The sequence below is a fragment of the Pseudoduganella danionis genome (genome assembly GCF_009720775.1).
GTDB classification, from domain to species: domain Bacteria; phylum Pseudomonadota; class Gammaproteobacteria; order Burkholderiales; family Burkholderiaceae_D; genus Rugamonas; species Rugamonas danionis.
Genome location: NZ_WNKW01000001.1, coordinates 1,494,923 through 1,552,410, shown reverse-complemented (window position 1 = coordinate 1,552,410; position 57,488 = coordinate 1,494,923). Strand labels below are relative to the sequence as shown.

Here is a 57,488-nt window from a genome sequence, read left to right as displayed (position 1 = left end):
AAAAGCGGGGTTGGCGTAGGTGATGCGGCCGCTCAGATCGGTCTTCGAGACCAGCGGACGCTGCGGGGGTAATACGTATTCTGTGCCCGTAACGGGCAGATTCTGGCGCATGCTAACTCCTTTACTGGCACATCCATCTAGCGCGCGCCTAGAATTGCCTGCGATGGATCAAATTTCCAAAGGGCAATTATACTGAGCGCGGCGCAACAGAAATATCGCCCAGATTAACTTTCGTTATTGAAACTTTCATTTATGAAGTTAATCCTCTAGTTTTCCGTCTTGCCAAATCGACCATGGGCGACCATCGAGCTAAGCCAGTTGCAGCCACCAGAAGGCCAGCACAGCCAGCAACAGCAGCAGCGCTATCAGCGTACGCGGCGGCTGGCCAGGCTCGCCCTGCCGCCCCGCTTTCATTCCCGTCAACATCGCGCGCACCAGATTTTCCCCGTGCAGGCGGCCCGACAACAGTACCGCTCCGATATGCACGACCACCACCAGCAGCAGCATATTGGCCAGGCTCTCGTGCACTTCCTCCATCCACTCGCCCACCCGCTCCGTGTACAGCAGCCAGCCCGCCGCCGTCAGCAGCAAGGCCAGCGCCAGCATCAGCACGATGGCGACGGCACCGGCCGGATTATGGCCCGTGTAATGTGCGGGCCGGCCAGTCAGCAGCGAGCGCAGATAGGCCATGACCGCCTGCGGGCCGCGCACGAAACTGGCAAAACGCGCATGCTGCGTGCCGCAGATGCCCCACAGCAGACGAAATAGCACCAGCCCTGCCACCGTATAGCCTAGCGTGACGTGCAGTACGCGCCAGTCTTCCAGTTCGGCCGTCAGATAGGCGCCAGCAAAGCACAGCGCCAGCAGCCAGTGAAACAGCCTCAGCGGCAAGTCCCAGACGCGCACCAGCGGCGCTGCGTCTTGCGTGCCCGTAGCTGCTGTCGTATCTCGATCGAATGCTTGCATGGTCTACTCCCTCAAAGTCCGTAAGTCCCGTTAATGCTGATAGTCGCTCGCAGTTATTAAGGAATTCTGAGCAAACGCCGCCTGCGTGGTGACGGCCGCTTTTTTTTTGATAGCAGCACGGCGCAGGCAAAACAACGGCCCGCAGATGTAATACACTCGTGCCGGACTTCACCATCTGCCCGCCCGAAGCGACTGCCAACCGTATGGAACCACCAGTACCGCCTACCACCGCCGCTGGCCTCAGCAGCGCCGCAGCCCGTCAGCGGCTGCAAACGCTGGGGCCCAATGAACTGCCCGTATCGCGCCCGCGCAGCAATGCGCGACTGCTGCGTGATGTGGTGGCCGAACCGATGTTCCTGCTGCTGGTCGCCTGCGGCGCCATCTACCTGCTGCTCGGTGATCCCGACGAAGCGCTGATGCTGCTGGGCTTCGTCGCCATCGTGGTGGCCATGACGTTCTTCCAGCAGCGCCGCACGGAGCGCTCGCTGCATGCACTGCGCGACCTGTCCTCGCCGCGCGCACTGGTACTGCGCGATGGCCAGCAGAGCCGCATCGCCGGACGCGAACTGGTGCCCGGCGACGTCGTCTTGCTGGCCGAAGGCGACCGCGTGCCGGCCGATATCGACTTGCTGGCCAGCTCGAATCTGATGGTCGACGAATCCATGCTGACCGGCGAATCCGTCCCCGTCAGCAAGCAGGCAGGCCCCACGCCAGAACAGTCACGCCTGTATTCGGGCACGCTGATCACGCAAGGCACGGCCAGTGGGCTGGTCGTGGCCACCGGCCCCGCCAGTGCGCTGGGCCGCATAGGCGCCTCGCTGGCCACGCTCGGTGGCGAACTCACGCCTATCCAGCTCGAAACGCGCGGCGTGGTCAAAACCGTCGCCAGCGGCGGCGCCCTGCTGGCCGTGACGCTGGCCCTGGTGTACGGCTATCTGAATGGCGCATGGCTGCAAGGCGTGCTGGCCGGCCTGACTCTGGCCATGGCCATCCTGCCGGAAGAACTGCCCGTGATCCTGACCCTGTTTCTGGGGCTGGGTGCATGGCGGCTCGGGCGTGCCCAGATACTGGCGCGCAGCATACCCGCCATCGAACTGCTGGGCGCCACCACGGTACTCTGCGTCGACAAGACCGGCACGCTGACGGCCAACCGCATGGAGGTGCTGGGCCTGTGGACCGAGCAGACCGAATTCGATGGCCGCCAGCCCGCCAGCGAACTGCCGGAGGCCTTGCACGGCTTGCTCGAATACGCGGTGCTGGCCAGCCACCGGCAAGCGTTTGATCCGATGGAACAGGCCATCACGGCAGCCGGCACGCGCTGGCTGGCCAATACCGAACACCTGCACCGCGACTGGCAGCTGATCGACGACTACCCGCTCTCGCGCCAGTTGCTGGCCATGTCGCGCGTGTGGCTATCGCCCGACCACAGTGCCTATCTGGTGGCCGCCAAGGGCGCACCGGAAGCGATCATCGATCTATGTCATCTGGATGCGGCGCGCAGCGCGGCCATTAGTGCGCAAGTGGGCATCATGGCCGAGCGCGGACTGCGTGTGATTGCCGTGGCCAGTGCCACATTTGCCGCACCGCCGCTGCCCGACAACCAGCATGTGTTCGAATTCGCTTTCCTCGGTCTGGTCGCGCTGCAGGATCCTATCCGCCCCGAAGTGCCGCCCGCTGTGGCGCATTGCCACGCGGCCGGCATGCAGGTGGTGATGATCACGGGCGACCACCCGGCCACGGCCACGGCCATCGCCACTCAGGCCGGCATCCATGGTGCAGTACTGAGCGGCAGCGAACTGGCCGGCCTCGATGATCAGGCCCTGTCCTTGCGCCTGCAGGACTGCCGTGTGTTCTGCCGCATCGCACCCGAGCAGAAACTGCGGCTGGTACAGGCGTTCCGCCAGCGCGGTGAAATCGTCGCCATGACGGGCGATGGCGTCAACGATGCGCCCGCCCTGAAAGCGGCCCACATCGGCGTGGCCATGGGTGCACGCGGTACCGACGTCGCGCGCGAGGCGGCTGCACTGGTGCTGCTCAAAGATGATTTTTCCTCGCTGCTGCAAGCCGTGCAGCACGGCCGGCGCCTGTTCGCCAATCTGCGCAAGGCCATCGTGTTCATCGTCGCCGTGCACGTGCCCATCGTCGGGCTGTCCTTTCTGCCTGTACTGTTCGGCTGGCCGCTGCTGCTGATGCCCGTGCACATACTGTTCCTGCAGCTGGTCATAGATCCGGCCTGCGCACTGGTATTCGAAGCGGAAGCCATCGAAGCGGGCGCCATGCAGAACCCGCCGCGCAATCCGCAGCAGCACCTGTTCGACCGCAGCCTGCTGCGCCGCGGCCTGCTGCAGGGCGGCGCGCTGCTGCTGGTACTGCTGCTGTGCCATGCCCTGCTGCGCTATGCCGGCGTGGCAGAAGCAAGTGCACGCAGCACCACCTTCGTGACACTGGTGCTGGCCAATCTGGGACTGATAGCCAGCAATCTGAGCTGGCACCAGCCCGTGTGGCGGCGCAGCCATCAGGCCAACCGGCCGTTCTACTGGATCAGTGCGGCCACCATATTGCTGCTGGCCGTGGTCATCAGCGTACCGGCCGTGCGCAGCCTGTTCGCGTTTGCCTTGCCCCAGCCAGCGCTGCTGCTGGCCAGTGCGCTGCTTGCTCTGCTGTGCGTGGGCTGGTTCGAACTGCTCAAGCGCCGCTAGCTGACGATACGGGAGATCTGCTCGCGCTTCTGTTCGATATCTTCATCGCTATCGGCAAAGCGCGCAGCGATGCTGCGGAACTCGTCCTGCAAGGCCACGAAAGCATCCACCACATCGGGATCGAAATGGCTGCCGCGACCTTCCACGATCAGCGCCACCGCCTGCTCGTGCGGCATGCCCTGCTTGTAGACGCGCCGGCAGATCAGCGCATCGTACACATCGGCTACCGCCATCAGCCTTGCTGCGACGGGTATGGCATCGCCGGCCAGTTGTTGCGGATAGCCCGAGCCATCCCACTTTTCCTGATGGCTGTAGGCGATATCCTTGGCCATCGAAAGGAAATTGACTTGCATGCCGAGCTGCTTTTCCGCGTGGTCGATGGCGTCGCGCCCCAACGTGGTGTGGGTCTTCATGATCTCGAATTCGGCCGCATCGAACTTGCCCGGTTTAAGCAGTATGCGGTCCGGGATGCCCACCTTGCCGATGTCGTGCAGCGGCGCCGATTTGAACAGCATGCGGATGTACTCGTCGGTGAGCAAGGCGGCAAAGCGCGGGTGCTTGCGCAACTGCTGCGCCAGCGCCTGCACATAGTACTGGGTGCGGCGGATGTGGTTGCCCGTATCGGCATCGCGCGTTTCCGCCAGCGATGCCATGGCCAAGATCGTCACATCCTGGATCGCCGTCACCTCGCGCGTGCGCTTGGCCACTTCCTGTTCCAGAAATGCGCTCTTATCGCGCAGGAAGTCGGCATGGGCTTTCAGCGCCAGATGGATTTTCAGCCGCGCCATCAGGATAGGCGGGCTGACCGGCTTGGTGATGTAGTCGACAGCGCCGATCTGCAAACCTTTTTCCTCGTCCTCGATATCGGCCTTGGCAGTCAGGAAGATCACCGGTATGTCGCGCGTGGCCGGATGGGCCTTGAGTATCTGACAGACTTCGTAGCCATCCATTTCCGGCATCATGATGTCGAGCAGGATCAGATCGGGCAGTTCGCCCGTAGTGGCCAGCTTGATGGCACGTGCGCCGCTGTTGGCGATCTTGAGTTTGTACTCCTGCCGTAACAACTCACTCATCAGCGACAGGTTTTCCGGCGTGTCGTCGACGATCAGGATAGTGGGTTTGACAGGCATATCCGCACTGTTTTCCATACTTGCTACTCCAGTCATTGAGGCGCGCCACCATATTCTGTCCGGCGTGCCTCCATGGCCGCACACAGACTCTGTTGCGCTCCTTCGAAATCGAAATCCCCCAGCAGCGTTTCGATGCGCTGCCAGTATTCAGGATAACCGGCTTTGAACAGTTCGTGCTGTTGTTCCCACCACAGACCCGCCTCGGGGTCGCCATCCTCTAGCATGGGCAGCAGCTTCTCGCTTGCAGCCAGCAACTCGCTGGCATCGACTACCCGCCGGGCCGGTGCCGGCATTTCTCCCATGCTGGCGCCCGCATCCATGCTGCGCAAGCTATCCAGCACCCGTGCCAGTTCGGCCAGCACAGCCTGCAGCGCCGCATCGATCGCCGCTGGGTCCGCCCCGCCATGACACAGCTGCTCCAGTAGCGCTGCCTGCTGCTGCAATGTACGCGCGCCGATATTGCCGGCATTGCCGCGCAAAGTGTGGGCGCAACGCTCGGCAGCATGGCTGTCGCTGCTGTGCTGCGCGGTGCTGAAATGCAGCTCGAACTGGCTCTGGTTCTTTTCGAATTTGCTGAGCAGCTTGCGGTACAGCTTTTCGCTCTGCATGGTGGTGGCCAGTCCTGCTGCCACATCGATGCCGGGCAGGCTGGCCGGCACGCTGCTGACGGTATTCGGATAGGCCCGGCGCAGCGGCGCCACATGGCTGCCCGCCGCACCGCTAGGCTTGATCCAGCGCGCCATGGTTTCGAACATCACATCCACATCGAGCGGCTTGGCGATGTGGTCGCGCATGCCGGCCGCCAGTACCAGTGCGCGATCACCTGCCATGGCATTGGCCGTCATGGCGATCACGGGGATCTGCTGCAGGGCCGGAGTCTGACAGATGATGCGGGTGGCTTCATAGCCATCCATTACCGGCATCTGGCAATCCATCAGGATGCCGTCGAACGCGCTGTCGCCAGCCAGTATGTCGAGCGCCTCGCGCCCGTTGTTGGCTACCACCACCTGCAGGCGGGCATCGCTGAGCAGTTCCAGCGCCAGTTCCTGATTCAGATCGTTGTCTTCTACCAGCAGCACGCGCGCACCATACAACTGGGCCATGGCCTGCTGCACACTCTGCCCCAGCTCGGCCACGGGCCGGCGGCGCAGCGAGAAGCGCTTGAGCGCTTCGCCTATGGCTTCCAGCAGCGAAGACGGTGTGGCCGGCTTGGTCAGCACGGTGCTCAGCTGCACCTGCTGTTCGCGCGCTGCCGCCAGCGCTTCCTCGCGCCCGTAGGCCGTCACCATGATCACAGCCGGCGCCTGCAGGCGGGTGCTGCGCTGCAGTTCCCCCACCAGCTGCACGCCATCCATTTCCGGCATGCGCCAGTCCGATAACAGCAGGTCGAACTGAGCTCCTTCGGCCTGCGCCGCCGCCACCATTTCCAGCGCCTGCCGTCCGCCGCTGGCGGTGGCCACATGCAGGCCGAAGGAGAGTGCCATGTCGTGCAGGATTTCACGCGCAGCCGCATTATCGTCCACCACCAGCACGCGGATGCCGCGCAGCTCCTCGGCCGTGAACATGCGGTTGGTCTGCGCGCTGGCCTGCAGGCCGAAGCGGGCCGTGAAATGGAACACGGAGCCCTGCCCCGGCTCGCTCTCGAGCCAGATGCGGCCGTGCATCATCTCCACCAGCGTCTTCGAGATCGCCAGCCCCAGTCCCGTGCCGCCGTATTTGCGCGTGGTGGAAGAATCAGCCTGGGTGAAGGACTGGAACAGACGCCCGGTCTGTTCGGCTGTCATGCCTATGCCCGTATCGCGCACCCAGAAATGCAGCTCGACCTCGTCCGCGCTCTGGCGCAGACAGCTCACGCCCAGCACGATCTCGCCCTTGTCGGTGAACTTGACGGCGTTATTGCCCAGATTGATCAGCACCTGGCCCAGCCGCAAGGGGTCGCCCACCAGTGCCGTCGGCACATTGGCGGAAGCGTCGAAAATCAGTTCCAGCCCTTTCTCGTCGGTCTTCATCGACAGCAGATTACCCAGATTGTCGATCACATCTTCCAGCCGGAAGTCTATGCGTTCCATCGCCAGCTTGCCTGCTTCGATCTTGGAGAAGTCCAGAATATCGTTGATGATGCCTAGCAGATTGGTTCCGGCCTGCACCACTTTCTCGATATAGTTGCGCTGCCGTCTATCGAGCTCCGTTTGCAGCGCCAGCCGCGACATACCGATGATCGCATTCATCGGCGTGCGGATTTCGTGGCTCATATTCGACAGGAAGTCCGACTTGGCGCGGGTGGCACTTTCGGCTTTTTCCTTGGCCGAACGTAGCGCATCATTCAGTTCGCGGTCGGCCGTGATGTCATCGATGATCCATACCGTACCCTTGGAATGATCATGCGGATCGACTGCATTGCCCTGCAGGCGGGCCCAGAACAGGCTGCCATCCTTGCGCTTGAGCTGCTGTTCGCGCGTGTGCGACTGGCCGGTCCAGATGGTTTCGTACGGCAGGCCGCCGATGCGGTTGGCCTCTTCATCGGCATACCAGATGGCAGTCTGCTGGCCCAGCATCTCCCACAGCGGCCAGCCGAACATCTCATGCAGGCGGCGGTTGCCGCGGTGTAGCGTGCGCTCGCGGATCAGGGCGATGCCGGAAGTGGCCGTATCGAGTATGGCGCGCTGTTCGTCATTGGCGAGCTGAATCTGTTCCTGCGCGCGGCGCTCGGCCGTGATATCCCAGGCGATCACCACCACGCCTTTTTCCGGCTGCTGCTGGTCGATCGCACGGGTGGAGGTGCGTGCCCAGAACAGGCTGCCGTCCTTGCGCTGCAACTGCAGGTCCAGCATATACGTCTGGCCGCTGAGGATCTGGGCATAGCCGGTACTGCCCACCATATCGTAGTCTTCCTGCCGGTGGAACCAGCAGCGCGTAGGCTGGCCTTTCAGCTCGCCCACGGGGTAGCCTAGCAGCTCGTCCAGCCCGTGGTTGCACTGGCGGATCACGCGCTGCTGCACCAGCGCGATGCCGACCGATGCCGTGCCCAGTATCGCTTCCTGCTCCCGGTTGGCCGCCAGCAGCGCCGACTCGATGCGCAGACGCTCCGTTACATCGTGCAGCGAACTGGCGATCAGCAAGCCCTGGTCCGTTTCAATAGGGCTCAGGCTTACTTCGACGGGAATTTCGCGCCCGTCGCTGGTGCGGGCATACAGCATGCTCTCGCTGCCGATGCGGCGCGTCTGCCCCCCCTGCAGATAGTCCTGGCGGAACTGCTGGTGGCCCGCCGCCGGAATCAGCATCTCGACCGGCTGGCCGATGAAAGCCTCGTGGGCATAGCCGAAGAAGGCTACGGCCTGCAGGTTGACCATCACGATGCAGCCATCGGCAGCACTGATCACCATCGGGTCCGGGGTGGAATTGAGCAGCGCACGGAACTGCTGTTCGCGTGCATGGGCAAGCGCTTCCGCCGCCACCCGCTTGCTGATGTCGCTGAACAGGGCAAAGCTGACCTGGCGCCCGTCCGAGCTATCGACAAAAGTATTCACATAGGCCATGCAGGGCAGCAGGCTGCCGTCAGCACAGCGCAGATTGGCTTGCAGCTGGTAGGCACCGTGGGCATCCTGCACAGACTGATCGAGCACATCGCCGAGCCGCTTGCCGATAATTTGATCTGACGACTGTTTTAGCAGGCCGACCATGGCCACATTGGTCTGCACGATGTGCCCCGTATCGTCGATCAGCACAAAGCCCTGCTGGGTGGTGCTGAGGATGGATTCATAGCGCTTGCGCGCACTGAGCGTTTTGGAATACAGGAAGACGAACAGCAGGCCGAAGCTCAGCAGCATCAGTGTAGCGAAGCTGGCCAGCAGTCCCAGCGTGGTCTGGTTGATGGACGAGGTGATCTGCACCCCGTCCAGCGGCAGGAAACGGGCCGCCCCCATGGCGATGTAGTGCATGCTGGAGATGGCCAGCCCCATCACCACGGCAGCAGCCAGCGACGCCAGATACGGTATGCGCCGCAATCGGCCGTGCGCAATACGGCGGTTTAACAGCAGGGCCAGCGTCGCACTCAGCACCGCGGCCAGCAGAGAGAACACGAATTCGCCAGGCTCATACAGCAGCCGGCCCTGGAACTGGAAGGCGGCCATGCCCATGTAGTGCATCAGCCCCACGCCACAGCCCATCACCACGCCCGCCAGCAGCAGCCTGACGTAGCCGATGCGGCGTGAAGCAATCGCCCGCAGCGCAATCGAGGCGGCGGCCACGCCGGGCAATGCCGACACCAGCGTCAGCCAAGGCTCGTAAGCCACGCCGCAATTGAGCCGGAACGACGACATGCCGATGAAGTGCATGGCCCAGATGCCCAGTCCCAGCATCAGGGCGCCCAGCGTAACCCAGTAGCGCCCTTGTTCGCGCCGGCGCGCCATTTCGAACGCGCAGAAGGAAGCAAAGATGGCAATCGAAACGGAAACGATGATGCCGGTGTAATCGTAGCTGGAGCTGATCTGCGGCATAGCCAGATCGGCGGCAGAGGCAAAAGAGAACGGATTTCCCGAAAATACCGGCATTGCTACTCCTGCATAGGAAGGTAGCAACCATTATGAATAAAAAAACATGGGCTGTGCAAGGAAACTCGCCCTCGCTCCGCCCTGCTAGCGGCCTTGCCACCGGCAGCAGGCCGCCCATGCCGCCGGGCCCGGCCCGATTACAGGCCTAGGCCAGCGGTAACTGTGCCGGCGCCCGGCGCAGCTGCGTTGCCGGTGCAACAGCGTGCGTGCCGGTCTTGAACACATCGACCGACTCGATCAGCAGCACAGCCTGATCGCGCAGACTGGCAGCCGCAGCGGCCGCTTCTTCCACCAGCGCCGCGTTCTGCTGGGTAACCTGATCCATATCCATAATGGCTTGACTGACTTGCTCGATACCTTGCGACTGCTCGTTGCCCGCTGCGGAGATATCGGCGATTACGGCACTGACCTGGTGCACGCTGTCGACGATGGCTTTCATGGTCGCGCCGGCAGCATCAACGGCATTGCTGCCCGCCTTGATCTTGTCCACCGAGTCATCGATCAGCAGCTTGATTTCCTTGGCGGCCGATGCCGAGCGCTGCGCCAGATTGCGCACCTCGGTGGCCACCACGGCGAAGCCGCGCCCCTGCTCGCCAGCGCGGGCTGCTTCCACAGCGGCATTCAGGGCCAGAATATTGGTCTGGAAGGCGATGCTATCGATCACGGAAATAATTTCAACGATGCGGGCGGACGACTGTGTAATCGCCTTCATCATGTCGACCACCCGGCTCACTTCGTCGCCCCCGCGCTCAGCAATCTCCGAAGCCGAACCAGCAAACGCATCGGCCTGACGGGCGCTGTCGGCATTCTTGCGCACGGCGGCGGTCAGCTCTTCCAGCGAAGCGGCGGTTTCCTCCAGTGCGCTGGCCTGATTTTCCGTACGGTCCGACAGATCCTGATTGCCCGAGGCAATTTCCTCCACACCCCGTTCTATGGTCTCCGCTGCCAGATGAATCTTGGCCACCGTCTGTTTCAGGCCATCCGACATTTCGCCCATGGCTTGTAATAACTGGCCTGTTTCATCGCGCGAGCGGGTTTCGATCACCCGCGTCAGGTCACCATTGGCCACTTCACGGGTGATTCTTACCGCCGCGCCGAGCGGACCGGTGATACCACGGCTGACTGTCACACCAATGCCTATGCTGATGGCCAGCGTTACAAAGAAGGCCAGCCACAACACGCGTTCGCGCGCGACCGAAACCTGCAAGGCGTCAGTCTCGTCGGCGCTGGCGCGGGCATTGGCACGCTGGACGATTTTCTCCACGGCGCTGCGGTGGCTCTGGTAGGCCTGCTTCATGTGCTGGAAGGCGCGCTCGGCAGCAGCACTATCGTCGCGCTGCAGCGCCGGCACGAACTCGCCCAGCGCCACGCGGAAGAAGGCCTCGGCCGGTTCGCTCGACTGGTGTAGCACCAGATCAGCCAACTCGGCATCGAGCTTCTGGCCGACCCAGTACTGCTTGCGCTGGTTGAATTCCTTCTGCTGATGCTGCAATTGCTGCACCAGCGCAGCACGTTCGCCTTCGCTGGCGGTTCTTAATTCGGTGGCCGTCAGATAGGATTCGACGATAAATTCCGGTGGCGGCAGCACATCTGCCAGCAGATCCTTGCCCTGCACGATGCGGTTGTACACGGGCCCATTGACTTCCAGCTCCTTGAGAGTGGAGCGGGCAGTCACGCCAAACAGCAGGAAGCCTGCCACGAAGGTGGTGATGAGCAAGGTGATACGTTGCCCCACAGTCAAATTACGCATCCATTCCATCGCAGTCTTCCTTGCACCAGCGAGTGCTCTCGGGTTAGTCAGTGTATCTGGCGGATCAAAGTTTCCATATGGAAAGTGTAATTGAATTTAATGAATTTGGCAAATAAATTTCTCAATGTGTTTATTTGTCGAATTTGGTAAATTTTGAAAATTCAGCACCAGACGGGCTTGGCAGTCCAGGCAAGCCGGGTTGCAACTGCCGGTGATAGCAGAGCGATAGGAAAAATCTCTTCCTTGATAGAAAAAATTTCTTCAAATAAAGAGTATTTCATTTGCCTGTTTAGATCGCCTGGATTAGAATTACTTCATCAATGAAGAAAATTGAAAGGAACATAATGAATCTCGATAAATTCAAGCACCAGCACCTCGATATTCTGGGCGCCATCACCGGCTTGCGCGCACTGGTGCAGCAAGGCATCGCCGAACAGGCCAGCGCGATTGCGCAGCAGATCGTCGCCATGAGCGGCTTCATCAAACTCCACCTGGCAGTGGAAGACCGGGTACTCTACCCGGCACTGGAACAGAGCGGCAATGCGCAACTGGCGCGCATGAGCCGGCAATATCGGGGCGAAATGGACCACATCGCCAACGCCTATCTGGCGTTTGCCGCCAAGTGGAATACCCCGCGCCTGCTGGCTGCCGAACCTGAAGTATTCCGCAGCGAAGCCAACGCTGTCCTGCGTACCCTGTACGAGCGCATGCGGCGTGAAGACCACGAGTTCTATCCGGCCATCGAAGCGGGAGCCCCGGCCTGAGTGCCCGCTCTGTACTGAGGCCTGTCTGAACTAGCCGCCAGCCTCAGTCGGCACTGTCCTGCACGCCACGGAAGCCTATCGTGCCGGCACGGTCCTTGGACGGCGCCATCAGCAGATATTTGCCATGCTCGTCAAGGCGATAGGCTTGCGGGAAGTACCAGTAGGAATTCTGCGGCTGGTAGTAGCTGCCGCCCCGCAGCACCGCTGCGCGCGTGTGCTGGTCGGCAAACTCGCTAGTCCATTGCCACACGCTGCCCACCAGGTCCTCCACCCCGAACGGGCTGGCGCCTTGCGGATGCTGCCCGACCAGCGCTGGTGCCGTCAGGCTGCGCCCTTGTTCGGGCGCCTGCACCATGCTGCTATCCCAGCGATTGCCCCACGGGTAGAGCCGGCCATCGCTGCCTTGCGCTGCATACTGCCATTCCCACTCGTGCGGCAGGCGCTTGCCGGCCCAGCGCAGATAGGCGCGCGCATCTTCGAGCGAAACCCAGACCACGGGGCGCTGGGCGTCGCCGGCGCGCGGCGCACCATCGACCCAGTGGCGCAGGAAGTTGTGCGCATCGGCCGGACGGTAGCCGCTGGCGCGCATAAAGGCCTCAAACTGCGCGTTGGTAACGGGGTGGCGGTCGATGTAAAAGCGCTTGATGGCCAGGCTATGCAAGTGATGGCGGCGCGCCACGGCTTCCCACGGATATTGCACGTCCAGTCCGGGCTTGTTCTCGCCTTCGATCTCGATGCCATGCACCTTGAAGTTAAACTGCCCGGCGGGAATCTCCACCATGCCGGCCGGAGCGCTGCGTGCGGCGCGGGTGGGAGCAATCGCCACCATTTGCTGCGGCAAGGGCTGCCATGTGCCGGCATAAGCGGCCAGCGGCTTGCGCGCCTGCTGCGCCAGCACCTGCAGCGTGGCCGGCAGGCTAGCCATGCTGGCCCCTGCACGCAGGCGCAGAATAGCGCCATAGCCGTGCGCCTCCAGCGTCACTTCCAGTTCCGCATCGCCGTCGACGATGCGCGGCTGTAGTTCCCTGCCCTGCCACAGATCGAAATAGCGCTGGCCCGGCTGGTGCGGCAGGCGCAGTACCGGTTCGCTGATTTGCCAGTCACTGCGGTTGATGATGGTCCAGAGCGTACTGTCGCTGAGCGGGAAGGCGCTCGCATACACGCCATAGTGCAAGGTCTGCACATGCGGCTGCCACGCTACGCTGACCATGTGCTCGGGGAAGGCACGGTAGATGGTGGCGATGCGGCGCAGCGCCTCGCCATCGCGCGGCGTGATCTGATTCCACCATCCCCAGACATTTTCCCAGCTCTGGATGCCGCTGCCGTTGAAGAAGGCATCCTGCAGCAGCGTGCTGCGGTCGGTGGCCCAGCGGTCGCACACGTGCACCATGTGGCGCGGCTCCAGCCACTTCCACTTGCTGACCATGGGCACCAGCGAGCCGCCCCAGTAGCCCCAGCTTTGCTGGTTGTAGGCCAGCATGCGATCGTCTTTGAAATTGAGTTCCGGCTCCAGCGATAGCGCCTGGCCTCTGGCATCGGCCGCCTGCCGGTATTCCAACGGCAAGCCGTCCATGGTGTCGCCATTGATGCCGTCCGCCCCCACCTCGGCCATCAGCGCCACGGTGGCGGCATGCATGCTGCTGCCCGCATCGCGCGTGCCGGTATCCCACGGCATGGTGGGGAAGAAGACTTTGACGCCCTGCGCATGGAACTCCTTGATCAGCGCGCGCACGCCATCTCCCCCACCGGGCAGATCGCGCAGCAGGTCCCACTGGTTGCGCTCATCGATGCCGATGTTGGGATACACGGGCCATAGCAGCACGCTGTCTATGCCGCCATAGCGCTGGCGCAGATCATCGAGAAAGCGCGGCACCGTGTAGCGCTGCGTGGCGGGATCGTACAGATAGCGGTCTTCCACCATGGCCTGGGTCTGCACGAAGTCGCGCTGGGTCCAGCGCAGTTCCGGGCGGCGATACTGGGCATCGTCGTAGCCCATGCTGGCGCGCTGCACATTGCGCCAGCTTTGCATGGCCTGCAGCCACGCCACATACTGGCCCTGCGTATCGCGCTTCCAGTTGTTCAGCCGCGCCAGCCAGTCCGCTTCGCCGAGGTCCTGCTGCGCCGGACCGAGGATCTGGCTGCCGCGCAGTTCGATGGTGACAGCATCGGCGGCAACGGCCGCACCACTATGCCCGCTCAGGAACAGCAACAAAGCCGGCAGCAGCGGCAAAAGTTTTACAGACCGGCGACTGGCTTTTTTCATGTCGGCATAGCGCGCAGAGATCCGGGCGCGCAGAAGTTACACAGGTTGTCTATTCTAGCGAAACACGCAAGAAATCGGCTATATGCCGTTTTCCCGATGCTTGTTTAGTGCCCTACCCACCATGCAGAAATGAAAAAACCCGCCGTGGCGGGTTTTCAGGATGGGCAACTGCGCCTCGCGGCAAGCAGTGTCCGGCCAGACTTGCTTACTTCTGGTTCAGCAGCGAATGGTGACGTGCGTAAGTGAAGTACACCACCAGACCTATGGCGAGCCAGATCAGGAAAGCGATCCAGGTGATCGCGCTGAGGAAGGCCATCAGCGCGCCGCAGAACAGGATGGCCAGTGCAGGAATCACAGGCACGCCCGGGCAGCGGAATGCGCGGTGCAGTTCTGGGCGCTGCTTGCGCAGAATGATGACGGCCAGCGACACCAGGCAGAAGGCTGCCAGCGTACCGATGTTGGCCAGCTCGCCCAACACCTGCAGCGGCACCAGTGCGCCCAGCAGGCCGAACACGATACCTACCAGCCAGGTGGCCACGATAGGCGTACCGGCACCATTCAGCGACGACAGTTTTTTCGGCAGCAGGCCATCGCGCGACATGGCGTACAGCACGCGGCTCTGGCCGAAAGCCATCACCAGTATCACGGTGCTCATGCCCAGAATCGCGCCCAGATCGACGAAACCGGCGAACCAGTTTTCACCGGCGAACTGCAGCGCCAGCGAAACCGGATGATCGATGCCCTTGAACTGGGCAAACGGCACGATGCCGGTCATGATGGCCGACACCACCACGTACAGCACGGTGCAGATGGCCAGCGAACCGATGATGCCGATAGGCAGATCGCGCTTGGGATTCTTGACTTCTTCTGCTGCCGTGGTCACGGCATCGAAACCGATGAAAGCGAAGAACACCAGCGCCGCAGCGCTCATCACGCCATTCACGCCGAACGGCATGAACGGATGCCAGTTGGCCGGCGCCACGTGGCGCGCACCAACCAGTATGAACAGCAGTACCACGCCGATTTTCACCACCACCATCACGTTGTTGATGCGGGTCGATTCGCGCACGCCGAGCGACAGCATGACAGTCAGCGTCATCATGATCAGGAAGGCCGGCAGATTGAAGAAGGTGGTCACGCCCGGCAGCGCGCCCGGCGCAGCAGACAGCGCAACAGGGATCTGCAGGCCGAAGCCGCCCAGCAGCGACTGGAAGTAGCCGGACCAGCCGACCGACACGGCCGAAGTCACCAGCCCGTATTCGAGGATCAGGTCCCAGCCTATCATCCACGCCACCAGTTCCCCCAGAATGGCGTAGCTGTAAGTGTAGATACCACCTGCCACCGGCAGGATCGAAGCAAATTCGGCATAGCACAGCGCCGCGAAGCCGCAGGCAAACGCGGCAACAACAAACGACAGGGCCAGCGCCGGACCGGCGGTGGAAGCACCGCTACCGGTCAGCACAAAAATACCGGTACCGACAATCGCGCCTATACCCATCAGAATCAAATCGACGGGGCCCAGCACCTTTTTCAGACCGCCGCCCGCACTGGCTGCGTGCATGGCATCGAAATCCTTGGTTCTAAAAATACTCACTACCACCCTCCACTATTGTTTTGAACAGGCCGCGTAGACCGGTTATGCCTATGGCTATTCTGACGTTACGTAAACGTCAAAGCGCCGCAGTATGACACAACTGCGGCCCCTTGGGCTGTCTGGGCGGTTACAAAGCGAGGCCAACTGTGGCGTACGGAGTTCATTGCGACTGTGATGCGGCCAGTGGAATTGCAGGGGTCTTGCACAGCATTGCCGACCTTCCTGGTGGGGACGCCAAGCCTGCAATGCTGCAAGACCTGCCGTTTACTGCTGGGCCGAAACCGCCTCGAGAATCACCTGGGCCACGGCTTCGGGCTGCGAAATCTGCGGCGTGTGCCCTGCCTTCAGACTCACGGTATGTGCGCCTATCTTTTTCGCCATCGCCCGTTGCAAGCTGGTCTGCAGCATGTAGTCCTGCTCGCTGACGATGTACCAGCTAGGCTTGCCTTTCCACGCTGCAGCTGCGACCTTCTGCTCAAAATTCTTGCCGCGTACCGGACCTTGGGTCGCCGTCATCAGCTTGGTCTTATCAGCCGGCACATCCTGCGCCAGATGCTTTTCGACGCCTTCCTGCGTAAGCTTCAGGAAGCCGTACTTATCCGCCACGATGTGACTGAAGCCCGAAGGAACAGGGTAATGCTGGGTCAGATCCGCCACCGACTCGCCCTCCGATGGCGCAAAGGCGGCAACGTACACCAGTGCTTTGACGCTGTCGCTCACACCGGCTTCGGTAATCACGGCACCGCCCCACGAATGGCCGACCAGAACGACAGGGCCGTCCACAGCTTCGATCGCACGACGCGTCGCGGCAACATCATCTTCGAGCGCCGTGAGCGGATTCTGTACTGCCACCACTTTGACGCCGTGCGCTTCCAGCAAGGGGATGACTTGCTGCCATGCCGAGCCGTCAGCGAAAGCGCCGTGGACCAGCACTACAGTCGGCTTCAGCACCAGCGGGACTGCGCTGGCGGAAATTGCAGTGCCACTCAAAGCAACGGCTGCCAGCAGGTTCTTGGTAATGGATGACATGATATTCCTTTCATTAAAACTGGCCTGAGACACCAGCGAGTACAGCGAAATAGCTGTGATGGGGTGTACTTTACATATGAAACCAATTGGGATAAATTGCCAAACATTATCAATACTTGAAACAAATTTGATCTAATGGACCGTCTGGCCGCCATGGCAGTGTTTGTCAAAACAGTGGAGCTGGGATCGATCTCCGCCGCCGCGCAGGCCATGGATCTGTCCACCCAGCTTGCGGGAAAGCAGGTAAAGGCGCTGGAGCAGAACCTGAGTGTGAAGCTGCTGAACCGCACGACGCGGCGCCAGAGCCTGACCGACAGCGGGCGGGCTTTTTATGAACGTGCCAAGTACATCCTTGCGGAAATGGAGGCTGCCGAGGCCCTGATCGCGGAGACGCGCGCCAGTCCGAGGGGACATTTGCGCATCAGTGCGCCGATTACTTTTGGCAGCCGCGCGTTGACTCCGGCGCTGACCGAATTTCTACGGCGCTATCCGGACGTGACCGTGGACCTGCGCCTAACTAACCGCACAGTCGATTTGATCGATGAAGCGTACGACCTGGTGTTCCGAACCGGGCCGTTGCCGGACAGTGGCCTGCTGGCCAGACAGTTGGCGCCCTATCGTCTGGTGCTGTGCGCTGCCCCCGTCTACCTCGCCACACACGGACACCCCGCGCATCCCAAAGAGCTACTGCAGCACGAGTGTCTGGTGTTTTCCCACACCTCAATGCGGCGGGAATGGGTATTTGACGGACCGGATGGCAGCATTACCATACCGATCTCCGGCCGCTTCACAACCGATAGTGGTGAAGCGCTACGCACTGCCGCATTGGCGGGCTTGGGCATTATCCTGCAGCCCAGAGAATTGATCGGCGATGACTTGCGGGACGGGCGGTTGGTCGAACTGCTGCCCGCTTATCACTCGCCCGACCGGCTGCTGCACGTCGTCTATGCGCCTGACCGGCGCATGACGCCCAAGCTGCGCAGCTTTCTGGATTTCACCTACGAGAAGTTCGGCGCTCCTTAGAGAGTCCGCACGCCCGACGCAACAGCGTGACCTGCGCGCCGCCCCCCTGCCGCGCCTCTGCGGATTTACTACCGCCATCCAGGACTAGGACATTATGTCCCAATGTATGGATTTTGCTTTTGGTTAGTATGTCTACCTGTAGGCAGTCATTCCCTACAAGCGGCGTCTGATGGCTGGCGCCAGGTCATAGTCTAACAATATTCAAAATGATGGAATGGATACCCATAGTTTTCTTTAGCTTCAAGGGCATCGTGCTTGTCATAGGCATGTTCTACGCCATCAAATGGCATTACGACCAGGGGCAAAAGAAGCAAGTGACGGATAAACGAACGCTGCTACGCATCAGTGTCGCGGTGGCCTTAGCCTTTGCGGCGCTACTGACTGGACTGCTGCTCCTGACCGCCCAGCTGAGCAAGACCCTGGGGCTGGATCTGACGCTGCCCTAAGGCCAAAGAAACCGGCGATGGGGGCATTGTCAGGTGAGCTTGCTTTCCTGCGCAAATTCCGCAGGAAAGCAAGCCCGCTGCTGCTCACACAGAGTGCAGTCCGGTTTGCGCACTCGCACGTCAGGATGCATTAAAGCTAGCTGATCGAACATAAAACGCTTCCATTTAAGATGGGCGATATTTTTTTCGCAAAACGGGGCGAAAAAATACTGCAGCAGCGTACTGACCTCTTCGCGCCCACCCAGCCCCATGTCTTCCCATAGGTGACGACTGCCTTGTGCTGCGGCAGCCACGACATGAGCCGCCCAGTACGCGTGCCGTTCGACCACTGGAATGGTGCACTGTGCCAGCAACAGCTGCACCAGTTGCCGCTGCTCCCAGCTGGCTTGCCTCATTAAGGTGTCATACTGCTGTGCAGGCATACGTTCGAGATCATCCAGCTCGGGAAAGCAAAAGCTCAGCAGTTCGCATAGTTCTTCCTGTGGCAAGCTTAAGGTCCATGCACTCAAAGGCAAATCACCCGCTTGTGCATGGCCCATGACCCCATGCACGGCACGCCCCAGCAAACGCAAGACGTGCGCGTCAGGATGCGCAATAACGGGGGCGGCGGCGCGGTTCATTCGACGATCTTCTTCACGTCTATGCGCTGCAGCCATTTCACGTGACGGGGGCCGGTACGCAAATCCTGCGCCGAAATCAGCGCTATCCTTCCTTCGTCATCACCCAGCGCTGCACCATTCTTGTCCAGCACGACCAGCACGCCATCACCTAGCGGGGAGTTGAACAGTTCCGACCATGAAAACACCACGGCGTAGCCATCGCTGGCGGTCGCGATGATGACAGTCTTTTTGACGTCATTATGGTCTTTGCTGATGATGCTGGCCTGGGCCAGAACATCGCGCAGACGCACGCCAGACAGCTTGCTGCTGGCCCCAGCACTACCGTGCTGCAGCTTGACGATCGCATCGCCCGGATAGCGCTGGGCCAGCTGGCGCAGTTCGGCGACACCTAGCGCCAGCGTATGCTCGACAGCGCCCTGAACAGCTAATTGTGTCGTCACATACTGGGATGGATCGCCGGTGACAGGATGGGCATGGGCGAAATTGCCTAGCGCCAGTGTCGCAGCCAGTGCCAGACGGGGAAGAAAACGGGGTAAAGCTGTTGCCATATCATGCTCCTAAAGTTAGACCGGAAGCGAGCGACTAGCTCGCCTCTTACTCAATACTGATAAGCCAGTTGTGCAAACCACTGACGTCCCGCCGCAGGGAAACCGTCTGCTAAGGCATAGTTGCGGTCAGCAACGTTATTCACGCCGCTCTCCAGACTGATGTGGGCCTTAGGGTGGTAGCTGGCTTTCAGATTCATGGTGGTGAAACTGGCCAGTTGCACAGTATTCGATGCCCAGCGATTGCTGTTGTGCTCGGCAAAAGCAGTGAGTTCCGTATCGGCGCCTACTTGCAGCGCCGCCTTTAGCAGCAACTTCTGCTGTGGCACATCAGTCATCCGCGTCGTGGGATTGCTACGGTTTTTCAAATCCAGATACGTGTAGCTGCCGCCCAGACTCAGCACGCTATTACATTGATGCTCGCCTTCCAGTTCCAGTCCCGAGATGCGTACCCGGCCGAGATTCTGCATTTGCGCCTTGTTGCCCACGACATTGGCCACACTCTGAATCTTGTTGCTGATGTCGCTGTTGAATATCGCTGCCTGCCAATGCGTGGTCGCGTCGCCTTGCACGCGATAGCCCAGCTCGGTATGGGTGGCGCTTTCCGGCTGCAGCGCAGGGTTTTCGATATAGCTTCCCAGCCGTTGCGAGTAGCGGTCTTTCAGCGTCGGCAAACGTGATTTATGCGCCAGCGTGGCATACAGGCGCTGACCGGCGGCCAGATCATAGAACAGCCCCGCCTGTCTATCGTGGGCGGTCTTGGCGTCCGGGATGGAGTAAGGATTTCCTGCACTGAAAACATTCAATGGTTTGAGCTGGTTGACTGCAGCGCCCAGCGACAAGGTAGTCGCACTATTCAGGACAATGCTGTCCTCGATGGCATAGGAGCGTAGCTCGTCCTTGTAAATAGCCAGCAGGCTGGCCGTCGCATCGCGCTCTTCGTGGCGGTCACGTTTGCTGTGCGCACTTACACGTATGGTCTGACCAGCCAGCCGGTGTGATTCCAGCTCGAGGCCGGCACCACTGGTCCAGTCGCTATAGATGCTGCGGCCACTGCCTACACTACCGGAACCAGCCGGCTTCAAGGTCGTATAGGCGGCATTGGTGTAGCTATCGACTTCATTGCCGTAGTTGTCATGGTAAGCCCGCAGCTTGAGCGTTTCGAACTGGCCCAGCGCCGTGCGCGAAATAAAGTACAGGCTTTCCTTGTCCCAGTACGGCCATTGCCAGTAGCGTGCCACCGATGGGTCGGTCGAAGGCGGCTGGCCTTTGACGCCATGCTGCTGATAGTAGCTGAGCGCATACTCGTCTCCCGCCACGGGCAGCAGGCCCAGCTTGAGCGACAGTTTGCTGTCGCGCCGGTAGGCATTGTTGCGGCTACCGGCGGCCTGATTGCTGGTTGGCTGGAAGTCCGATGACAAGGGGAAACTGTCGCTCTGATTGTAAGAGTAGCCCGTCTGCACATACCAGATGCCCTGACGGCTGCCCAGATTGACAGAGGCCAGCTTTTCCGTGCCGCTGGCCCAGCCGATACGCGCATCGGCTTCCAGTGCCCTGCTCGGCCTGCGCGACACCAGATTGATGGCGCCGCCCAGCGTATTGGCGCCATACGCCATGGAGCTGAAGCCTTTGGCCACCTGTATGCTGGCCAGATCTGCCGTGCTGAAGCGGGCGAAGTCGACATAGCCATCATAAGGCACGTACACCGGGATGCCATCGATATACAGGGGCACCTGACGGGCATCGAAGCCGCGCACCGCGATGGTCTTTTCATTGCGCGAATTGGTCGACAGGGTTACACCGGACAACAGGTTTAAGGCATCACCGACGTTTTCACGATTGTCCTTGCGGATCGTTGTCGCATCAATTACGGAAGCAACCTGATCCGTGTCCAGGCTGCCAGCCTGTTCGCGGGTGCCGATCACGACCACGGTGCCAAGTTCGAAAACCGTGGGCTGCGTGGCCTGCTGGGCAAGCACTGGTTGAGACAGGCCGGCAGCGAAAAGTGCACTAGCCATCAAGCATAGACGCGGAGTAAATATTTGCATAGTGTTCGTTATGTATTTAAGTATATAGCGATGGGTAAAAAAATAGCCCGGCCAGTTCCAAACTTCGTCAGCGGGGCGGGATCATACAGATTTCACATCGCTATATATAAAAGTATATAGCGATGCTTAACTCAATGCCAATTCTGATTCGATTATAAAAAAACACGCCCCACCTTTCTATGCATCAGAAGGCGGAGGGAAAATGAAAATTTTAACTAGGCAGACTAGTTCTTTTTAGCTAAGAATTCGGCGCGGCGGAAAAAGGCCGTGAATCGCCACAGTCTGTATGAGCGCACACAAGTCCCGACAGTTCAGGCGGGAGTCGCGCTGGGAGATACGCATAGATTGCGCAGGGTGAAGAGTGACCAACTGAAGCGCCCCGCATGCAGAACATGCGGGGCCTGTTTAGTTACAGCTCAACGATACGATCAGAACTTGTAGGTTGCGCTGATGTAGCCGGTGGCGCCGTGCGCGTCGTAGTAGCTAGGATCGTAGCCGCCCTGGAAGTAGTTGCCCAGGGTGATGGCTTCCGGTGGTTTACGGTTGAACAGGTTTTTCACGCCTGCACGGATCTGCAGGTTCTTGAAGCCGCTGTACGAAGCCTGTGCATCCCAGGTCGAGAATGCGCCCACGTGGACGGCGTCGGTGCCGGTCGCGGAGTCAGCACGGGCAGCATCCCAGTAGCCCGACTGGAAGTTCTGGGTCAGGTTCACACCCCACTTCTGGTATTTCCAGTCCATGCTCCACTGATGCTTCCAGCGGAAGATCACGCCGCCGTTGGCCACTGCATTGAGCGGGTTGCCGTTGGCGTCGATGGTGTGGGCAACACTAGCCTGCACCGTGCCGTCTGGCAGTTTCTCGTCGAACTTGGTGGTGTAGGTGCCGTTCAGACGGGTCGAGAAGTTGCCGTAGTTGGCGGTCTTGGCGATCGTCCAGCGCGCGTCGATGTCGATACCTTCGGTCTTCAGCGAACCAGCGTTCAGGTTGGTGGCGTAGATGTTGGTGATATTGCCGCCTGCATCACGACGAACCAGACCGGTGTAGTTGCTGTCGCCAGCCGCGGCCTTTTCCACGATGAACTCTGGGCTCAGGGTGGTGATCAGGTTGTTGACGTTGATCTTCCAGTAATCCACAGCGATCGACACGCCTGGTACCGGATCAATCACCAGACCCAGCGAGGACTGTTCCGACTTCTCTGGCTTCAGGTTGGCATTGCCGCCTACGGTCTGGTTAAACTGGCCGCTGGTGCCGCTCACTGGATCAGTGAAGGTCGCGGTGGTGGCCACGGTCTGCGGGTTGTTCAGCTCAGGCAAGGCGCCCACGCGGAAACCACGGCCATAAGATGCACGCACCAGCAACTGCGACAGCGGCTGATAACGGAAGCTGATCTTAGGATTGGTCGAGGTGGCGTTAGGATAACGGTCGGTACGCAGGGCCAGATCCGATTCCAGGTGCTTGACGATAGGCACATTCAGTTCGCCGAAGATAGCCTGATAGGAACGCGAAGCCGACAGTGGCAGCACCTGGCCGCCGTAGCCGGAGATGTCGCCCGACTGGTAGGCGGCCGATGGGTTCAGGTCCAGTTTTTCGTTGGTGGCCGATGCACCCAGTGCGAACTTGGCCATGCCGGCTGGCAGTTGGTACAGGTCGCCCGAGATGCGCGCGGTCAGCGAGTCATTGGTCAGGGTCGAATGGATCATCTGGCCCACGTAGTTGGTCGCGTAGATCTGCTTGGCCAGCTCAGGCGACTGGAACTGGGTCCATGGGTTGAAGGCTGGGTTGTTGCTCAGCAGCTTGACCAGCGCCACCTGATTCGAGTAACCCTGCTGGGTGCTCTCGCTCACGTCGCTCGAGTTGTGGGTGTAGGCCACGTCGTAGTCGAAGCCCTTGACCACGCCGCGCATGCCGATAACCAGGTGCGACAGTTTGGCCATGTCTTCGGTCGAGCGGTTGCCGGCATCAAATGCGCGATAGCTGACGCTGATCGGCTTGCCCACCTGGGCAGGCGCGTTGGCTGCCAGCCAGGCGGATGGGTAGTACGGACTGCTTGGCGATACGATGATCGACGGATACACATTGGCGGCAGCGAAGGCGCTATCGGTCGACAGGAAGGAATTGCTGTAGGGCGAAGGCTGCGAGTTGTTGTCGGTCTTCTGCTGCGAGTGGAAGCCTTCCACGAACAGTTCATTGTTCTCGTTGAGCTTGAAGCGGAACGAGGCCGACAGGTTGGCGCGTTCGGTTTGCGGTACCAGGCCCACGTAAGGTGCCGAGTTGAAGCGGCAGGTGCCCAGGTTGGCGTCGTATTCGCTGCCGTTGGCGGCGCAGTTATTCGGTGCCAGCGGATTGCCCAGGCCTTTGCCCAGCGCGGCCAGCGTGTTCGGGATCACGCCGAACTGGTTCGGTGTGGTGTTCGGGATGAAGCTGGTGATGGCACCGCTCGGGGTCGCGCTCTGCTCGCGCAGGCCGTTGTTGTTCCAGCTGTTTTTGGCGTAGCTGCGCTGCGAACCGTAGATGGTGGTGTCTTTCGAGACATCGGCCGCCACGGTGATGTTGTAGCGGTCTTCGTCGAAATCACCCCAGCCGGCGATCACGGAAGCCTTCTTGGTCAGGCCGCCGCCATCCTTGGTGCCCGAAGCGTAGGCGGTGGCTTCAACGCCGTTGAAGTTGTTGCGCAGGATGAAGTTGATCACGCCGCCGATCGCGTCGGAACCGTACACGCCCGAAGCGCCATCTTTCAGCACTTCCACGTGGTCCACGGCTGCCAGCGGGATCGCGTTGATATCGACTGCGGTGCCGTCGGTAGCGTAGTTGGCCAGACGGCGGCCGTTCACCAGAATCAGGGTCTTGCTGCTGCCGATGCCGCGCAGCGACACGGTGGCTTCGCCATAGGTCGAGGAGCCCACGCCAGCGGCGCTAGGCACGCCGCCCACTGCCGAGATGGCGGTCACTTGCTGCAGCAGCGCTTCGGTGTTGGTCACGCCCATCTTGGCGATATCGTCGCGGGTTACGGTCTGCACTGGCAGTGCGCCTTCGGCTTGCGCACGTTTGATCGAGGAGCCAGTGATTTCCACGCGCTGCATAGGAGCATCGCTGGTTTGCGCCTGAGCGGCGATAGAGCCGAGCGCGACGGCGCCGGAGAACGCCAGGCGCAGCGAGCGCGAGATTACGGTTTCTTTGGTCATGAAATTTCCGTTTGAACAATGGATGGGTGACGGCCACGCCGAGTAACTCGGCGCGCCACTAAACGTTGGCTACCCTGGATTTGCTACGTGTTAATTCAGAAAGGGCACAGCGTCTTGCGGACAACCACCACTTCAAACTGAACCAGTACTTCGCTCTCTTTTTTAAGGCCAATCTATTTCTTGAGTCCCACAGCTTGTGGAGCATACGCCACACAAGCTGATGTCATATGACAACATATGACAAATTCGAGCGTCAATGGACGTTCTGACATCATGATAGAAAACAACAAATTGGCGCTCTATATGTAAAAAGCGGGCAACTTTAAGGGTGATTTAAGAAAAAGGGATGGCGAGCCCCTTTCCGTGAATATGACGGAATTTTATTCACAAATAAAAGGTTCTCTTATGAATAAATTTAGCAGCGAGGGGTGTGATAAGCGGAAATAAGCGATGGAAACTTGGCAAGATAACTATTTCTGTCACAATTCTTTACAAATTGACGACCGTGCGGCGCTCGCACTTTCATGTAAATTTTGCATTCAAAAATAAGGTAGCATTATTTAACATCGCCGGTCAATATTCTGCATCGTGCTATCGCAACAGGCTTCTTCGCACTTCCCCACCACATCTTCCGGCGTCGCTGTACAGTATGACTGCGTCGCCGGACGGCTGGCGTAGCTCGGCACAAACCGGTAAATGCGCAATTCTGCGCAAGCTCGACTGCGCACAACAATAAGGAAACGGCATGGCGTGGCTCATTTTGAAGTATCTGGCGACGTCCGCCGTCGTGGTACTGGTTTCGGAGATTGCCAAACGCAGCGATAAGCTGGGCGGACTCATTGCCGCACTGCCGCTCGTCTCCATACTGGCGCTGGTCTGGCTCCATCTCGAGAACCAGAGCCAGCAGAAGATTGCCAATCATGCGTGGTACACCTTCTGGTATGTGCTGCCTACTCTGCCGATGTTTCTGGCCTTTCCCGCGCTACTCTCCCGTGTGGGCTTCTGGTGCGCGCTGGCCTGCGGCGTTCTGCTCACACTGGTGTCGTTCGGACTGTTTGCCTTAGTGATGAAACGATGGGGCATCGAACTTCTATAAAGCCGTGCCGCTGTGCGTCCTCGGCCTTACCCGAGACTGATGGTGGGAGCACCACACAGCCGATCAGCCTGCTGCGTCCGCTAATCGGACCGGAACACTCCTTTGCCCTTGCAATCCGCGAAACTACAGGCATGGCATACGACCTCCCGCAAAGGTTTCAAGTAGTGAGACAGCCTACTCCCGCTCAGTATCAACCACATGAGTCCGCGCCCCTCATATTGCCCCTCAAAACGCATAAGCAAACCGAATATGCACGCCTGCATCGTTGCACTTCCCCCACTGGTCCAGCACGCGCCACGATAGTCTAGAGGCGATAGGCTGCGTCCGCTAACGGCGGGGGAATATTACTCGAGCACTTCAACAAATTCTGGCAAGTCGGTATCGTATGTTTAAAACTGGTAGAGATACCCCAGTCGTAACGCTGACGTCGTAGCTCTGTCAACGAGCGGACTATCACTAATACCGGCGCCACGATGCTTGGCCCCGATATCTACCATCACGAGCTGATTTCTAGTCACGCCGTAGTTTATTCTGAGACCGCCACTAATCTCCGTCGTGGCAGCGCCGACATACAGCGAGCGCCCGGCCATTGCCTCCTCAGGTTTCACACCAAAATTGTAATCAACATATTTTTCATCCAACCACTCAACACCCAAGTATGGGATTAGCTGGAAATGCCCAGAACGGAAAGTATGCTCGCCACGGAGTTGTAATTGCTGACCTTTGCTTGCGGCAGCGGCTTTCATCCATTGGGCTGAAATCCTGATGAGACTGGTCTCCCATGTGGCGGCCGCGCCTAGCCACAATCTACCTTTGCGCTCTGCCATCCCGGTAAGAAATGGCGAGTCACTCGCCTTGTAGCCGCCGCCGAGTTCATACTTAGTGCGCCAGACCACTTGAACGGTCTCGGCGGAAAGTAGTTTGACGTCAAGCACATTGCCGAACATATGGATGTACTGGTTATCGTACATCAACAGTGGAATAGCGGTGGTGCGACTATCGATACCTTTGTACAGGCCACGATCCAGTCCTAGCCCCAAGCCTACGCCCCACTTCGAGCCTGGCTGTTGTGCAGTGGTCGCCACTGCTACGCCATCTTCTGCGTGGCCAGAACTGAGTCACATCGTGGTCAGTACAGTCAGCAGTAGGCCCTGAAATATTTTTTGCTTCAACATTGATACTCCCTAGATGAACTCAAAAACTATAATCAGTAGACGTGCGACACTCGCTCTTATGAGAAATGCCCAAGATGTGCCAGATTACTTCTGGCAACGGATCTGGTGAATTAGGCTAAATGAAGTGTCTGCTTCCGCCCCGAAGCGGAAGTTCAAGATTTCACAAAACGGATATGCAAAGTGAGCAATAAATGATGCAACCTGCCTCGTTTCAGTTGATTGATGGGTTAGACTAGATTTAATTCAAGCTATTCCGGCTCACACTATTTCGTATTATCAGGATCCATTTTGTGATCATAACTAATGATGCGTGCTATTTTCCAAACGCCATTCTTGAGCAGCATGATGTGAGTAAAAGAAGCCCTCAATGTTCTCTTGACGATTTTTCCCGAATCGGTGCTATAGAAGTCATGCTCACCCATTACGAGTGCACCATAAATTTCCTTGTCTTTGCGCATAGGATAGATGCGCAGAGAGCCTGCCACAAGTACGCGCCGCCCTCGATTTTTACCCTTATCCATTCCCGCATTGACATTAGCTAACGCTTCCAGCCCCATAATTGTGCCACCAAGATCGTGATAAAACTCCACATCACCCGTGTAGTAGGAGTTGAGAGTTGCGGATGGCGAGAAATTAAAATCGTTCCAGAATGCCTCGTCGGTTTTTCTGACTTGGGCTTCCCAGTCAAGATTCTTGTCCGCTGCCATGACGGGAGCCATGGCGTCGAACATGATAATGAAAATAAATGTGGCAAATGTCTTTATAATTTTTTCCATAGCAAGTTCGTTTTAGTTTTGATGGGGGGATTGTTTTCTTGACAATGATCTGTGCTATATGAGATCGCAAGACTACGATAAAACACAGGCGTCAGCGATATAACCTGCCGTGTTCCTTTGCTTAGGATGCCTTATTAACAAAGTCTTGGTGCATTCTGCTGTATTCAAATAAAGGTTTAAGAGACGCGACAAACCGCGCAGCACATTGAATGTCTGCAATTGGCCGTCATCGGCGAAACCATAATTTCCAATTACCAGATAACGACGTAAGTATGAAGTGGCTCGCCAATACGGTGATGAGATAATCGCACAAGGTAAGACCTGTCCAAAGCTGCGGATAATACTTCAATGCCATCATGCGATTAAAGAAGTAGCCAAATGCTATCCAAAACAACGCCGCTACCCCGACGACGCCAAGCATCCAGCGGTGAAAATTTCTCAGCTTCATTTCCGATATATCTCTTTCAAGTAGGCGGCCGCTTCTGGCCGAAAACAGCTACCAATGTGGCTCAAGCTCAGGATATTGTCGCAGGATTGGTCTGAAGAGATGTTCATCACTGGCAGCCATAACTTGGGCAATATGTCGGCGCATTTCTCGACGCTCGGGTTCCGATGAAATCTGTTCAGATTTATGGATGATGACATTGATTTGAGCGCTCAAGACTAAGACCTCTTTCATCAATTCCTCGGCTATTTTCTTATCCATCTCGCCTTTCTAGCAATGTTGAATTGAAACCTGTTCTGATGCTCTCTGCTCAGAAAAATTGAACGGCAGCTTGTGGCCGAACTCGGCCGTCAAAGCGACTGTAAGCATAACAACTAATACACAAGTATCACTCACGGAATGTCACAAGTCCAAAGAATGCAACACACAGTTTAGTGAGCAAGGATTTAGTACAGTTCAAGTTGTTTATCCCAAGACGGAAAGACAGCGCGCAAGGGCATTGCTCCTTTGAGACCACAACTGCCCCATCCAAGAGTAACGAGGCCCCACCCAGCCTACCAGTTAGCGATCAATGTGGCGCGCAGCGAGCGAGACTCGCTAGGGTGGAAATGTACGTCGTCGACCGGTGCCGCTTCGCCACGCAGTTGCGAACTGTAGAAATAGTCGATCGCTGAGACCTTGCGATTGGCAATATTGAACGCTTCCAGTGACAGCCGTAGCTTCGGTGTGAGCTGATACGCCACATGGCCATTCAAGGTGAACGACGATCGCGAACGCACGCGATTATCCGCCGTCAGCGGACGCGGACCAAAATAGCGCAGACGCAGTGCGCCGGACCACGGCCCGTATTTATCCACCGTCAATGCCAGCTGCCCCACACCTTCCACCGCATCTTCAATATAGTCGCCTGCCAGCGCATCATGATCGCGCGAACGTGCATGAGCATAAGCCGCATCCACATCGAACGATAGCCATGGCAGCACCTTGTAATAGTTGGAGATCTCCACCCCATAGCGCCGGCTCGGCCGCCCCGCTTCAGTGGTGCCGGAGTCCCCGATATAGGTCAGCTCCGAATCGAAGTCCAGCCGGTAAAGCGACAGCGACGTCTGCATGCGCGGAATCAGTTCGGTACGAAGCCCCGCTTCCTGCCCTCGCGATTGCACCAGTCCCGGCACCGGTGTCACTGCCTCCCCCGTCTTCGCATCGACTTTGGCGACCGTGCCGCGCCCATCATTGCTGTGGAATCCCTTGCCCAGATTCAGATACAGTTCGGTCTGCGCAAACGGGCTCAGAATCAGGCTAAGCGAGGGACTGACTAATTGCGCACTTGCGGTACCGCTGTTATCCGCCAGATTGCTCTTCACATCGAAGCGATAGTGGTCAGTGCGCACCCCGGCGACAGAACGCAGCTTGTCACTCCACCGAGTAGCATTTTCCAGGTACAGTGCGGCGCTACTCTCCACAATATGATCTTGGCGAATCGTCGACAGCACCTGCTGGGCGCGCGTGTGATTGAGTCCATTAAACACGTTATCGTTCTGTCCCATCAGGCCTAGCGTCCAGTCGCCCGCCAGTCCCAATAAAGGAACGTCACGCCACGTGTGGCTGGCACCGAAGCCACTCGTCACGCGGCGGTCCGGCTGACCAAACTGATCGCCGTTAACGGGATCATCCATGTAGTAGGTAAAGTCGGAAAACAGGTCAAGCCGGTTACGGATCACATAGGCATTCAGCTTGGCCGCCGCTTCGGCCGTGGTGCTGCGCCATGTGGCCGACAGGCTGCTACGCGCCGACCGGCCGCCATCAGTGTTATCGATGGCATCAAACCGCCCTATGCTGCCATCCTGTACGGCACGTAGCGGTATCTGGTCGGTCGAGTTCCACTGCCCGCGATAGGCCATCGCCGTTACGCTCCAGCCATTGCTGGCCGGCCCCACCGAATAGCGCAGCACGCCGTTCGCCTTGCGGTAGTTATCGCCACGCGTATAGGGACCGTTGTTGTGCACACGTTCCAGCGCGTACAGCAGGCTGCCGCCGCCTACCTCGCTCGAAGCTGCAAGCGCTGCACGACCATAGGCGTTCTGCCCACCACTGATGGTGAACACATTGTCGCTAAGCCGGTTGGCGTAATTGACTGACACACTGCCGGCCGAAGCAAAATCACCCAGACGCGCCGAATACGGACCTTTGCTGTAGTCCATCCGCCCGACCACTTCCGGAATCAGAAAATTCAGATCGGTCCAGCCCTGCCCATGCGCATGGCTGCGCTGATTGACCGGCATATCGTCAACATAGGTCGCCAGATCGGTGCCGTGATCGAGATTAAAGCCACGCAGGTAGTACTGGCTGGCCTTACCTTCACCACTATGCTGGCCCACGATCAGACCCGGCGTAGCCTCCAGAATCTCGGCTGGCCGGTACACCGTGCGCAGCTCCAGTTCACGGCCAGTAATGCTGCCCTGATTTGCGGAATCGGCCAGCCCTAGCTGGCTGGTGCGGGAGGCCTCGACGGTGACCGTCAGCAGACCTGTCGGTTCTGCTTGTGCAGCAACGAATGGAACAAGCAGCGCTGGCGCGGCCAGCAATGAAGCGTAATGAGAACGAACAGAAGACATGCGTAGCCTAGTCAGAGAGTGAATGCGAACATTGCGGCAGATTCTATGTGCGCCTTCTTAGATTCGATAAATACTTCATTCGCATTCCTATATACGCCTTATGGAATAAGGGCGCGTTCAAAATCAACAGTTCTGCTGCCTACTCAACAGTACTGCTGATTTTTCAGCAGATGCGACTGCGCGCCTTCTTGCGCCGGGCGCAAAACTCTCTAAAGAAAACAATCACTTGAGTTCATTTTCCCGCGACCGCTCTACGCTGGCACAGGGCTTGCGAATCATAGTGGCATGCAAGCCCCATTTATCCTTCAGGAGAACAAAAATGAAAATGAATCTATCGCGCTGGCTCATCGCACTAGCGGCCGGCAGTGCAGCGTTGATCAGCGTGCCGCAGGCGCAGGCGCACCACGCCTTCGCCGCCGAGTTCGACGCCAAGCAGCCGCTCGACCTGAGTGGCACCATCACTAAAGCCAAGTGGGTCAACCCCCATAGCTGGCTGTATTTCGATGTCACCGGACCGGATGGCAAGGTCACTAACTGGGGCGTGGAATTCGGTGCGCCGAATTCGCTGGCCAATGCAGGTCTGGCCAAGAGCGATCTGAAAATCGGCCAGCCAGTACGTATCCGCGGCTTCCGCTCCAAGAACGGCGAAGCCTTCGGCTATAGCGTGTTCGTCACGCTGGCCGATGGCCGCACCATCCAGACCGGTGGCGCGCAGGACGCCCCGACTACCGAGGCGCCGCGTCCATGATCCGATCCCTGACACTATTTACCTTGCTGGCGGCGCTCACCGGCTGCGTCTTCGCCGCCGATAAGATTCCCCGTCTGGCCAATGGCCGGCCGGACTTTTCAGGCATCTGGCAGACCACTAGCGCCGCCGAATTCGATCTGGAACCGCATGCGGCCCGCATTGATGCGCCACCGAGTGCTGGCGTGGTGGTCGGCAATGTGCTGCCCTATCTGCCGGCAGCACTGGAGCAGAAAAAGAAGAACTTCGCCAATCGCGACAAGGATGATCCGCGCCTGAAGGGCTGGACGCTGGGCGTACCGCGCGGGATCTACTACCCCGAGCCATTCCAGATCTTTCAGCGCCAGCGCGACCTGACGCTGGTACACCAGTTTGGCCATTCGGTACGCACCATTCACACCAATGGCACTGATCACCCCGGCGGCGACCGCAACCAGTTCTGGCTTGGTGATTCGCGCGGCCGCTGGGATGGCGACACGCTGGTGGTCGATGTATCCGGCTTCAACGACGAGACCTGGCTGGACCGCGCCGGCAACTACCACAGCGAAGCGCTGCATGTGGTGGAACGCTGGAAGTACCTCGATGCCAACACCATCGAATACAGCGCCCGCGTAGAAGATCCGGAAGTGTTTGCCCGCCCATGGGATCTGAGCGTGATTCTGCATCGTCATCGCGAGAAGAACTTCCAGCTGATCGAAGACTATCGCTACACGCTGGAATACGAACAATACTACCCGCCCAAACCGCCAGCTTCCGCTGCACAAGCGACGCACAAGCAACCATAGGGAACGCCATGAAAACACTCGCAACTGCGCTCACTCTGCTGCTGGCCGTCGCTCCTCATGCGCAAGCCCAGCAGAACAAGGCCAAGCCGCTGGCCGGTACTGACCGGATCCGCTTCGAGCCTAGCTACACCGCTGTCGAATCCGGAAAATGGACCGGCAAACGGCTGGCCGATGGACAGCCCGACGTGGAAGGCCACTGGTCCAACACCGTCGCAAACCATAACAACTGGACCGATCCGCAAGGTGGCATACCGGGCGATCCGGCGCCGCCGCGCAAACCGCTAGGGCCACGCGCGGAGCGCGCGCCTAGCCGCGTAACCGATCCTGCCGACGGGCAGGTACCGTTCCAGCCGTGGGCCAAGGCGGCACAGGAAGACTTCCTGAAGAACTTCCACAATCCTACCGAGCCACAGTACATCGAGCCGCTGGCACGCTGTGCACCGGCTGGTGTGCCCAAGTCCTTCATCTGGCATGGCTACGAAATCCGCCAGTTCCCCGGCTATGTGGTGTTCCTGTTCAATTCGGGGACGCGCATCATCCATCTCGATGGCAAGCCGCACCTGCCGGAAAATATCAAGCTATGGAACGCCGACTCACGCGGCCACTGGGAAGGCAATACGCTGGTGGTCGATGTCACCAACAATAACAGCAAGGCGCTGTTTGGTCGCACCGGTGAATTCGCCAGCGAAAACGTCCACATCACCGAACGCTACATCTTCTCAAACGATGGCCAGCGCTACAACTATGTCGCCACTTTCGACGATCCATCCGTCTACACGCGTAAATGGACGGCCACCATTCCGGCCAAACGCCGCACCGAAAAAGATGCAGTGGACGGCTGGCACTATGAAGTCGCCAGCAATGTGGCCGGCAAACAGCAGGTGATCGAGCGCGACGAGCGTATCTGCACTGAAAACAATATCGGCTTCGGCCACGTGGCTGTCACTCCGCCGCCACGCTAACTCTCGCCCGCAAAAAACCTAGAAATGGAATACCCGATGAATAAAGCACTTCCCCGTCGTACTCTGATCGCCACGCTGGTAACGCTGGCGTTCAGCAGCACTGTTCCCCTGCATGCCACTGCCGCCGAAAACGCTGCTCCGGCAGATAGCGGTGACCAGAACACAGCCCTCACCGCCGGCGCCGATGGCGTTTCTGCCATCGTCGACAGCGTGGTAGTGCTCGGCTCGATCCGTCACGATGCCACCGTCCTCACCAGCTCCTCGCCGATCGATGTGATCACGCCGCAGCAGATCAAGGAAACCGGCGCCGTCTCGCTGAATCAGGCGCTCTCCAAGCTGCACCCTTCGTTCAATTTCCCGCAAGGGCAGAACGCCGTCAAAGGCCAGGGTGTGCGTTCCGCTTCGCTACGCGGTGTTAGCCCCGCCTATACGCTGGTACTGGTGAACGGCAAGCGCCGCAATGCTTCGGCCCAGTTGTCCGGTACCGATCCATGGCCAGCGGCTACCGTGGTCGACCTCAACACCATCCCGCTCAGTGCCGTATTGCGGGTCGAAGTACTGCGTGACGGCGCTGCCGCACAATACGGCTCCGACGCCATCGCCGGTGTGATCAACATCGTGCTGCGCGAGAATGGCAGCGGCGGCGAACTGTCCGCCCATGGCGGCGGCTATTCCGATGGCGGCGGCCACACCACGGCCGTCAACGGCTGGACCGGCATCAAACTGGGGCAGGATGGTTTCGCCAACTTCAGCATCGACCGCCTGAAAAATACCAATGTCGATCGCAGCGCAGCCGACTGGCGCCAGCTGTTCCCTAACGGCGATCCGCGCAATGACAGCTTCAACAAGAAATACGGCCAGTGGGGCCAGGCATCGCGCAATAACTGGAGCGCGCTCGCCAACGCCGAACTGCCACTGAGCGCCAAAGCCGTCGCTTATGGCTGGGTCAATTATTCAGACAAGGATTCGCACAACTGGGTCAATCCCGAGCGCGTGGTGAAAGCCATCACCAGCAACACCACGGTGACCGATGGCACCAAACTGGGCGAGAACGATGTACTGGGCCTGTATCCGAATGGCTACCAGCCGTGGATGAGCTACCACGCCAAAGATGCGGCCGTGGTGGGCGGCGTGCGCTTCGATGCCGAACGTGCCGGCCAGTTCGATCTGGCGGTGAGTTACGGCGCCAACGAAACCGCGCGCGACACCTACAATACGGCCAATCCGTCGTATGGCGCCAGCAGCCCGACCCACTTCTATCTGGGCTCATGGAAAAGCGATACCACCAGCCTCACCGCCGACTATAGCAATGTGCTCGGCGTCGACGGTCTGCAGGATGGTCTGAATATCTCGGCTGGCCTGCTGGCACGTCACGAACGCTGGCGCACCGGCGATCTGGGCGATGCCGCCGGCTACACGGGTGGCCCACTCGCAGGCAAAACCGTCGGTTCGCTGTATCCCGGCACGGCCTATGCCAGCGATACCACCCGCATTCCGATCAGCGGTTCCTCCACTTCCGGCATCAAGCCGCAAGATGCCAATGAAGTAAGCCGCAATGTCGCAGGTGGTTATGCCGGTCTGGATGCACGCCTGAACCGCCAGTGGCTGGTCGGCGCCACCGGCCGTTACGAGCACTACTCGGACTTTGGCGGCACCAGCAATTTCAAGCTGAATAGCCGCTACGACTTCACGCCGGCCATCGCGCTGCGTGGCACGGTCAGCTCGGGCTTCCATGCACCGAGCCTGGCTGCACTGGGCTTCCAGAGCACCGGCACTACCAGCAACTGGTCTAACTCCGGCAGCGGCACACTGACGCCGGGCCAGACGCGCCAGTTCCGTCCCGACGATCCGGCTGCGCGGGCCTTCGGTGCGCGCGCACTGGATCCGGAAAAGTCGCGTACCTATTCGCTCGGTGCCGTCTGGCGTCCGGCCGATACCAGCTCGCTGACGCTGGATGCCTACCGCCTCAAAGTGCGTGACGTGATCATCCAGACTGAAACCCTGCAGGGCGCTACCGTCACCAGCGCCTTCAATGCCGCCGGCCTGCCCGGCTTCACGCAGGCGTCCTACTACACCAACGGCTGGGATAGCCGTACTGATGGTCTGGATATCATCGGCAAGCATCACCTGAGCGCCGGCAGCGGCCAGCTGGAGCTGAGTGCGGCACTAAGCCTGCTCAACACCAGTGTTTCGAACGTACACCGCTACGTCAGCATCGGCGGTAGCCAGATCCTCGCGGTCAGCAACGCCAAAGTGCGCGACGCCGAAACAGGTACGCCGAAGAACAAGCTGGTACTGGGTGCGCGCTACGCCAGCGGTGCATGGACCACCGACAGTACGGTGACGCGCTACGGCCGCTACCGCTACAACGTGGGTGACGTGGCCGGTGTGGCTTCGCCCAATGGCAATATCGATCAGGAATTCTCCTCCGAAACCTATGTCGATTTCAGCGTGGCTTATGCGCTCAGTAAAAACTGGAAGCTGGATCTGAATGTACAGAATGCCTTCAACCGCTATCCGGACAAATACCTGACAAATAACCGCGCCAGCGGTATCAACCCATACTCCTTCATCGCACCGAACGGCGCTTCCGGCCGCTTCGTGTATGCAGGTCTGAGCTATAAACTGTAAAGGAGTTTTGATGACGGATCGCCGCACTTTTCTGCGCGGCGCCGGTGCATTAGCCTTGATGGCCAGTGCACCGGCAGCAGTCCGTGCCAGCAGCGCAAGTCCGCGCGTGCTGGTGGACTGGCACGCGCATTTTGTTACCCATGCCGAGATCAGCTTCCTACGCCAACGCTCTAGCACACCCCGTGTGTTTGACGGCGCCGATGGCGTGAGCCTGATGGAAAATCTCGATACCGCCTCGTTCGCAGGCGGCAAACCCTCCCCTTTCAGCGCCTCGAGTATCGAAGCACGCTTGCGTCACATGGATCAATTGGGCATCGGCCGCCAGTTGCTTAGCCATACCGTGGCACTAGGCTTCGACGCCACCCTGCCGCTGGAGCAGCTACGTCCCCTGTTCCGTGCCGTGAATGACGAACTGGCCAGCGTGGTCAAACGCTATCCGGATCGATTCTTTGCCGTGGCGGCGCTACCGGCCGCCGATCCGCAATGGGCTGCACAGGAACTGCGCCGCGCCCACACGGAGCTGGGGCTGATCGGTGGCTCATTGCCGCTGAATGCCTTTGCTACGCTGGAGAGTGCCCGTACACTGGCGCCGCTGTTTGCCACAGCGCAGAAGCTGGGCAGCCATTTCTTCGTGCACCGCGCTCCGGCCAGCGCCCGGCCAGCGCCCTGCTACCGGGCCAGCCGCCGGTACTGATCCCGCGCGATACCGAGTATGCACGCTGGAGCATTATCAGCAACAGCCATCTGGCGAATGGCGCGATTACGCTGGGTCTGACGGATTTTCTCGATACTTATCCCGATGTCTCGGTCGAAGTGATCATGCTGGGTGGCTTCCTGCCGTATCTGATCGATACGCTGGTGCCGGCTGCACACAAGGCGGGGGTAACCGATCCGCTGGCACGCTTGCGCCGCCTATACCTCGATCCCGGCCCGTATTCGCGCAATGGCGAGTGGGTCAAGCTGGCGATCGATAAGCTGGGCGCCGACCGTATCCTGTTCGGTACCGACTATGGGGTGGGAGGGGGAGATCGTGGCGATTCCTCGGCAGGACTCGCCACACTGGATCAGGTGCTGACGCCTGCGCAGCGCCAGCAGATGTACATCGACAACAGCCGCCAGTTGCTGGCGCGCAAAGGCATCACGGTTTAGCCGCAGTCTTGATCGGGGCAGGCCATTTCGGCTGCTCCGTATTTGGATACCAGTAAGTCCGGTGGCAATGCTCGCAAGCGGCATCGATCTTTTCGCCAGCGGCCATCAGGCGTGGCCCCGCCTTGGCATCGATAGCGGCCGTGGCTTCCTGCGTTGCCAGCTGCAACTGGCGCGCCGCCGCAGCAAACTTGGCCGGGTCTTCCGCAATCTTGCTCTTCACCTGCTCGGCCGTCAGTATGCCCGGCACATGGGCATCCTCCAGCTGATTGGTATGACTGATAGGCCGTCCTTCCACCAGCAGCAGATTGGCCGCCTCCGCCAGTGCAACCGCATGGTGGCGCACTTCCAGCCACTCCGCCTCCGAATTAGGCTGATATTCCTTCAGCCCCTGTGCGGTGGTCTCACTTCTGACGGCGCCCCAGATCGCATCGGCAGCCGGATCGACGATATGTGCCATCACTTCCTGTATCGATGCATCAGGATGAAATGCCGTGGGCGCCGGTTTGCTGCAGGCGCCCAGCAGTGCCGGAATCACCAGTGCTGCCCCTATGCTCACTACTAACTTCAACTTCATAGTCTTCCCTTAAACATAACCGATAGCGCGACCAAACAGGCCCACGCCCAACCACAGCGACAGCGACAGCACGGCACTCCCCTGCGCCAACCATGGCGCCACCTGCTCTGCCCGCGTCACCTTGCGATACAGCGTCAGTTGCACCACCAGTGCCAGTGCCAGCAAAAGCATCTTGGGGACGAAGGCGCTGTTGCAGAAGTAACGTACGGGGCCTGACAGGAACAGCGTAGTTCCCGTCAGCACCGTGAGTGTCAGCCCGCCCCACAGCAGCGGAGCGACGGCTGCAGCGATTTGCGGATGCGGCACTGCGCGCAGGCCAAAGCCCAGCAGTCGCAGGTTCACCAGCACCAGCGCAGCCAGGAAACTCACCAGCCCCATTACATGCAGCACCTCGGTAATTTCGATCACCAGATGGTTAGCACCACGCAGTTGCGTGATCAGATAGCTGTCCTGAACCCAGCCAAGGATTTGTACAAACGTCATAGTCGAGATATAAAGCTGAAAATTAAAGGTAGTAAGGAATCGAACGGCCAAACACCGTGGCCAGCGTCCAGAAGCTCAGCGAAATCCAGCCGGCACGGGTCGCTGCGCGTGGCAGCACGGCTTCATTGGCCCACTGGGTGGCGCGATGCCCCCACTTCAGTTCGAAGTACAGCGCATTCAGGCAGGCCAGCACCATGCAGCCCACTTTGAGCCAGAATGGCAGATTGGTGTAGAGCGTCTCGGCCTCGGCCCAGAACAGCAGACCGCCCGTAATGAAGGTCAGTGCAAAGCCGCCGAAAATATAATGGCGCAGCTGGTTTAGTAATTCGGCCAGCGGAATACGTTTGAGCAGCAGGCCAGTCAGGCGCAAATCAGTCAGCAGAATCAGGCCAAACGAGACGGCCAGTCCCAGCAAATGGAAGGCCTCCAGCAGTGGAAACGCATATTGCGATTCGCGCAGCGCCGTACTACTCTCGGATTCTTGAATCAAGTGGACAATATCGAATAACGTCATCGTAACCTCGTCTCAGGGAAGGACTGCCAGCGCCGATAACGCCAGTGCGGTTGTCGCCGCATCAAGCACCGGCTCAGGCGACGAAGCTGAAACGGAAGGTGACGAAGCCGATACCGCAGCTGTCGGTGCAGCCGCCTTTGCTGGTGGCGGTGCAATCCGCTTGATCGTGCCGCCCTGTGCCTCGTAGTCTTCCGAGCCGGTGGCTCCGGCAACCTGATAGCCCTTGGCCAGCAGTAGATCACCCACCGCACCGGCACGGTGGGCGTGATTCGATACGGTGATGATCAACCGGTCTTTGGGAATGAACGATAGCTGCTGCTCGACATCCTTGGCCTGCACGCTCAGGTACACAGGGAAACTACCTTTGGCCGTCACCTCATCAGGGCGGCGCACATCGAGTACCAGCACTTTGTCCGGCTGCGCCAGCAGTGCATCGACTTCGCTGCGTTGCAGCTGTTTAGTGGTATGGTTCCAGGCTTGCTGGGCAAACGCGGGGACACTGGTCGCCAGCGCCAGTATGAGCGGAATGTATTTCATGATTGCGGACTTTCGCAGAGTTGTACTTGCCTACTTCATCGCAAGTAGCGTGCCCGAATTCTGCCGACAGGCTGGACGCCTGTACTGGCGGGCGAAACGCCCTGTCAGCCTTGAAGATCAGGCAAACCAGATGTTGAATTTCCAGCAGATCGCAGCCGCAACTGCTGGGAAATCAACAGCCTCGTATCCATCAGTGTCGGATTCCGCTCACTTGGCTGCGCGGCTGCCAGTTCCGGAATATAAAAAAAAGACCCGCTACCATCAGCGGTAGCGGATCTTTACATGGCGCCGTTAAAGCGCTTCAGTGAGCGAGCTTGCGGATCACCGCCACCAGCCGGTCGACTTCCTCGTAGGTGTTGTAGAACGCGAGCGAAGGCCGCACCGTGGTTTCAACACCGAAGCGGCGCAGGATAGGCTGGGCGCAATGGTGACCAGTACGCACGGCTATCCCTTCCTCGTTGAGTGCTTTGCCCACCTGCTCGGTGGTATAGCCATCCAGCACGAACGACATCACGCTGGCCTTCTCGGCCGCCGTACCGATCAAGCGCAAGCCACGGATCTGCTCCAGCTGATAGGTGCCATACACCAGCAGTTCGTGCTCATAGCGAGCGATGGCATCGAGCCCGATGCGGTGCACATAATCGATGGCTGCGCCCAGCCCCACCGCGTCAGCAATATTGCCGGTGCCCGCTTCGAACTTGTTCGGTATCGGCTGATACACGGTATTCTCGAACGTCACATCGGCAATCATATTACCGCCGCCCTGCCATGGCGGCATGTCTTCCAGCACCTCGCGCTTGCCCCATAGTGCACCGATGCCGGTCGGACCGAACACCTTATGGCCGGAGAACACACAGAAGTCCGCGCCGATATCCTGCACATCGACCTTCATGTGCGACACCGACTGGGCGCCATCGACCAGTGCCCGCGCCCCCACGCTATGCGCCAGTGCGACGATTTCCTTCACTGGCGTCACGGTACCGAGCGCATTTGACACCTGCGTCACCGACACCAGCTTGGTGCGGCTATTGAGTAGCTTGCGGTATTCATCGAGCAGCACCTGCCCGCTGTCATCGACGGGTATCACGCGCAGCACTGCCCCCTTGGCCTTGGCTAGCTGCTGCCACGGCACGATGTTGGCGTGATGTTCGAGATGCGAGACAATGATTTCGTCGCCTTCGCCGATGTGCTGCGCACCCCAGCTCTTGGCCACCAGATTGATCGCCTCGGTGGTGCCCCGAACAAAAATCACCTCACGCACATCGGGCGCATTCAGAAAGCCTCGTACCCGTTCGCGCGCACCCTCGTAGGCATCGGTAGCGCGTGCTGCCAGTTCATGTGCAGCACGGTGAATATTCGAGTTCTCGTGCTCGTAGAAGTAGCTGATGCGGTCTATCACGGCACGCGGCTTATGGGTGGTTGCGGCATTATCGAACCACACCAGTTGACGCCCGTTGACACGCTCCTGCAGGATAGGAAAATCGCGTCGCACCGCATGCACATCGAATGGCGGCGCCGCCGTCCGCGCCTGTAACAGCGGCGAAGCGGTGGCAGGCCGCGCTGCACCGACGGCGGCGGGATCGGGACTATGCCAGTCGCTGAGGAAGTAGTACGACGGTGCATCGGGCTGACGCGGCCCGCCCAGATCCAGCGCAGGCACGCCCAGCACGGCGCTGCCGCTGCGCGGCTCGTAAGCCGGCAAAGTGCTGTACACCTTGTCCGGCACGCCATTGCCGGCCGGTGCCACCGGCGCTAGCGCCGGAATACGGTTGGCCAGCGAAGGAAGCTGGGTCGGCGAAGCCGGTAGCAGATTGGTGCCCGGTATCTGCCCCTGCGGAATCGGCGTACCCGGCACCGACGGGCCGAGGCCGGCCGGACTGGCCAGCGGCGATCCGGCCGGCGCCAGATTAGCGGGCGCCTGCACGCCCGGCACGCCCAGCGGCGTCTTGAACGGCGCCGAACTGAATAGCTCGTTGGCTAGCCGCGCTAGTACTGCCGTATCGAACGGCGCGCCGGGTGGTTCCGGCAAATTGGACGTTGGAGCGCTCATTTATAGGTATCAGGATAGTCGTGGTATTTGCCGATTTCGACATCGTCCAGCACAGCCAGCGCATCATTGGTCAGTACTGCCAGCGAGCAGTACAGCGAAATCAGATACGACGAAATCGCGTGATTATTGATGCCCATGAAGCGCACCGACAGCCCCGGACTCTGCTCACCCGGCAGCCCCGGCTGATACAGACCTACCACGCCCTGACGCTTGTCGCCCACGCGCAGCAGCAGAATCTTGGATTTACCATCGGCCACAGGTACCTTATCGGAAGGGATCAGCGGCACACCACGCCACGTGATGAACTGGGAACCGAACAGGCTGATGGTCGGCGGCGGCGTACCGCGTCGCGTCGCTTCGCGACCAAACGCGGCAATCGCCAGCGGATGAGCGAGGAAGAAGGCCGGTTCCTTCCACACCTTGGTCAGCAGCTCGTCAAGATCGTCAGGCGTCGGTGCGCCCGTCAGCGGAAAGATGCGCTGTTCGTCCGCCACTTGCGACAGCAGTCCGTAATCGGGATTGTTAATCAGTTCGGATTCCTGATTTTCCTTGATGGTCTCGATGGTCAGACGCAGCTGTTCCTTGATCTGGTCGTGCGGGCTGCTGTACAGATCGGACACGCGGGTATGCACATCGAGGATGGTGGAGACCGCATTCAGGAAGTATTCGCGCGGATGCTCTTCGTAATCGACATAGGTGCGCGGCAGCTGGTTCTCGGCCTGCCGTGCGGTGCAGGTGACCTTGATCGCTTCCGGATTCTTGACCTTGTTCAGGCGGTAGATGCCTGCTTCCACCGGCACCCATTGCAGCAGATGGGTAAGCCAGCGCGGGCTGATCGTTTCTAGCTGGGACGCCGTCTTGGTTGCATTGGCTAATTGCCTTGCTGCGTTATCGCCCAGCGCCGTGGTTCCGCCTACAGTTGCTGACATCTTTACTCCCATCAAATTGAGTTGAAAAACATAATTAGTGTGCGGCGCTGGCCTAGACGCCTCAACATGCTATAGCCATCAGGGCCTGCCTGCGCCCTGCTTACCACCCTGTTCCAGTAGCGCAGCGGGCGTCACCTTGAGCGCAGTGGCCAGCTTCTCCACCGTCAGCAGCGATGCCACCACTACGCCCCGTTCGATCTCGCCGATATACGAGCGATTCAGATTGGAATTCTCGGCCAGCCGCTCCTGCGACCAGCCCTGCGCCTCGCGCAGCTGGCGCACGGCGCGGCCAAAACTGCCGACCAGTGCGCAGGCTATGCCGTTCGAGGTACTCATGCGGAACCTATGCCATTCGCCAGCGCGCCTTCGCGCGACTCGGCCTGCGCCACTCGCCCACCGGCTGGCACGTCATGCGTCAGCCAGACATTCCCGCCGATTACGGCGCCCTTGCCGATGGTGATGCGGCCGAGAATGGTGGCGCCGGCATAGATCACCACGTCGTCTTCCACTACCGGATGGCGCGGCAGACCCTTCTGCAAAGTGCCGTCGCCTTCAGCCGGAAAGCGCTTGGCGCCCAGTGTCACGGCCTGATAGACACGCACACGCTCGCCGATGACGGCCGTCTCGCCGATCACCACGCCCGTGCCGTGATCAATGAAGAAGCCTGCACCGATGCGCGCACCGGGGTGGATATCGATGCCGGTAGCACTGTGTGCCAGCTCGGCCACGATGCGCGCCAGTAGCGGCAACCCTAATTGATACAACTTATTAGCAAGGCGGTAGTGGATCATGGCCAGCACGCCCGGATAGCACAGCAGCACTTCATCCACGCTGCGCGCGGCCGGATCGCCCTGATAGGCTGCCAGTACATCGCTATCGAGCAGAGTGCGGATGGCGGGCAAGGCGGCGGCGAAGCTGCGCACCGCCGTCAGCGCGTCGGTATCGATGTCGCTGCGCTCGCCCAACTGCAGACTGGCGTTGTAGGACAGTTCGCGCCGCACTTGCTTAAGTAAGGCATGCAGCGCCGCGTCTAGCGTATGCGCGACATGGAAGTTCTCGCTTTCCTGCCGCAGGTCCGGTGGCCCTAAGCGCATAGGGAACAGCACACCCTTGAGGTTCTCGATGATGGCCGCCAGCGCATTACGCGACGGGAATTCGCGGTTGCCTGCCTCGCTGCTGCGGCTCTGAATACGGCGCCAGCTATGGCGCGCATCGTGCAGCGATTGCACGATGCCGGTAATATCGAAGGTCGTCATGGTTTAATCCTGCACCCATGGCAGACCGTGGTAGCGCCAGCCATCCGATTTGCCGCGCTGCTGCAGCCCATTAATCTCGCCTTCGAAGCCTTCCAGCACATTGAAGACCGCCGTAAAGCCCGCCTTAGTTGCCGCTTCGGCCGCCAGCGCAGAGCGCTTGCCACTGCGGCACAGTAGCAGAACCACCGCGGCCTTGCCCCCCACCTTGGCTTCGAGCTCGCGCACAAAGCGAGGATTGCGCGTCAGTGCTGTGCCGGTGGCCCACGCCACATGCAGTGTATCGGGCACGTGGCCGACAAATTTGCGCTCTTCGGTAGTACGCACATCCACCAGCAATGCCCGCCCTTGCGAGAACAACTGCCAGGCGATGGCCGGTGGCACACCGGCACTGGCTTGCACTAACTCTTCAGGTATTTCAACAACGACTTCCGACATATTCAACCTTTGTCACATGATGGCGATAGACGTCAGCATACGATCGCAATGCGCGGGACAAAACGAATAAAATCGACTGCTCAAAGGTGAAAAACACATAAGGCGTATAGACAGGGTCCTTATACCAATTCCGGATAAGCATGCTTGGCATAATTCGTTCATGTAGGTAGGAACTGCCGATATAGTCCTTGCCATGGAACTACTTGCACACAATTTCCGGAGCGACTTTATCCGTGGCGCCAATCTGGCCAAAGGCGCAGACGCCGATGAACAGCCACTGATCGCCTTCCGAGACGCTACCCAGCTCAGCCTGATTATCCGCGCTACCGCGTTTGTGTTTGCCGATCCCCGTTCGCGTGCGCTACGCGACGTGATTGCACGTATCGCGCCCAGTGAGGCCACTGTCCTGATTACCGGCGAAACGGGTACAGGCAAGGAACTGGTGGCGCGCCACGTCCATGCGATGAGCAATCGCCGCAATGCGCAATTTGTCGCCATCAACTGCGGCGCCTTTTCGGAGACGCTGATAGAAAGCGAACTGTTCGGCTATGAACGGGGCGCCTTCACCGGCGCACTGCAAGGCAAAGCGGGCTGGTTTGAAACCGCCAACGGCGGCACCCTGTTCCTTGATGAAGTCGGCGACCTGCCGCTGGCCATGCAGGTCAAGCTGCTGCGTGTACTGCAGGAACGCGAGGTGGTGCGACTGGGCGCCCGCAAATCTATCCCGATCGATGTGCGCCTGATTGCCGCTACCAATATCGACTTATCGGAAGCAGTGCGCGCCGGCCGCTTCCGCGAAGATCTGTATTACCGGCTTCAAGTAATCTCGCTGCCCGTACTGCCCTTGCGCGAACGTACTGGCGATGTATTGCCGCTGGCGCAGCACTTCCTGACTACCTACGCACGCCGCCTGCAAGTGGAGGAAGTACGCCTGACGGCCGATGCCGAGCGGGCTTTGCTGGCGTACCCTTGGCCGGGCAACATCCGCGAACTGGAAAACATTATCCACCGCGCTGTGCTGCTCAGCCGAGCCGGTTTCATCACGCCCACCGAACTGAATCTGCCGGGCTGGCACAATGCTGCACCGAGTCAGCCCAGCCCACCGAGCCAGCCGGCGATTACGCTTGCGGCGGAAACGGCAGCAGATACGCTACTCGACGCGCACGACGACGCGGCCATGCTGCAAAAAGTATGGAATCATTTGCTGCAGTCTGATCAGTCCATCCATTTTGAGGAACTGCAGCAGCAGTTAATCGTGGCAGCGTGGGAACACTGCCAGCGCAATCAGGTACGCACGGCCAAGCGCCTGAGCCTTAGCCGTAACGTGTTGCGTACTTACCTCAAGCGCGCACAGGTCATCGACTAAGCCCCTCCTCGCCAGTCCATCCGGACGTCATCATCTAGCCTAGCTAAGAGAGCGGGGAATCAGCCTGGCTGATCCCCCGCATTGATGCATCAGAAGCCGTAGGCAGCGGGACTTGGCGGTGTCTTCGGTAACGGCGCGTCATAGCCGAAGCCACGGTTGCCATTTGGCCCGATCACGCCAGCACCGGGGCCAATGTGCTCGCGCTCGACATTATTTTCGTTGCACGAATATTCGCCCACACCGCGACCATCGCCACCATAATTCCACTTGCGGGTAAATTTGAACGGTTCCCGATAATACTTCGGATCGATCACCGTTTCTTCCAGCTGCAGATGGTGATAGTCAGGACGCGACCAGCGTTCGATCACTTGGGTCTGGTCACTGGTCGGGTTACCGTTTTCATCGAGCCAGATCTTCTCGAAAGAAGAATCACGCAAGCCGGTGGTTTCCACCACCAGCGTATCGCCGTCCCAGTAGGCCACATTGGTGCCGAAATAGGTCTTGCTGGTCTGTTCCTTAGGCGGCAGCGCGCGCCGCTCGGCTACACTGGCCGAACGGTGCGTGGTGTAGTGGTACAGCGTGGCAAAGCGATCCGTCGTATGCAGCACTTCGAACGGCAGGCCGCTGCTATTGTGGCGCGGGATGCCGCCATTGATACATACCGCTTCCGGATCAGGCGTGTGGTTCTGCGCATAGATCATGGCGCGCTTGCCTTTCTCTGTGAGCGGCAGAATGAAGCCGGGCTGGTCCTTGCCGTGATTCCCGCCCGGCACACCTTTCTCGCGCACGCCCTGCCAGAAACCGCTGAGATCCGGCTTGCCGTCGAGCAGACGCGGTGCCGGCAGCGGCGGGCCGTTATAGATCAATGGACGGAACATTTCCGTCTCTGCATCAGCATTTTCTGCCTGCGCCGGCGCGCGGGTCGCCGCAGCACGGTCTTGCGCCCAGCTAGCACCGGCGCATGTGGATAGCAGCGCTACAAGCATAGCGCTGCGTGCGATAGTCTCAGATTTGATCAGCATAGTCATACGATTCACTTGGCCTCCGGTTTAGGGGGCAGGTCCGACGGCTTAGGTTTGTTTTTGCGGTACAGCCAGTAGCCCGTGCCGCGCCCATCATCTTCTACAGCGCCCAGCGGCCAGTCCGGCACCAGCTGCTGGTCCGGACCGTAGTAACGATTGCCATCCGGACCAATCGGGCCCGGGCCCGGCTGTAGATGGGTGGTCACCCAGTGGGTATTCCATTCGCAGGAAAATTCTTTGAGCTGTTCGCCTTGCGGTGCCAGCACGAAGCGGCGCGTGTACTTGATGGGTTTGCTGTAGTACTTGGGATCAGTCAGGGTGAGTTCCAGATGCAGATGGTGATAATCAGGGCGCGTCCAGCGCTCGATGACCACCGCAGTACTGCTGATAGGATTGGCATTATCATCGGCCCAGATGCGGCCATCTGCACTGTCCTTGAAACCGTTGGAGCGAATCACCAGCGTATCGCCCTCCCACTTGCCGATGCCGTTGCCGCTGTAGCGGGGATCGGGATCAGCCGGAGTCTTGCGTCCGTCCAGCCAGGCTAAGCGATGCCAGCCCAGTTGGTGAAACGTGGCAAAGCGCACGCCGTTATGCTGAATTTCGAACGGCAGCACGGCAGTCAGTGCCCGCGGGATGCCGGTAATGATGCAGCGCGCTTCCGGATCAACCACTTTGAAATTAGCCGCCAGCGCAGCTTTACCGGCCGCAGTGTACGGCAGCTGGAATTGCGCCAGATCTTTGGCCAGATTGCCGTCCGGTTTGCCAGCCTCGTGCAGCAGTTTCCAGTAACCGTTGAGGATAGGTTTGCCTTTCGTATCGCGTGGCGTGGCGGCGGGCTGCCCCGCATATTCCGTCCCCAGCCAGATCGACAGGGACTGACTGCTAATGCCATCCGGCTTAGCTTCGTCGCGATATTGCGCACTGCCAGTAACAGCCATGGCAGATAGAACGAAGCCAGCAGCCATATGGCTTGGTTTGAATTGTAAGGACATAGCCTCCTCTTGCTGGGCTGATTGAAGAAGCGCCCAATTTGCCAGCTAGCCTGTCCTGCGTCCAATAAGTTTATTGCATATCCATATCATAAGTGCGCGTTTGGTCAGCGTGCTTTTTGCATGTAAGCTGTGCTCGCACTTACCGCTATTGGAGATCTCATGAAGAAAAAAATTTCGTGTACAGCACTGCTGCTAGCAGCCCTCACCATCAGTCCCGTGACATGGGCCCACCATTCGTTTGCCGCACTGTTCGATGCCAGCAAACCGATCCGCCTGAAAGGCACGCTGACCAAGGTGGACTGGACCAATCCGCACAGCTATTTCTACCTCGACGTGGTCGACAGCAAAGGCGTGACCTACAACTGGGCCGTAGAAGGTGCAGGACCGGGAGCACTGTCACGCCGCGGTTTCAAAAAAGGCGATGTGAAAATTGGCGACACGCTCGTCGTCGACGGCTATCTGGTCAAGAAGCCCGGCGTGCGTCTGATCGATGGTCGCATCGTCACGTTGCCGGATGGCCGCGTTATCAATGGCGGTACCGAAGGTGATGGCGGCCCCGGCGACATCAAGCCGGCCGAAGCGCAGAAGGATGCCAGCAGCTAATCGGAGAGAATGGAAATCCAGCACGGGCCAGCATACAACTATGCCGGCCTTTTTTTCGTCTGCTATGCAAGTAGCTCAATGAATATAAGGATCGGTTCGAACTGACAGGATCACCAGAATTGTAATTAGCTTAAGCGGCAGCACCTCATATCATTCTGCTGATTTATTCTTCGACATCAAATAGCGCAGCGGACAGAATCGGGTTTTCGACCAACTAGCAATGGAAAACACCGAGATGAGTTCAAACAAGAGCAAGCACCCCAACCTTCCGTTCAATACGCTGGCGCTCGCCGTGTCTTGCGCCCTGATTGCACCTGCTCAGGCCGCCGACGTTAGCGATGCTGCCAGCGTGGTCGTCGTGACCGGCTCGCGCGCGGGCGGACGCACGGTCGAAAACAGTGCCTCGCCCATCGATGTGCTGACGCAGGAAGATCTGGCCAACAGCGGCGCCAGCAATCTGCTCGGTGCGCTGACCACGCTGATTCCTTCGTTTAGTTTGCCGGGGCAGTCGCCCCAGCCCGATCTGGGCAGTATTGTGCTGGGTGTACAGCAGCGCAACCTCTCGCCTTCCTATACGCTGGTGCTGATCAACGGCAAACGCCGTAATACCACCGCAGTGGTCAGCGAGAACGGTTTCGCCGGCTCCGCCGCGGTCGATCTGGGACTGATACCCATCAGTGCAATTGATCACGTAGAGGTGCTGCGCGATGGCGCTTCCGCACTGTATGGCTCGGCCGCCATTGCCGGCACCGTCAACGTCATCCTCAAACGCAACGCCCAGGGTGGCAACCTGTCCGTCAAAGCTGGCGCCACCAGCAAAGGCGATGGCGACAACCGCAGCTTTACGGCCGATAAGGGCTTTGCGCTCGACGACCGCGGCTTTGTCAGCCTGTTCGCCCAGCTAAGCAAACAGAAGCCGGCGGTACGTAGTTCGCCACTCAATACCAGCTATCTGTATTACCCCGCCATCAAGGCCGACAGCACGCTTTCCACCTCGCTGGGACCGAACAATTCCCTGCCGGCTGGTGCCAGCATCAACCCCAAGGAGGCTACGCGCGACAACGCACCGTGGAAGAATAGCGGCCAGAAACTGGATGTACGTACCAGCAGCGTCGGCTATAACGCCGAATATGATCTCGGTGGCGATCTGAGCGCCTACAGCTTCGCCACCTACACGGATAGACGCGCCTACTCGGCACAGAACTTCCGCAGTCCGTACGCTATCTACAGCAATACTCTGGCCCGTAACAACGGCTGGTTCGGCTACTACCCAGACGGCTATACGCCGCAGGAATCCACGTCCGATCACGAAGCGCAGCTAGTCGCCGGACTGCGCGGCAACTTGGCCGGCTGGAACTGGGACTTGAGCAGCAATTATGGACGTGACAAGGTGGATGTCTATACCGTGCACTCGGCCAACTATGCATTACCTGCCTCGTCCGGCCAGACGGATTTCTACATCGGCCAGAACGGCTATTCGCTGTGGACCAATACGCTGGACCTGACCCGCAGCGTGGCGACCAGCTGGACCGCCAAGCCGCTCAACCTGTCGCTGGGCCTCGAATACAGTCAGGAACATAGCCAGCTCAAGCCGGGCGAGCCGAATGCCTATCTGGGCGTAATCCCCGGCGATGGCGGCGCTGGTAGCGGCGGCGCCCAGTCGCTGCCCGGCTATCTGCCGCGCGACGCTGCGGACACCAAACGCCATAGCTATTCCGCGTATGCCGGTGCCGGCAGCAACGTGACCGACGCGTGGTTTGTCGATGCCGGCCTGCGCGGCGAACACTATTCCGACTTCGGCAGCAGCGGCCTGATCGGCAAGCTCTCCACCCGCTACGATTTCAGCCCTGCCTTCGCCCTGCGCGGCACTGCCAGCAACGGCTTCCACGCACCGGCATTGCAGACTGTCTCGTTCAGCAACACTTCCGGACGCCCGAATGGCCTGATCTCATCGCTGGTACGGCCGGATTCGGCAGCAGGACAGGCACTGGGCGCAGTTCCGCTGGCACCCGAAAAGGCCAAAGGCTTTACGCTGGGCGTTACCGGTGATGTCGCGACGCAGTTCAACTACGCTATCGACTTCTATCAGACCGAAGTCCAGCATACGCTGGGCACCTCTGCCAACGTGGGTCTGGACCGCACCAACAGCGACGGCCAGTTCCGCGATGCCACTGGTGCCGTGCTCAGTCCGTCCCAGTTGGCCATCCTGCAAAGTTACTTTACCGCCGCAGGACTGGCGATCCCCCAACCCGGCAACGGCCTGACTGCGCACTACTTCACCGACGTGGGCGATGTACGTAGCCGGGGTGTCGATCTGACGCTGGATGGCAAGCAAAAGCTGGGCACGGGCGTGTTGAAGTGGAACTTCGCAGCGAATTTCAATTCCAGCGCATTTACCCGCCTCTCCGGTGTGCCGGCCAAACTGCAGGGATTGCCGAATATCTCCACGCTATCGCTGACCAATCAGCAGAACACCCTGTATCTGGCGCCGCGCGACAAACAGGTGCTCGATATTGCCTACAAGCGCGGGGCATATTCGATCGATGTGCGTGAAACCCGCATCGGCAAGGTACGCCGCTTCTGGACCAATGCCGACAATGCCGCGCAGGGCCTGCCGACCAGCGGTGAATGGGATGCGGGCAAGCTGTGGACCACAGATGTGACGCTAGGCTGGAATCTCGGCAATGGGTTTGATGCCAAGTTCTCTGTCGCCAACCTCTTCAACCAGGGTGCCCGCCGCGTGCCGGATATTTCGCGCACCAACGCCTCGAAAGCCCAGTACCAGTATGCCTTCGATACCAGCGGACCGCTCGGTGCCGATATTGGCAGCCAGTATGTCGCGACGCTCAATTACAAGTTCTAAGCGCGTCTATCACGGCAAAAGGTGGCTGGCCGGCACGTATCACGCCGGCCAGTTGCACGCATTCACAGTCCAGGAGTTCACATGCCATTAGGCGAGTTTTTCAATGAAGTAGCTGCCCTACCTGTCAGCCTCATTATCGGCGAGTCACTGAATCTATTTTCCGCACTCGACGTGATCCACATCGTCGGCGTGCTGCTACTAGCAGGCAGCATTGCCGTAGTCGACTTGCGTTTGCTGGGTGTGGTGTTTTCCGACGTTGGCCTCGATGTGCTGCAGCGTCAGATTCTGCCGCTTACCATCACCGGTGCGCTGCTGGTATTCCCGACCGGTATCGGCCTGTTCCTGCCGCAGGCTGGCAAGATCTGGCTCAACCCCTTATTACAGGCCAAACTCGCCTTGCTGCTGCTTGCCGCCGCGAATATCGGCTACTGGCACTACAACTTCTCGCGCCATGCGGAATGGAGCAGCAGTGCCACACTGCCGTGGCAAGCCCGCTTCGCCGGAGCGTCTTCGCTCATCTTATGGGCCGGAATCCTGATTGCGGGCCGGCTGATCGCATTCTACATCTGAGGAACCCCATGTCGCTGACCACTCACCCTGCTGCCATCGACTGGCTGGCTAAATCGTCGCTCGCCCACAGCTTTAATGAGGCCGATCCGTGGACCTTTGCAACGTTCATGACCATCCATCTACTTGGTCTTGCGCTCGCTTTCGGCACGTCACTGATACTGAACCTGCGGCTGATTGGCTTAGGCTTGCGCGCCAGTCAGCCAGCACAGATCGCCAGAAACCTGCAGCCTTACCTGCTCGCTGGTCTCAGCATCGCCCTGCTCAGCGGCTTGTGGCTGTTCATTGCCGACGTATTGAAATTCTGGGCTAACCCCGTCTTCCGTACCAAGCTGGTCCTGTTGATCGCGCTCAGTCTAATTCAAGTGTGGCTGCTGCTCAGAGCCCAAGCCGATGCACAACCTGCCCGCGCGATTGCAGCGCTGACCCTGCTAGTCTGGTTTGCCACCATTGTTTTGGGGCGCCTGATAGGTTTGGTCTGAAGCGGCTTAAGCCGCTACCATCGGCGCCAGTTTTATAACGGCTCGCCGCCCCCCATTCACGCCTTGCCATTTGGCACGCGAGGCTTCCGAACTCATAGCGATTCAAAGTGCTTGACTGGTCCTGCCAACTATAAGATCTAGCTATCTATGCGCGCCGATTTTTCACGCGCGGCATCCCTCAAGTGCAAGCGGATAAAGTCTGCCGCAGCCTCCTGCTGCCCTGTCAGTAGCAACTCGATCAGGCTCAGGTGCTCGCGGCAGCGACGTGCACTGGCTTCGCGGTTAAACGTCTTACGATATTCCATCAAGCGGCGCAGGCTATTGAGCCGCTTGAGCGAATCGATAAAGAAAACGTTGCCCGAGCATTCTGCAATGGCTTCGTGTAACTGCGTATTAGCATTAAAGATATCGGCCGCAGAAACTTCATTAATCCGCTCCAGCAGCATGCGCTGCTGCTGCTCGCAACGTTCCAGTGCAGCACGGTTCAGACTGAATGTCGGCTCCAGTATGCCAGCCGCTTCGATCAGGATACGAAAGCGGTAGCCCTGATCATAAGTTGCCGCTGACGTCAGGATAGGGGTAAAGCGCCAGCCATGACCGGGTAGACGTTCTATCCATCCCTCCTGCGCCATGCGGCGCAAGACCGCAGCCAATTGCGCTCGGCTGATGTCATACCGCCGCGCAAATTCGTTCTCCGTCACCCGTTCCGGCAATTGTCCTGCCAACCTGTCTTCGGCAATCGCAAAATAGGCCTGCTCGAGCGGGTCCGGTGGCGCAAGCTGCTTTTCGCCCGACTGCACCAGCATGGCGCCAGCACTCGATATTCTATGGGCACCATCTTCACTGGTCGCCAGCAGACCTTCGCGCACCAGTCGCTGTATCGCTTCGCGCACCGGCGTACGCGAGACACGGAAGCGCTCAGCCAGAGCGCGCTCGCTTAGTCGGGTCCCGGCCGCAAGGCCTTCGGCAGCAATCATTTGCTTAATCTGCAGTACGAGTGTGTCGGCGATACGGCGCACCATCAAAATCTCACCATGGTTTTTTAAAACAAAATAATACCATTTAGTGGTTTTTCGAGAACGAAAATGCCGTAAAAAAACGCTGAAATATTCACAAAAATGGTATTTGCGGCTGTTTTGTAACAACCAAAAAAACCATTTGACGCGGTTTTTTACGCAACTAAAATACCACTCATTCCGATACGCTAATCAGCCCGACGGACCACAACCACAACACCGAGACAAGGAATTCACGATGCACCTGAATCCCCCTATGGCAGCGCAGACGCTGCCCACTTATGACAAGGAGGCAGTGCGCCGCAGTGCCATTCGCAAGAACGCCTGGCGCCTGCTGCCGCTGCTCATCCTGGCATTCATCTTCAATTACATAGACCGCACCAGCGTCGGCTTCGCCGCCATCACCATGAACAAGGATCTGGGGCTGACCGCGACCGAATTTGGCTGGGGTGCCGGCGTTTTATTTGCTGGCTACTGTTTCTTCGAAATCCCCAGCAATATGGCACTGTATCGCTATGGTGCCCGCCGCTGGCTAGCCCGCATCATGATCAGCTGGGGCATCGCTGCTGCCGCCACCGCGCTGGTGCAGGGGCCGACCTCGTTCTACATTCTGCGCTTTCTGTTAGGGGTAGCCGAAGCCGGCTTCTTCCCCGGCGTAACCTATCTGCTGGCTTGCTGGTTCCCTGCGGCCTACCGCACCCGGGTACTTGCCCTGTTCATGCTGGGGGTACCGCTGTCGTCCGTCATTGGTGGCCCGATGTCAGCTTATCTGCTGCAGATGAACGGCATCCTCAACCTCACCGGCTGGCAATGGATGTTCCTCATCCAGGGTCTGCCTGCCGCATTGATCGGCATCGTCGTGTTGATCTATCTGCGCGATACGCCACAGCAGGCACACTGGCTCAGCGACGACGAGCGACGCGAACTGATCGCCATGCTGGAAGAAGAGCCGCGTGACAAACCTCGCAAGGCAGTATGGGCCGCACTCACCGATGGCCGGGTCTTGCTGCTGGCTGCCATCCAGTTCGGCTTCGTACTGGGTTCCTACGGCATCGGCATCTGGCTGCCGTTGATCCTCAAAGGACGCGGTTTCTCCACCGTAGAAGTTGGTTTTCTCTCGACCATCCCCTACATCGGCGCCATCTTCGGCATGCTGCTCTGGGCCCGCGTAGTGGATCGCTCCGGCCGCAAGATAGGCAATCTGTTGCTGGCCTGCCTGCTGGGCGCTATCGGCCTGTTCGCCTCCACCCAGACCAGTTCCTTTGCACTGGAAATGACCGGCATCAGTATCGCCGTGATTGCCATCAGTTCAGCGCGTGCCATCTTCTGGACCATACCGACCGGCTTCCTGACCGGGGCGGCCGCTGCTGGCGGACTGGCTTTCATCAACTCAATCGGCACTATGGGCGGCTTCGCTGGTCCGTACATGGTGGGAGTGCTCAAGGAAGCGACCGGCTCGTTCAATTACGGCATCTGGGCTATGGCCGGCATTCTTGTACTGTCTGCCACACTCAGTTCGACGCTCTGGCTGCTGGTAAAAAAAGAGTAATTCACCAAGCGATTTCACGGAACTCAAGATGAACCACGGAACAAATATGACACTAGCCTGCGACAGCCACGTGCACGTGTTCGACCCCGCCCGTTTTCCCTACGCACTGCCGCGCAGCTACACTCCCGCGACAGCCAGCGTCGGGGAGCTCCGGCAGCACCTGCAAAAGCTGGGCATGGCACGGGTCGTGCTGATCCAGCCCAGCCCTTACGGTACGGATAATCGCTGCCTGCTGGACGCACTGCAACAGCTGGGCTGCGCACAGGCTCGCGCCATTGCCGTGATCGATGCCGACAGCACTACGCCACTACAGCTTGAGAGTCTGCATCAGCAAGGCGTACGTGGCGTCAGGCTCAATGTCGAAGCCGGATCGGCTGATGCCGTCAGCATCAGTGCGGCCTTGCGCCAGACCGCAGAAAAAGTCGCGCCTCTCGGCTGGTTGATCCAGCTGTACGCGGACGGCGCAACCGTCGCAGCATTAGCGCCTATGCTGGCCACCCTACCCTGCCGCGTCATTCTCGACCATTTCGGCGGAATGAAGAGCAATCCTGCCAGCCGCGCCAGCACCTTACCCGCGCTACTGGATTTACTAGCCAGCGGCAACGTGTACATCAAGCTGTCGGCCCCCTACCGTGTGGCCAGCGATGGTCCTGATTACGCATCTGTGGCAGAGCTGGCTGGTACCTTAATCAATGCGGCCCCGCATCGCCTGCTGTGGGGGTCGGACTGGCCGCATACCGGTAGCTCGGCCCAGCGTGATGGCAACCTTGCGCGGATTGAAGCCTTCCGCGCCGAAGATGCGACGCGCACGCTGGGCTTGCTGTCGCAATGGGCCCGCCAAGGCGCCCAGCGCGACGCCATCCTGATCCACAACCCGGCGACCCTCTTCGGCTTCGCCCCCTGATCATCCTTCACTACGACTATTCACGAAAGCCCACTATGATCTGTTCTACCAACCCTGCCACAGGCGCTGAACTGGCCCGTTATGACGAGCACAGTGATGCGCACGTCGAGCTGACACTGAGCGCCGCCGCCCAAGCCCAGCACCATTGGGCCAGCCTCGACATCGCAAGTCGCGCCGCCATTCTGCCAGCCATTGCTCGCCTACTGCGCGAGCGACGCGAGCAATATGCGCGCCTCATCACGTTGGAAATGGGTAAGCCGCTGGCCGAGGCCCAGGGCGAAATCGAGAAATGCGCCTGGACCTGTGATCATTACGCCCAGCATGGACCGGACTATCTGGCCAACACGCCCGTCAGCAGCAATGCCAGTGACAGCTATATCGCCTATGATCCGCTGGGCGTGGTGCTGGCCATCATGCCGTGGAACTACCCGTTCTGGCAGTTTATCCGCTTCCTGGCTCCGGCACTGGTGGCCGGCAATGGTTCCATCCTCAAACATGCCAACAACGTGCCCCAGTGTGCACTGGCCTTGCAGCAATTGATGCTCGATGCCGGCGTTCCTGCTGGTCTGGTCGGCGTACTGCTGATCGATGCGGGGCGCGTTAAAGCTGTTATCGAGGATGAGCGCATCGCTGCGGTGACACTGACCGGTTCCACCGCCGTGGGCAAACTGGTTGCGGCCCAGGCTGGTAGCGTACTGAAGAAGCAAGTACTCGAACTCGGCGGCTCCGATCCCTTCATCGTGTTAGCCGATGCGGATATTGCCACCGCGGCCAAAACGGCCGTTAAAGCACGCTTCGGCAACACTGGTCAAAGCTGCATCTCGTCCAAGCGCTTCATCGTTGAAGCCAGCGTGGCCGATGCCTTCGTCGCCGCGTTTACTGCGGCCACGCGCGAACTGGTAATGGGCGATCCGCTGCTACCGCAGACCACGATCGGTCCGCTGGCACGCCCTAGTCTGGTCAACGATCTGCACAGCCAGGTCGAACGCTCTGTCGCTGCCGGAGCAAAGGTACTGACCGGTGGTGCACCAGTGTTTGGCGCCGGCTGCTTCTACCCGCCTACCATCCTCGATCACGTTACGCCGCAGATGGCGGTAGCGAGCGAAGAAACCTTTGGTCCGGTCGCTGCCGTGATCCGCGTTCAGGATGCCGAGCAGGCTATCGCACTCGCCAATGCTACTGAATTCGGTCTCGGCGCGGCGCTGTGGAGCGGCGACATCGCACGCGCCCATCAACTCGCACGCCGTATCGAAGCCGGCGCGGTGTTCATCAACGGCCTGGTGGCATCGGACGCCCGCCTGCCGTTTGGCGGCATCAAGCAATCGGGCTATGGGCGCGAACTGGGTGCGGCCGGTGCCCGTGAATTTACCAATACCAAAACCATCTGGGTCGGGCCGGCCCGCTGAACACCTGAGGAGCATACATGTATCCCATTACCACCCCGTCGGATGCCAAACTGCTGCGTCCTGCCGAACTGCCACAGCATGACCGTGGCGGCGGTGCCCGCACCGTTTCGCTGGTATCGCCAGCACTGGGCGCTACCACCTTCATTTCCGGCATCACGGAATTCGATCCCGGCACGGCGATCCCATTCCACAGTCATAACTGCGAGGAAAGCGTGGTTCTACTGGAAGGCGAAGCCATCATGGACATCGATGACCAGCACTATCCCTTGCAGGTACTCGACACGACCTTCATTCCACCGAATGTGGTGCACCGCTTTCGCAATATCTCGGATAGCAAACCTATGAAGATTCTTTGGACTTACGCCTCGCCGCAAGCCACCCGTACCCTGCGCGATAGCGGCGAGACCCGCCCGATCGCGCTCGAACATCACCCGAAATAACCAACTACTGGAACCCCATCATGCGTATTCTCGTACTCCCCGGCGACGGCATCGGCCCGGAAATCACCACTGGTGCAGTGGAAGTCCTGCACGCCGCCAATCAGGCTTTCGATCTGGGCCTGAGCTTCGATCAGGAAGATATCGGTTTCGCCAGCTTGCAGCAGCATGGCACCACACTGCGCGACGACGTGCTAGAACGTGCGCGCGGCTATGACGGCATCGTGCTGGGCACCATTTCGCACGCCGACTACCCTCGTCCGGAAGCGGGCGGCATCAATGTATCGGCGGCCTTCCGCGGCAAACTCGACCTATACGCCAACGTGCGTCCGGCTCGTACCCGCAGCTTCCTTGACTCCAACCTCAAGGCTGGCAAGAGCATGGATCTCGTCATCATGCGCGAAGCGACAGAAGGCTTCTACCCGGACCGCAACATGCATCTGGGATGGGGCGAAATGATGCCGACGCCGGATCTGGCACTGTCGGTACGCAAGATCAGCCGCCACTGCAGC

General features: G+C 59.5%; 50 protein-coding genes (2 of these 50 running past the window's edge). 22 read left to right on the top strand and 28 right to left on the bottom strand.

What is annotated here, in order from left to right; genetic code table 11:
* Both GM655_RS06725 and GM655_RS06720 read right to left on the bottom strand, forming a co-directional pair.
* A protein-coding gene (locus GM655_RS06725; protein ID WP_155433768.1) for a methyl-accepting chemotaxis protein crosses the window boundary here: on the bottom strand, window positions 1-111 show its 5' portion. Its footprint begins 1,518 nt before the window's first position; the window shows 111 of its 1,629 coding nt (coding positions 1-111); it begins with the start codon at window positions 109-111; the stop codon falls past the left edge of the window.
* Window positions 112-309: 198 nt separating this feature from the next.
* The gene (locus GM655_RS06720; RefSeq protein WP_155433767.1) at window positions 310-966 is read right to left on the bottom strand and encodes a cytochrome b/b6 domain-containing protein; all 657 of its coding nucleotides are present in this window, start codon (window positions 964-966) and stop codon (window positions 310-312) included.
* A gap of 203 nt (window positions 967-1,169) precedes the next feature.
* On the opposite strand from GM655_RS06720, the gene GM655_RS06715 reads away from it, so the two are divergent.
* On the top strand, window positions 1,170-3,665 hold the full coding sequence (locus GM655_RS06715; RefSeq protein WP_155433766.1) for a cation-translocating P-type ATPase: 2,496 nt from the start codon (window positions 1,170-1,172) through the stop codon (window positions 3,663-3,665).
* Here GM655_RS06715 and GM655_RS06710 read toward each other — a convergent pair.
* The 3 genes from GM655_RS06710 to GM655_RS06700 form a co-directional block, all read right to left on the bottom strand.
* Window positions 3,662-4,813 carry a response regulator gene (locus GM655_RS06710; RefSeq protein WP_155433765.1) on the bottom strand — a complete coding sequence of 384 codons (1,152 nt, stop codon included), beginning with the start codon at window positions 4,811-4,813 and terminating at the stop codon, window positions 3,662-3,664. The genes GM655_RS06715 and GM655_RS06710 overlap by 4 nt on opposite strands.
* A 14-nt stretch (window positions 4,814-4,827) precedes the next feature.
* On the bottom strand, window positions 4,828-9,345 hold the full coding sequence (locus GM655_RS06705; protein ID WP_155433764.1) for a PAS domain S-box protein: 4,518 nt from the start codon (window positions 9,343-9,345) through the stop codon (window positions 4,828-4,830).
* Between the two features lie 145 nt (window positions 9,346-9,490).
* A complete protein-coding gene (locus GM655_RS06700; RefSeq protein ID WP_229632398.1) occupies window positions 9,491-11,095 on the bottom strand; it encodes a methyl-accepting chemotaxis protein in 1,605 nt (534 codons plus the stop codon).
* A gap of 344 nt (window positions 11,096-11,439) precedes the next feature.
* Between GM655_RS06700 and GM655_RS06695 the strand changes: the two genes are divergently transcribed.
* Window positions 11,440-11,859 carry a hemerythrin domain-containing protein gene (locus GM655_RS06695; RefSeq protein WP_155433762.1) on the top strand — a complete coding sequence of 140 codons (420 nt, stop codon included), beginning with the start codon at window positions 11,440-11,442 and terminating at the stop codon, window positions 11,857-11,859.
* Window positions 11,860-11,902: 43 nt separating this feature from the next.
* Here the strand turns inward: GM655_RS06695 and GM655_RS06690 are convergent, their stop codons facing one another.
* The 3 genes from GM655_RS06690 to GM655_RS06680 form a co-directional block, all read right to left on the bottom strand.
* Entirely contained in the window at window positions 11,903-14,089 is a 2,187-nt protein-coding gene (locus tag GM655_RS06690) for a formylglycine-generating enzyme family protein (RefSeq protein ID WP_229632397.1), read from the bottom strand.
* 238 nt (window positions 14,090-14,327) lie between these two features.
* A complete protein-coding gene (bcaP, locus tag GM655_RS06685; protein ID WP_371866720.1) occupies window positions 14,328-15,716 on the bottom strand; it encodes a branched-chain amino acid transporter BcaP in 1,389 nt (462 codons plus the stop codon).
* A 264-nt stretch (window positions 15,717-15,980) separates the two neighbouring features.
* Window positions 15,981-16,745: an alpha/beta fold hydrolase gene (locus tag GM655_RS06680; protein ID WP_155433760.1), complete on the bottom strand. Its 765-nt coding sequence runs from the start codon at window positions 16,743-16,745 to the stop codon at window positions 15,981-15,983.
* Window positions 16,746-16,880: 135 nt separating this feature from the next.
* On the opposite strand from GM655_RS06680, the gene GM655_RS06675 reads away from it, so the two are divergent.
* The gene (locus GM655_RS06675) at window positions 16,881-17,768 is read left to right on the top strand and encodes a LysR family transcriptional regulator (RefSeq protein WP_155433759.1); all 888 of its coding nucleotides are present in this window, start codon (window positions 16,881-16,883) and stop codon (window positions 17,766-17,768) included.
* Between the two features lie 206 nt (window positions 17,769-17,974).
* Window positions 17,975-18,214, top strand: a complete 240-nt coding sequence (locus GM655_RS06670) for a hypothetical protein (RefSeq protein WP_155433758.1) — start codon at window positions 17,975-17,977, stop codon at window positions 18,212-18,214.
* Window positions 18,215-18,243: 29 nt separating this feature from the next.
* On the opposite strand, the gene GM655_RS06665 is transcribed toward GM655_RS06670, so the two are convergent.
* The 4 genes from GM655_RS06665 to GM655_RS06650 all read right to left on the bottom strand — a co-directional run bounded on the left by GM655_RS06665 (window position 18,244) and on the right by GM655_RS06650 (window position 24,609).
* Window positions 18,244-18,834: a nitrogen fixation protein NifQ gene (locus GM655_RS06665; RefSeq protein WP_196308716.1), complete on the bottom strand. Its 591-nt coding sequence runs from the start codon at window positions 18,832-18,834 to the stop codon at window positions 18,244-18,246.
* A complete protein-coding gene (locus GM655_RS06660; protein ID WP_155433756.1) occupies window positions 18,831-19,382 on the bottom strand; it encodes a molybdopterin-dependent oxidoreductase in 552 nt (183 codons plus the stop codon). The genes GM655_RS06665 and GM655_RS06660 overlap by 4 nt, the downstream gene beginning before the upstream one ends.
* A gap of 50 nt (window positions 19,383-19,432) precedes the next feature.
* Window positions 19,433-21,397 carry a TonB-dependent receptor plug domain-containing protein gene (locus tag GM655_RS06655; RefSeq protein ID WP_229632396.1) on the bottom strand — a complete coding sequence of 655 codons (1,965 nt, stop codon included), beginning with the start codon at window positions 21,395-21,397 and terminating at the stop codon, window positions 19,433-19,435.
* Between the two features lie 458 nt (window positions 21,398-21,855).
* Complete coding sequence (locus tag GM655_RS06650) at window positions 21,856-24,609, bottom strand: TonB-dependent receptor (protein WP_155433754.1); 2,754 nt, start codon at window positions 24,607-24,609, stop codon at window positions 21,856-21,858.
* A 745-nt stretch (window positions 24,610-25,354) separates the two neighbouring features.
* Between GM655_RS06650 and GM655_RS06645 the strand changes: the two genes are divergently transcribed.
* Window positions 25,355-25,705 carry a DUF3147 family protein gene (locus GM655_RS06645; protein ID WP_155433753.1) on the top strand — a complete coding sequence of 117 codons (351 nt, stop codon included), beginning with the start codon at window positions 25,355-25,357 and terminating at the stop codon, window positions 25,703-25,705.
* A gap of 389 nt (window positions 25,706-26,094) precedes the next feature.
* Here GM655_RS06645 and GM655_RS06640 read toward each other — a convergent pair whose 3' ends face one another.
* The 4 genes from GM655_RS06640 to GM655_RS06625 form a co-directional block, all read right to left on the bottom strand.
* Window positions 26,095-26,790, bottom strand: a complete 696-nt coding sequence (locus GM655_RS06640) for a MipA/OmpV family protein (RefSeq protein ID WP_155433752.1) — start codon at window positions 26,788-26,790, stop codon at window positions 26,095-26,097.
* 353 nt (window positions 26,791-27,143) lie between these two features.
* Window positions 27,144-27,656, bottom strand: a complete 513-nt coding sequence (locus GM655_RS06635) for a DUF4440 domain-containing protein (RefSeq protein WP_155433751.1) — start codon at window positions 27,654-27,656, stop codon at window positions 27,144-27,146.
* Window positions 27,657-28,152: 496 nt separating this feature from the next.
* Window positions 28,153-28,362, bottom strand: a complete 210-nt coding sequence (locus GM655_RS06630; protein ID WP_155433750.1) for a hypothetical protein — start codon at window positions 28,360-28,362, stop codon at window positions 28,153-28,155.
* A gap of 293 nt (window positions 28,363-28,655) precedes the next feature.
* Window positions 28,656-30,716 carry a TonB-dependent receptor gene (locus GM655_RS06625; RefSeq protein ID WP_155433749.1) on the bottom strand — a complete coding sequence of 687 codons (2,061 nt, stop codon included), beginning with the start codon at window positions 30,714-30,716 and terminating at the stop codon, window positions 28,656-28,658.
* Between the two features lie 319 nt (window positions 30,717-31,035).
* Between GM655_RS06625 and GM655_RS06620 the strand changes: the two genes are divergently transcribed.
* From GM655_RS06620 to GM655_RS06595, 6 genes are all read left to right on the top strand, one after another.
* Window positions 31,036-31,464: a DUF6152 family protein gene (locus tag GM655_RS06620; RefSeq protein ID WP_202411940.1), complete on the top strand. Its 429-nt coding sequence runs from the start codon at window positions 31,036-31,038 to the stop codon at window positions 31,462-31,464.
* Complete coding sequence (locus tag GM655_RS06615) at window positions 31,461-32,246, top strand: hypothetical protein (RefSeq protein WP_155433748.1); 786 nt, start codon at window positions 31,461-31,463, stop codon at window positions 32,244-32,246. The genes GM655_RS06620 and GM655_RS06615 overlap by 4 nt, the downstream gene beginning before the upstream one ends.
* An 8-nt stretch (window positions 32,247-32,254) precedes the next feature.
* Entirely contained in the window at window positions 32,255-33,208 is a 954-nt protein-coding gene (locus GM655_RS06610; RefSeq protein ID WP_155433747.1) for a hypothetical protein, read from the top strand.
* 36 nt (window positions 33,209-33,244) lie between these two features.
* Entirely contained in the window at window positions 33,245-35,839 is a 2,595-nt protein-coding gene (locus GM655_RS06605) for a TonB-dependent receptor plug domain-containing protein (protein WP_196308715.1), read from the top strand.
* A gap of 10 nt (window positions 35,840-35,849) precedes the next feature.
* On the top strand, window positions 35,850-36,533 hold the full coding sequence (locus tag GM655_RS06600; RefSeq protein ID WP_155433745.1) for an amidohydrolase family protein: 684 nt from the start codon (window positions 35,850-35,852) through the stop codon (window positions 36,531-36,533).
* Window positions 36,534-36,658: 125 nt separating this feature from the next.
* Entirely contained in the window at window positions 36,659-36,988 is a 330-nt protein-coding gene (locus GM655_RS06595; protein ID WP_155433744.1) for an amidohydrolase family protein, read from the top strand.
* On the opposite strand, the gene GM655_RS06590 is transcribed toward GM655_RS06595, so the two are convergent.
* Genes GM655_RS06590 through GM655_RS06575 form a run of 4 tightly spaced genes read right to left on the bottom strand, consistent with a single transcriptional unit; the run spans window position 36,978 to window position 39,096 of the window.
* The gene (locus GM655_RS06590; RefSeq protein WP_155433743.1) at window positions 36,978-37,562 is read right to left on the bottom strand and encodes a cytochrome c; all 585 of its coding nucleotides are present in this window, start codon (window positions 37,560-37,562) and stop codon (window positions 36,978-36,980) included. The two genes, GM655_RS06595 and GM655_RS06590, sit on opposite strands and share 11 nt — an antisense overlap.
* Window positions 37,563-37,571: 9 nt before the next feature.
* Window positions 37,572-38,045: a DUF6644 family protein gene (locus GM655_RS06585; protein ID WP_155433742.1), complete on the bottom strand. Its 474-nt coding sequence runs from the start codon at window positions 38,043-38,045 to the stop codon at window positions 37,572-37,574.
* A gap of 22 nt (window positions 38,046-38,067) precedes the next feature.
* The gene (locus tag GM655_RS06580) at window positions 38,068-38,559 is read right to left on the bottom strand and encodes a DUF6644 family protein (protein ID WP_155433741.1); all 492 of its coding nucleotides are present in this window, start codon (window positions 38,557-38,559) and stop codon (window positions 38,068-38,070) included.
* A gap of 12 nt (window positions 38,560-38,571) precedes the next feature.
* Window positions 38,572-39,096 carry a rhodanese-like domain-containing protein gene (locus tag GM655_RS06575; RefSeq protein ID WP_229632395.1) on the bottom strand — a complete coding sequence of 175 codons (525 nt, stop codon included), beginning with the start codon at window positions 39,094-39,096 and terminating at the stop codon, window positions 38,572-38,574.
* Between GM655_RS06575 and GM655_RS06570 the strand changes: the two genes are divergently transcribed.
* Window positions 39,086-39,367, top strand: coding sequence for a hypothetical protein (locus GM655_RS06570; RefSeq protein ID WP_155433740.1), 282 nt, complete (start codon window positions 39,086-39,088; stop codon window positions 39,365-39,367). The genes GM655_RS06575 and GM655_RS06570 overlap by 11 nt on opposite strands.
* A gap of 30 nt (window positions 39,368-39,397) precedes the next feature.
* Here GM655_RS06570 and GM655_RS06565 read toward each other — a convergent pair whose 3' ends face one another.
* From GM655_RS06565 to GM655_RS06545, 5 genes are all read right to left on the bottom strand, one after another.
* The gene (locus tag GM655_RS06565; protein WP_155433739.1) at window positions 39,398-41,146 is read right to left on the bottom strand and encodes a family 2A encapsulin nanocompartment cargo protein cysteine desulfurase; all 1,749 of its coding nucleotides are present in this window, start codon (window positions 41,144-41,146) and stop codon (window positions 39,398-39,400) included.
* Entirely contained in the window at window positions 41,143-42,075 is a 933-nt protein-coding gene (locus tag GM655_RS06560) for a family 2A encapsulin nanocompartment shell protein (RefSeq protein ID WP_155433738.1), read from the bottom strand. Before GM655_RS06560 ends, GM655_RS06565 begins: the two co-directional genes overlap by 4 nt.
* Window positions 42,076-42,153: 78 nt before the next feature.
* Complete coding sequence (locus GM655_RS06555; RefSeq protein WP_155433737.1) at window positions 42,154-42,411, bottom strand: helix-turn-helix domain-containing protein; 258 nt, start codon at window positions 42,409-42,411, stop codon at window positions 42,154-42,156.
* Window positions 42,408-43,331 (bottom strand): serine O-acetyltransferase EpsC, encoded by a 924-nt coding sequence (epsC, locus tag GM655_RS06550; protein WP_155433736.1) that lies wholly within the window; start codon window positions 43,329-43,331, stop codon window positions 42,408-42,410. The genes GM655_RS06555 and epsC overlap by 4 nt, the downstream gene beginning before the upstream one ends.
* 3 nt (window positions 43,332-43,334) lie before the next feature.
* A complete protein-coding gene (locus GM655_RS06545; protein WP_155433735.1) occupies window positions 43,335-43,766 on the bottom strand; it encodes a rhodanese-like domain-containing protein in 432 nt (143 codons plus the stop codon).
* 193 nt (window positions 43,767-43,959) lie between these two features.
* On the opposite strand from GM655_RS06545, the gene GM655_RS06540 reads away from it, so the two are divergent.
* Complete coding sequence (locus GM655_RS06540) at window positions 43,960-45,132, top strand: sigma-54 interaction domain-containing protein (protein ID WP_155433734.1); 1,173 nt, start codon at window positions 43,960-43,962, stop codon at window positions 45,130-45,132.
* A gap of 89 nt (window positions 45,133-45,221) precedes the next feature.
* On the opposite strand, the gene GM655_RS06535 is transcribed toward GM655_RS06540, so the two are convergent.
* Window positions 45,222-46,010: a hypothetical protein gene (locus GM655_RS06535; RefSeq protein WP_155433733.1), complete on the bottom strand. Its 789-nt coding sequence runs from the start codon at window positions 46,008-46,010 to the stop codon at window positions 45,222-45,224.
* A gap of 155 nt (window positions 46,011-46,165) precedes the next feature.
* Window positions 46,166-47,149, bottom strand: a complete 984-nt coding sequence (locus GM655_RS06530; protein WP_155433732.1) for a hypothetical protein — start codon at window positions 47,147-47,149, stop codon at window positions 46,166-46,168.
* Window positions 47,150-47,308: 159 nt separating this feature from the next.
* Between GM655_RS06530 and GM655_RS06525 the strand changes: the two genes are divergently transcribed.
* The 4 genes from GM655_RS06525 (at window position 47,309) to GM655_RS06510 (ending at window position 51,664) form a co-directional block, all read left to right on the top strand.
* A complete protein-coding gene (locus GM655_RS06525; RefSeq protein WP_155433731.1) occupies window positions 47,309-47,752 on the top strand; it encodes a DUF6152 family protein in 444 nt (147 codons plus the stop codon).
* A 235-nt stretch (window positions 47,753-47,987) separates the two neighbouring features.
* Window positions 47,988-50,615, top strand: coding sequence for a TonB-dependent receptor plug domain-containing protein (locus tag GM655_RS06520; protein ID WP_196308714.1), 2,628 nt, complete (start codon window positions 47,988-47,990; stop codon window positions 50,613-50,615).
* Window positions 50,616-50,696: 81 nt separating this feature from the next.
* Window positions 50,697-51,185: a DUF6644 family protein gene (locus GM655_RS06515; RefSeq protein WP_155433729.1), complete on the top strand. Its 489-nt coding sequence runs from the start codon at window positions 50,697-50,699 to the stop codon at window positions 51,183-51,185.
* Window positions 51,186-51,193: 8 nt separating this feature from the next.
* Entirely contained in the window at window positions 51,194-51,664 is a 471-nt protein-coding gene (locus GM655_RS06510) for a DUF6644 family protein (RefSeq protein ID WP_155433728.1), read from the top strand.
* Window positions 51,665-51,801: 137 nt separating this feature from the next.
* Here the strand turns inward: GM655_RS06510 and GM655_RS06505 are convergent, their stop codons facing one another.
* Complete coding sequence (locus GM655_RS06505; protein WP_229632394.1) at window positions 51,802-52,809, bottom strand: GntR family transcriptional regulator; 1,008 nt, start codon at window positions 52,807-52,809, stop codon at window positions 51,802-51,804.
* Between the two features lie 109 nt (window positions 52,810-52,918).
* Between GM655_RS06505 and GM655_RS06500 the strand changes: the two genes are divergently transcribed.
* The 5 genes in view from GM655_RS06500 to GM655_RS06480 are tightly spaced (at most 46 nt apart) and all read left to right on the top strand, a layout consistent with a single transcriptional unit that may run on beyond the window.
* Complete coding sequence (locus GM655_RS06500) at window positions 52,919-54,229, top strand: MFS transporter (protein WP_155433727.1); 1,311 nt, start codon at window positions 52,919-52,921, stop codon at window positions 54,227-54,229.
* Between the two features lie 46 nt (window positions 54,230-54,275).
* Window positions 54,276-55,133: an amidohydrolase family protein gene (locus GM655_RS06495; protein ID WP_196308713.1), complete on the top strand. Its 858-nt coding sequence runs from the start codon at window positions 54,276-54,278 to the stop codon at window positions 55,131-55,133.
* A 35-nt stretch (window positions 55,134-55,168) separates the two neighbouring features.
* Complete coding sequence (locus tag GM655_RS06490) at window positions 55,169-56,539, top strand: NAD-dependent succinate-semialdehyde dehydrogenase (protein ID WP_155433725.1); 1,371 nt, start codon at window positions 55,169-55,171, stop codon at window positions 56,537-56,539.
* A gap of 17 nt (window positions 56,540-56,556) precedes the next feature.
* Window positions 56,557-56,979, top strand: coding sequence for a cupin domain-containing protein (locus tag GM655_RS06485; RefSeq protein ID WP_155433724.1), 423 nt, complete (start codon window positions 56,557-56,559; stop codon window positions 56,977-56,979).
* Window positions 56,980-56,999: 20 nt separating this feature from the next.
* Window positions 57,000-57,488 carry the beginning of an isocitrate/isopropylmalate dehydrogenase family protein gene (locus GM655_RS06480; protein WP_155433723.1) on the top strand. The gene runs 594 nt beyond the window's last position, so only the first 489 of its 1,083 coding nucleotides appear in the window; it begins with the start codon at window positions 57,000-57,002; its stop codon lies off the right edge, out of view.

What these genes read in the sequence shown, in the direction of transcription:
- GM655_RS06720 (WP_155433767.1), bottom strand. Translation starts at nt 966, where the DNA reads ATGCAAGCATTCGATCGAGATACGACAGCAGCTACGGGCACGCAAGAC.
- GM655_RS06715 (WP_155433766.1), top strand. Translation starts at nt 1,170, where the DNA reads ATGGAACCACCAGTACCGCCTACCACCGCCGCTGGCCTCAGCAGCGCC.
- GM655_RS06710 (WP_155433765.1), bottom strand. Translation starts at nt 4,813, where the DNA reads ATGGAAAACAGTGCGGATATGCCTGTCAAACCCACTATCCTGATCGTC.
- GM655_RS06705 (WP_155433764.1), bottom strand. Translation starts at nt 9,345, where the DNA reads ATGCCGGTATTTTCGGGAAATCCGTTCTCTTTTGCCTCTGCCGCCGAT.
- GM655_RS06700 (WP_229632398.1), bottom strand. Translation starts at nt 11,095, where the DNA reads ATGCGTAATTTGACTGTGGGGCAACGTATCACCTTGCTCATCACCACC.
- GM655_RS06695 (WP_155433762.1), top strand. Translation starts at nt 11,440, where the DNA reads ATGAATCTCGATAAATTCAAGCACCAGCACCTCGATATTCTGGGCGCC.
- GM655_RS06680 (WP_155433760.1), bottom strand. Translation starts at nt 16,745, where the DNA reads ATGTCATCCATTACCAAGAACCTGCTGGCAGCCGTTGCTTTGAGTGGC.
- GM655_RS06675 (WP_155433759.1), top strand. Translation starts at nt 16,881, where the DNA reads ATGGACCGTCTGGCCGCCATGGCAGTGTTTGTCAAAACAGTGGAGCTG.
- GM655_RS06670 (WP_155433758.1), top strand. Translation starts at nt 17,975, where the DNA reads ATGATGGAATGGATACCCATAGTTTTCTTTAGCTTCAAGGGCATCGTG.
- GM655_RS06665 (WP_196308716.1), bottom strand. Translation starts at nt 18,834, where the DNA reads ATGAACCGCGCCGCCGCCCCCGTTATTGCGCATCCTGACGCGCACGTC.
- GM655_RS06660 (WP_155433756.1), bottom strand. Translation starts at nt 19,382, where the DNA reads ATGGCAACAGCTTTACCCCGTTTTCTTCCCCGTCTGGCACTGGCTGCG.
- GM655_RS06655 (WP_229632396.1), bottom strand. Translation starts at nt 21,397, where the DNA reads ATGGCTAGTGCACTTTTCGCTGCCGGCCTGTCTCAACCAGTGCTTGCC.
- GM655_RS06650 (WP_155433754.1), bottom strand. Translation starts at nt 24,609, where the DNA reads ATGACCAAAGAAACCGTAATCTCGCGCTCGCTGCGCCTGGCGTTCTCC.
- GM655_RS06645 (WP_155433753.1), top strand. Translation starts at nt 25,355, where the DNA reads ATGGCGTGGCTCATTTTGAAGTATCTGGCGACGTCCGCCGTCGTGGTA.
- GM655_RS06635 (WP_155433751.1), bottom strand. Translation starts at nt 27,656, where the DNA reads ATGGAAAAAATTATAAAGACATTTGCCACATTTATTTTCATTATCATG.
- GM655_RS06630 (WP_155433750.1), bottom strand. Translation starts at nt 28,362, where the DNA reads ATGGATAAGAAAATAGCCGAGGAATTGATGAAAGAGGTCTTAGTCTTG.
- GM655_RS06625 (WP_155433749.1), bottom strand. Translation starts at nt 30,716, where the DNA reads ATGTCTTCTGTTCGTTCTCATTACGCTTCATTGCTGGCCGCGCCAGCG.
- GM655_RS06620 (WP_202411940.1), top strand. Translation starts at nt 31,036, where the DNA reads ATGAAAATGAATCTATCGCGCTGGCTCATCGCACTAGCGGCCGGCAGT.
- GM655_RS06615 (WP_155433748.1), top strand. Translation starts at nt 31,461, where the DNA reads ATGATCCGATCCCTGACACTATTTACCTTGCTGGCGGCGCTCACCGGC.
- GM655_RS06610 (WP_155433747.1), top strand. Translation starts at nt 32,255, where the DNA reads ATGAAAACACTCGCAACTGCGCTCACTCTGCTGCTGGCCGTCGCTCCT.
- GM655_RS06605 (WP_196308715.1), top strand. Translation starts at nt 33,245, where the DNA reads ATGAATAAAGCACTTCCCCGTCGTACTCTGATCGCCACGCTGGTAACG.
- GM655_RS06600 (WP_155433745.1), top strand. Translation starts at nt 35,850, where the DNA reads ATGACGGATCGCCGCACTTTTCTGCGCGGCGCCGGTGCATTAGCCTTG.
- GM655_RS06595 (WP_155433744.1), top strand. Translation starts at nt 36,659, where the DNA reads ATGCTGGGTGGCTTCCTGCCGTATCTGATCGATACGCTGGTGCCGGCT.
- GM655_RS06590 (WP_155433743.1), bottom strand. Translation starts at nt 37,562, where the DNA reads ATGAAGTTGAAGTTAGTAGTGAGCATAGGGGCAGCACTGGTGATTCCG.
- GM655_RS06585 (WP_155433742.1), bottom strand. Translation starts at nt 38,045, where the DNA reads ATGACGTTTGTACAAATCCTTGGCTGGGTTCAGGACAGCTATCTGATC.
- GM655_RS06580 (WP_155433741.1), bottom strand. Translation starts at nt 38,559, where the DNA reads ATGACGTTATTCGATATTGTCCACTTGATTCAAGAATCCGAGAGTAGT.
- GM655_RS06570 (WP_155433740.1), top strand. Translation starts at nt 39,086, where the DNA reads ATGTATTTCATGATTGCGGACTTTCGCAGAGTTGTACTTGCCTACTTC.
- GM655_RS06575 (WP_229632395.1), bottom strand. Translation starts at nt 39,096, where the DNA reads ATGAAATACATTCCGCTCATACTGGCGCTGGCGACCAGTGTCCCCGCG.
- GM655_RS06565 (WP_155433739.1), bottom strand. Translation starts at nt 41,146, where the DNA reads ATGAGCGCTCCAACGTCCAATTTGCCGGAACCACCCGGCGCGCCGTTC.
- GM655_RS06560 (WP_155433738.1), bottom strand. Translation starts at nt 42,075, where the DNA reads ATGTCAGCAACTGTAGGCGGAACCACGGCGCTGGGCGATAACGCAGCA.
- GM655_RS06555 (WP_155433737.1), bottom strand. Translation starts at nt 42,411, where the DNA reads ATGAGTACCTCGAACGGCATAGCCTGCGCACTGGTCGGCAGTTTTGGC.
- epsC (WP_155433736.1), bottom strand. Translation starts at nt 43,331, where the DNA reads ATGACGACCTTCGATATTACCGGCATCGTGCAATCGCTGCACGATGCG.
- GM655_RS06545 (WP_155433735.1), bottom strand. Translation starts at nt 43,766, where the DNA reads ATGTCGGAAGTCGTTGTTGAAATACCTGAAGAGTTAGTGCAAGCCAGT.
- GM655_RS06540 (WP_155433734.1), top strand. Translation starts at nt 43,960, where the DNA reads ATGGAACTACTTGCACACAATTTCCGGAGCGACTTTATCCGTGGCGCC.
- GM655_RS06535 (WP_155433733.1), bottom strand. Translation starts at nt 46,010, where the DNA reads ATGTTCCGTCCATTGATCTATAACGGCCCGCCGCTGCCGGCACCGCGT.
- GM655_RS06530 (WP_155433732.1), bottom strand. Translation starts at nt 47,149, where the DNA reads ATGTCCTTACAATTCAAACCAAGCCATATGGCTGCTGGCTTCGTTCTA.
- GM655_RS06525 (WP_155433731.1), top strand. Translation starts at nt 47,309, where the DNA reads ATGAAGAAAAAAATTTCGTGTACAGCACTGCTGCTAGCAGCCCTCACC.
- GM655_RS06520 (WP_196308714.1), top strand. Translation starts at nt 47,988, where the DNA reads ATGAGTTCAAACAAGAGCAAGCACCCCAACCTTCCGTTCAATACGCTG.
- GM655_RS06515 (WP_155433729.1), top strand. Translation starts at nt 50,697, where the DNA reads ATGCCATTAGGCGAGTTTTTCAATGAAGTAGCTGCCCTACCTGTCAGC.
- GM655_RS06510 (WP_155433728.1), top strand. Translation starts at nt 51,194, where the DNA reads ATGTCGCTGACCACTCACCCTGCTGCCATCGACTGGCTGGCTAAATCG.
- GM655_RS06500 (WP_155433727.1), top strand. Translation starts at nt 52,919, where the DNA reads ATGCACCTGAATCCCCCTATGGCAGCGCAGACGCTGCCCACTTATGAC.
- GM655_RS06495 (WP_196308713.1), top strand. Translation starts at nt 54,276, where the DNA reads ATGACACTAGCCTGCGACAGCCACGTGCACGTGTTCGACCCCGCCCGT.
- GM655_RS06490 (WP_155433725.1), top strand. Translation starts at nt 55,169, where the DNA reads ATGATCTGTTCTACCAACCCTGCCACAGGCGCTGAACTGGCCCGTTAT.
- GM655_RS06485 (WP_155433724.1), top strand. Translation starts at nt 56,557, where the DNA reads ATGTATCCCATTACCACCCCGTCGGATGCCAAACTGCTGCGTCCTGCC.